The following is a 57,671-nucleotide window of genomic DNA, read 5'->3' as shown; positions in this document are numbered from 1 at the left end:
TATATTTATTAGTTACCAAGCGTTTCTACTGTGCTGCCACAAGTAATCATCTGAGAACCGAAATAGGGATTTTTGATTTCATTTTCCAAGCTCAGCCAATCGGCTCCTTTTCCGTTATTGTACATCGGGCAATGTTGATAGTAAACAGGGCTGCCCTGTTTGGATACTTTTGCGAGGTCGTACATATTTTTGGATAGTATAGCAAATGTTTCTCTTTGTTTCGCAACATCTTTAGCGGATGAAATCTTCTCCGCATTAGTGGTCAGATCGTTCATTACTTTCATCCAAACCATATGTTCCTCATTTGAAAGTTTGGTCATCTCTACAGCTTTAATTGCTTTTATCATTTCAGAAGCTTTTGAAGATGTGGTATTGGCATCTGTTTTTACCAAAGCATTTTTTAAGGAGAAGTAGTGATCAAAAACAGCTTTTAATTGAGATGTATTCTGAGTTGTCATCTTATCGGCTTCGGCTGTTTTGTTCTGGTCATGATTCATGTGATCTGTCTTCATATTTATGTCCATCGCTTTATTTTGAGAATCGGGTTTTAAATCCCTGTTGTAGCGACAACATTCTGGTAATGCTGCATAGGCATTGTCCGGAGCCAAAAATTTTTCGCTGTCATATCCTGCCAGAGCAATTCGCTTTAATATTTCGTCCTGATTGGTCTTCTGAGAGTCATAGGTTAAGGTAGCTATCTTGCTATCTTTATTCCAATTCACCGTAGCGACTTTCTTAAGGTTACCTGCTTTTTCTATATTCGTTTTACAGATGTCGCAATTCCCAAAGATCTTTACGGTTTCCGTTTTTATACTTTTGGATTGAGCATGAATTGCTAATGAAAACAGCAAAGTAAATGCAACCCATATTTTTGATATTGATTTCATTGTAAATTATTTTCACGAACAAAAGGAGTATTCCTATTGTTTCAGTTATACATTAATAAATATTGAATAAAAAATGAAGTGTCTTTTTGTGAAAAGAGCACACTTTAGGCTATAAAATACAGAAACTAGCCTATTTTAGGAATTAACCAAATAGATTGAAAGCCTTTGGAAATGGCGCTTTCATAGGATAAAAAAGAAACAGGACTGAAAGTCTCTAATTTTAAAAAATTAAAATCCTGTCTGTTCGGTAAAGTTGGGTTTAAATTTGAAACCGGGCATTTGCACAAAGGATTGTTACATTTTCCAGGGCATTTCTTCGAACCGCAAGAGTCACAATGCTCTTTCTTTACAGATTTTGAAATGTTGATTTCACAACGTGATTTCTCTACTGAGGAAATTTTTAAAGCACAGGCATAGATTTGCTTGGGCATGAATAAGAATCCCAGTAGAATAAAAATCAATATGTACTTACGTTGAAACATTATTTGCAAAATTAATGTTTTTTTTTAATTGAACATCAATTTATAGATTACATCTTTACATTTTATTCAAAAAAACATGAATTATCAAATATTAATAAAAAAGGCCTAAGAGTTTGATACTCATAAGCCTTTACGATTCACGATGTAAATACTAACCTATATATTGTTATGTTCTTTGGAAAATTATTTTCTTCTTCTTTTCTGATTCGTAATTCAAATATGGTGAGATTATAATAGATCTCAGAGCGAGTGTCTACGAACAAAAGAGTTCTGTCTATAAAAGATTTTAATGAGATCAAAGCGCTCTAATGATTCTAAAATAATAAATCAGATTGCAGAAATATTAAGTTCAGAATTCAATCGACGGTTTATAAGTTCTGCCTATCGGCAGCTTTTTACCATTTACCTGAACCATATTCGCTGATTTGACCTCTATTTTTGATTTGGAGATAATATAGGATTTATGAATACGAAAGAACATTTTTGAGGGTAAACTTTCTTCTATTTTACTGATGGGCATTTTAAAGATAAAAGTCTCTGTTTTTGTGTGGATATTGATGTACTCCCGCAAACTTTCAATATAAAAAATATCCTGAAGGGTGATCTTGATCTGTTTTTTTCCACTGTTGATGAAAATATAATCACGGTCAGCAATCTCGAGTAAAGCTTCTTCAGATACCATAATATGCTTGAATTTATTGATAGCAGTAAGAAATCTGTCGTATGGAATGGGCTTCATCAGATAATCTACGATATCAAGTTCGTACCCTTCCACTGCATATTGATGATAAGCTGTCGTTACAATGACAAGCGGTGGATTTTTCAGTTTTTTCAGAAAATCAAATCCTTTTATAACAGGAAGATTGAGATCCAGAAACATAAGATCTACATCATGAATATTCAGGAGGCTGCTTGCATATACGGCATCAGCACATTTTCCTACAAGGTTCAGTTCTTTGTCCCGGGATACAAAGTTTTCCAGAATTTCTGCTGCAATGGGTTCATCTTCTACGATAATGCAGTTATACTTTTTAGATGCTGACTGTATCATTGAAATCAATCATTAGTTTTACAATATAACGATTACTTTTATCCTCAACCTGAAGGTTGTGTTTTGGATAGAGTAATTCAAGCTGTCTATGGATATTTTTTAATCCTATTTTAGTTGAGTTTCCACCTGACCTTTCCTCTTTAGAATTTTCAATGGAATAATGCAGTACTTTGTTTTTCAACTGGATGTCAATATTAATAAATGAATTTCCAAGACTTTCCGATACGCCATGTTTAAAAGCATTTTCAACAAACTGTATCAGTATCAGCGGTGAAATTTCCTGAGAAGGATTATCGACGTCTTCATTAAAAACTACAGATAGCTGACGGTGACGGATTTTTTGAATTTGTATAAAATCTTTAATATTTTCAATATCTTTTTCAATAGAAATATGCCTTTCGGCAGCCTCATAAATGTTGTAACGCATGATTTTTGAAAGCTGCAGAATCACATCTGGTGTTTCGTCAGCTTTTTTCAATGCCATTCCATAAATATTGTTGAGCGTATTGAAAAGGAAATGCGGATTGATCTGAGCTTTCAGCATCGTCAATTCCTGATCCAGCTTTTCTGCCTTCAGCATAGATATCTGATCTTTGAGAAGGTTTTTTTGTCGGGTTATTTCAACACCGAATACAAGACCTACCATAAAAATAAGATCCATAAATGAATTGAAAGCAACAAGCCCATTGATAAATCCCGAAGGCAACTTTCCATCGAAGGTTTCCGTTACGCCATAAATGTAAGGGTAAATAATATAATGGGTGAAAAAACGGTGTCCCAATACCGCAATGATCACTATAATTACAGAAAGAAAACTTTTGAAAAGTTTGTTTATGCCTCCCTTTTCGTAAATGTATAATAAGGAATAGGCAAGTGGAATTTTAACCAGAAAATACCCCAACTCAAGGGTTAATGTATTCTGAAGTCTTATTTGCCATTTAAAATCCGGAAATTGATATCTGGACCAATAAAAATCCAGATACGCTTCCAGCATATAATACAGGATCCAGAAGAACAAATGGATATATAATTTTGATTGTGTGGTAGACCTCAATTGTATACGATTTAAAAGTACAAAGTAATATCTTTCAATCAAATATAAAAATAGAAAGGCTACGAAATTAATCCATCTGTATACCAATTACGTATTTTTTTTGGTTTGGAAAGAAACTTCGGGAAATATCAGATTCAAAAAACAGAAAATAAGCAGAAAATTAAATTCAACCCCATTTCTGCCACCACCTACTACAAACCAACCATCCTGCCAGTGAACATAAATAATTCCGAAAATGAAAATTAAAATATTGGCGATAGCCACCGTTTTTAAATATTTATCCATCCACAATAATGGTACAGATAAAAGATGAGTAAGCTTAACCGACCATGCGAGATAAAGTCCTAAAGGGCTAAACCCAATACTATTCAAATACTGCAAACCAAAATTATTGACATCTCCGCTATAAATAGAGATTACACTATGCATCAGTAAAATAACTGATAAAGCAATACGAAGGAAAAAAGACTTTTTCATACAACCAAAAATAAGTCATAGGAAAAAGTCTTGTTTTATTTCAGATATCAACAACTCTGAAGTGCATACAAAAGAGGTTTTACATTTTATAATTATACTTTTTTAACCATAAACTGATCTTTACCAATAGGATCAGGATCGGAACTTCAATCAAAGGTCCAATGACACCGACAAATGCTTGTGGAGAATGGATGCCAAATACGGAAATAGATACAGCTATTGCAAGCTCAAAATTATTTCCTGTAGCGGTAAATGCTATAGCTGCATTCTTATCATATGGAATTTTAAATGCTCTATTAATAAAGAAGCTTATAAAAAACATCAGAATGAAATATATGATGAGAGGAATGGCTACTTTAAGAACATCCATCGGAAGTTCTAATATCTTATCTCCTTTAAGGCTAAACATCAATACGATGGTGAATAGCAATGCATATAAAGTGAATGGTGATATCTTAGTAATAAAGTTTTTATTATACCAACTCTCTCCTTTTAATTGTGTTAGGAAATAACGACTTAGAAAGCCTGCAACAAAAGGAAGACCCAAATAGATGAGAACACTTTGTGTGACTTCTTTTATGGATACCGTTACATTAAAATTAGCAAATCCTAATTGATGAGGCAGTACATTGATGAATAGCCAAATCATAAAGCTATAAGTAAATATCTGAAAGATGCTATTTAATGCCACCAGCAATGCAGCATATTCTCTATTGCCTTTTGCCAGGTCATTCCAGACAAGAACCATTGCAATACATCTTGCCAGGCCAATAAGAATCAGCCCAATCATATAATCCGGTTCATGTTTTAAAAAAATAATTGCTAAAATGAACATTAAAACAGGCCCAATAAACCAATTTAACACTAAAGAAATTGTTATAGCTTTCTTATCCCGGAATACCTTTGGCAACAAAGAATAGTCCACTTTTGCCAATGGCGGATACATCATAATGATTAAACCAATAGCTAAAGGAATATTGGTAGTACCTACAGACAGTGCATTGATCGTAGAAGAAATATTCGGGAATAAATAGCCTAACATGATTCCTGAGAACATGGCAAGGAATATCCAAAGAGTAAGAAATCGATCGAGGAATTTTAATTTCGGTTGCATACCATCTGTTTTAATTCGATTGTGATACTTGTGAAAAAACGTAAAACATTTCAGCTCCTATTTGTAAACTGGTTTCGTAATATACTTGGTCTTGTTCATGTGTATTATCAGAAAATTTAGGATCTTCAAAAGTGATAGGAATGCGCTTTTCTGCACCTGGAATAAAGGGGCAGCCACCATCGGCCTGAGAGCAGGTCATAATTGCTGCAAAACCGTTAACAGGATTAAAGGCACTCTCATATCTTTTAGAAAATGCAATAATGGGTTGAGATTCGTCATTATACCTGATTGAATAGACGGGATTCTGATTATCAGCTATTTTCAATGTCTGAAGTCCTTGTTCTCTTAATGTTTCTATTACTTTATGAAATATGGACGTTTCTTCTGTTCCACCGGAGTAGCAGGTTACTTTCGGAATGCGAAAATAATCACTGGCTATCTGTGCCCAGACTTGTGACAGATGGCTCCTTCTGGAGTTGTGTGTACAGATAAAGTTTAGATTTACCGACTTTCCGTCATTGAATTTTGTCTGAATAAATTCTGTGAGCGGTTGTAGCAGAGCTTTTCTTTCCTGACTAATTTCAATGGCCTTTAATTTTTCTATAGTTTGTAAAAGGGATGGATACATGATTTGTTTATTTTGAGATGAGACGGATGATTAGCAACATCCTGATTCTGGTGTACAGCTAGTATTTGATTTTATAGAAAGATCTGAAAAATTGAGTTTTTTCTTTTCAGTTGGTATTCCACATGCTTCCTGGGCAAGACAGGCTGTGGTTTTATTTTTAAGAACAAAGGTTTTCCCATTGAATTCCAGATCATATTTTCCGATTGTAACGTTCTGGTACTCCACTTCTATTTCATGGTCTTCAATTCCTAATTTTTCCTCAGATAATCTGATGATATTGAGAAGTTTTCCTGGTTTTAAACGATGTTCATAGTCATTGGCATTCCAAAGCTGAAAATTGACCACTTTTTCATTTCTTATCGTGCCTCCACAATCGATAAAGGATTTTGTTATCGTTCCTACCTCTGTAACATGAAAATGCTCAGGCACAAATGTTCCGTTTTCTAATTGGAATTCAACATTATCTAATGTTGGTAAAATGTTTTTGATTTCAGATAATTTCATTGTTCTTTTTATTATTTGTTTATTGCAATATTACGATATAGTAAATCAAAAAAAATGCACTAACAGCATTTTTGTGTTGTAACAGTGGAGATGATCCCTGAAAAATATTCTTTCAAAACTTCGAAAGTCTTTTCATCAATGCAATAGCAAATTGCAGTTCCTTCGATGTTTCCTTTAATTAAACCAGCATTTTTTAACTCTCTCAAATGCTGTGAAACTGTAGCCTGGGCAAGTGGAAGTTCATTAACGATATCCCCACAAATACAAGTGTTTACTTTTAAGAGATATTCTATAATAGCAACTCTTGCAGGATGCCCTAAGGCTTTAGCAATAATGGCTATTTTATTTTGCTCATCTGTAAAATGATCAGTTTTAGTTGCTCCCATAGATTGTATTTTATATCGCAATATTACGATTAATAATTTAAAGAGCATACTTTTTTTTTCAATTTTGTGCTTTTTAATGGGTATTATCATTGTGCTCTGATGAAATAGAGATTAAAATGTAGCTTTCTTAGCTGGTTTTCCTATAATTATAAATAGCCAAAGAGTTCAGAAGTACTGCAAATCCTATGAGATAGAAAAATTCTGTTTTGATCTCACTAAATCCACTTCCTTTTAATACAATGAGTCGTACAACTTTAATAAAGTGAGTAACCGGAGTGAAGTTTGATATCTGTCTTGCCCAATTAGGCATACTTTCGGTGTTGGTGAAAAATCCACTCATCAGCATAAAGATCATCATAAAGAAAAATGCAATGAACATCGCCTGAAGTTGCGTATCCGCAAATGTAGAAATCAATAATCCTAAACCTAACAATGCAATGAGATAAACAGCTGCAAACAGATAGAGTGTCAGTAAGCTACCCTCTGGAAAAATCCCATAAATAATATACATGACAATCAGTCCAATAGTAAAAACGGTCATTCCGACAATCCAGAACGGAATTAGTTTGCCTAAGATAAACTGCCATTTTTTTATAGGGGTAACGTTGATCTGTTCAATGGTTCCGATTTCTTTTTCCTTTACGATATTAAGCGCTGTAATAAATCCACCGATCAAAGTAAGCAGCAATACGAGAATACCGGGAACCATATAGTATTTGTACTCCGCTCTTGGATTGTACCAGTTGGTACTGGCAATTTTGATGTTGGCTGGAGAAACGGTTTGTGTTGTATCAGGTGATTTGATATTAATATCCAGATTGCTATTGAAATCAGCAATAACAGATACTAAATAACTTCCTCCCAATGATGATTTTGTACCATTAATAGCATCCACTGAAAGATTGAGTTTCTGGCTCTTTTCACGAACCAGATTCCGTTCAAAATGCATAGGAATTTCCAGAACAAGGTCAGCCTCGCCCTTTTCTATCATTTGTAATCCTTTCTGATAAGAGTCTGGAGTTCCTGCAATTTTAAAATAACCGGATGAAGCAATTTTATGGATGAGTTTTTGAGAGTAGCTGCTGTGGTCATGATCGATATAAGCTACATTAATGTTTTTCACTTCAAAATTGGCAGCTAATGGCATAATGATCAACTGGATGGTTGGCATTAAAAACATCATGGCCAGGATAATTTTATCCCTGAAGATCTGACGGAATTCTTTTCTTAATATAAAGCTCAATACTTTCATGACAATCGGATTTTAAATTTCTTTAAAGCAAGGGTTAGCAGCACTACTGCCATTCCGGATAAAATCAGTGTTTCTTTCCAAACATAGCTGAATCCGAGACCTTTCAGCATCACCGACTTTACAATATCGTAGTAATATCTGGATGGAAGTATATGGGAAACCACCCGGAATATCCAGGGCATATTTTCAATCGGAAACATAAAGCCTGTCAAGAGTAAGGTAGGCAACATCATTCCCATCATTGAGATCAACATTGCAGTTTGCTGTGAATTGGTAATGTTTGAGATCAGCAATCCGAGAGAAAGACAGGTTATGATAAATAAAATACTTTCTGCAAAAAGCAAAATAAGACTCCCTCTGATTTCTATATCCAGTAAATAGATGGAAAGCAGTAAAATAATAATAAAATTGATCAGTGATAATACAAGGTAAGGTATTGCTTTAGCAATCAAAACCATAACCGGTTTAAAAGGTGAAACCAACAAAATCTCCATAGTTCCCATTTCCTTTTCACGGACTACTGCTACGGATGTTAAAGCAGTACTTACGATCATAAAGATTAAAGCAATCACCCCAGGTATAAAATTCATAGATCCATTCTGTTCTTCATTGTAGAGCTGCCGTAATTCAGGGATGATCTTGTAATTGGGTTTTATATTGGGATTAAGCTGTTGCTGATAATCTGTAATAATGGCGTTAAGATAATTCGTTAGTATTGTTGCTGTATTGGGATCAGAAGTATCTGCTATAATTTGTATTTGTGCACCATCAGTATGGTACAGGTCTTCTCCGAAATTAGCTGGGAAAATAACCGCACATTTGATGCTTCCTTCTTTGAATCTTTTCTCTACATCTTTATAATTCAGAACGGGTTTCTGCATTTTAAAATAGGGACTGGACTGTATCTTTGAGATGATCTGTTCTGACTGTATATCATGAGCATTATCCTGTATGGCAATTCCTATATTTTTCACCTCACTGCTTAATGCAAATCCAAATAAGATGATTTGAACCATAGGCAAACCAAATAGGATCAGCAATGTTCTCCTATCCCTGAATACATGGTAAAATTCCTTTCTGATAAATACAAGTAATTGTTTCATTGTGACGGCTTTATTTTGCTAGTTGCTAGTTGCTAGTTGCTAGTTGCTAGTTGGTGGTTATTTGTTTATGGCTATTGACTTTTAGCTCATAACTCATTGTTTTAATTGTACTGTTTATTCATAATTCATAATTTTCAACCCTAAACCCTAAATTCTCCATTTTCAACTTTCCACTTTCCATTTTCAATTAAAAATTATCAATCATCAACTACCCTTCACCCCTCTTCGCTCCCCTAGCCAACTGATAAAAAACTTCATCCATAGAATGGGTATTGAATTTCTTTTTTAAATTCGTTGGAGTATCCATTGCTTCTACTCTTCCGTCCACCATTACAGTAATCCGGTTACAGTATTCTGCTTCATCCATATAATGGGTGGTTACAAATACCGTGATTCCATCTGCAGCAGCCTGATAGATCATATCCCAGAACTGTCGTCTTGTAATAGGATCTACTCCTCCTGTGGGTTCGTCCAGAAATACAATTTTCGGTTTATGGAATACCGCTACTGAGAAAGCTAGTTTTTGTTTCCAGCCTAATGGTAAAGATCCGACCAGTTTTTTTGCTTCATTTTCTAAGCCTAGTGTGGAAATCAGTTCATTACTCCGTGTTTTTATATCAGCACGTGAGACTCCGTATACTCCACCATAAAATTCAATATTTTCTAATATGGTAAGGTTATCATATAAGGAGAACTTCTGGCTCATATATCCTATATTTTTCTTGATCTCTTCCTGCTGCTTGTATACATTATAACCTGCTACGATCGCTTTTCCCGAAGTTGGAAAAGAAAGCCCGCAGAGGATACGCATTGCAGTGGTTTTTCCTGCTCCGTTGGCTCCCAGAAAACCGAATATTTCGCCCTGATCTACATCGAAGGAAATGCCGTCCACTGCTTTAAAATCACCAAACTGCTTGGTCAGGTCTTTACAAATAATTGCTTTATTTTCCATCAGCTGTTTCTTTTATTTCTTTTTGTTCCCGCATCAATCGGATAAAACTATCTTCAATGGTGGGGGTGATTTTTTTTACTTCAAGCTCTTCAGGATGATATTGACTGGCCAATTCTTCTATATCTTTTTCTGTTCCATCCTCTGAAACCAGAGTGATATGAAGATATTCCCCGAATGCATAGCAACTTTCAATGGCTTTATCGGATCTTACATTTTCCAGTAACTGATAAATATTTTTCGCTTTCGCCGCAAAAAGAGGCTTAGGGAAATTCTTGATAATCGTTTCAGGCTCATCTACGGACATTAATTTCCCTCCCTGGATCAATGCAATACGATCACAGAGCTTAGCTTCATCCATATAAGGAGTTGAAACCACTATACTGATATTTTGTTCTTTCAATCTTGCCAGCATATCCCAGAATTCTTTCCTTGAAACGACATCTACTCCGGTTGTGGGTTCATCTAAAAATAATACATCAGGCTTGTGGATCAGGGCACAACATAAAGCCAGTTTCTGTTTCATTCCACCAGAAAGTTTTCCTGCTCTTCTGTTATTGAACGGCTCGATCTGTTCATAAATATCTTTGATAAGATCATAGTTTTCCCGGATCGTAGTTCCAAATAATGTTGCAAAAAAATTCAGGTTTTCCGCTACAGTAAGATCCTGATACAATGAAAATTTTCCAGGCATATAACCTACTTTATTTCGGATTGTCTGATATTCTTTAACTACATCATGGCCTTCTACAATGGCTGTTCCACCGTCCGCTAGTAGTAAGGTGGTCAGGATTCTGAAAATAGAGGTTTTTCCGGCACCATCAGGACCAATAAGTCCAAATAGTTCACCCTTTTTCACCTCAAATGAAACATCGTCAACAGCTTTTGTGCTTCCGTAGGTTTTACTCAGGTTTTTTACAATTACTGAATGCATTTTTTTTGAATTAGAAGTTTTATGAGCTATGAATTATGAGTTATGAATTATGAGTTGAAAATGGAAAATGGAAAGTGGAAAGTTGAAATTAAAAGTTATGAATTATGAATTATGAATTATGAATTATGAATTATGAATTATTTTTGCTAAACCCTAAACCCTAAACCCTAAACCCTAAACCCTAAACCCTAAACCCTAAATTTTCCATTTTCAACTTTCAACTTTCAATTAAAAAACGACCTCACCGTACATCCCAATTTTCAAATAACCATCATTCTTTACACGTACTTTTATAGCATAAACAAGGTTGGCTCTTTCGTCTTTGGTTTGGATGGTTTTTGGGGAGAATTCAGATTTATCTGAAATCCATTTTATGACTCCCTGATATTCTTTATATCCTTTTTTGCCCTGGTCAATTCTTACTTTCACAGTTTGTCCGATTTTGATCTGTGGAAGTTGGGTTCCGGTAATATAAGCACGTAAATCAAGGGTATTGGTATTGGCAATTTTATATAATGGTTTACCAATTATCTGCATTTCTCCCTGAAGTGCATAATTAACAAGCACAATTCCATCAATAGGATTAATGATTTGTCCTTTGTTGATCTGTTCCTGAAATTGAGCGGCAGTTTTTTCCAGGGGTGCTTTTTCACTTAAAATACCCCGGTTTTGGGTATTGGTGTTTGAATCATTGACTGAAAGTTGCTGGCGGGTGACTGCGATCTGTTTTCTGAGCTGGTCAATTGCAGCGTCTATATCATCAAGTTGTTTGCGGGTTGCTGCATCGGCTTTCAATAGATTAACGGTACGGGTACGCTCATGAAGTTGCTGATCGAGTTGAGCTTCCTGCACTGCGAGCTGCTTTCTGATCAGTAGGTTTTGTTCATCTACGTTGCTGGTTTTCTGGTTTAAAGCACCAATGCTAGCTTCAGCCTGTTCTTTCTGAAGAGTGGCTATTTTTACATCGATTTGTCCCACTTTATTTCCTGTTTTAAGCTTTGATCCTTCCTGTACGGAATAAGAAATCAATTCACCATCTTGCTGTGCGGACACAATCACTTCATCAGCTTCAAAATTTCCCGAAGCATCAAAATTGTCTTTTTGCTGGCAGGCGCTCAATACTAAAGCTGTGGCTAAGAATATGATATTTTTTTTCATTTTTAATTAATTTCCGGTTATAAATTTCTGATTGTATTTCGCTTGTAATAACTGAACCTGATGCAGGATCTGGGTTTGTCTGGCAAGATGTTCTGCATTAAGCTTCTGAATATACTCATGAATGGTAATAACACCATTGGCAAGTTGGGCTTCTGCAGATTGTTTTACGGATTGGCGTAAAACGATTACTTTTTCATCCTGTTCCAGCAATTGAGAATATTTTTTTACCTGTTCATCCTGTTGGGTAAGATCAAGTCTGGTGTTGAGTAAAAATGTGTCCCTATCTGCATCTGCGGTCTTTTTATTGAGCTCCAGGATTTCTTTTTTATTGGATGTGGTATATAGGCTATCCAAAGACCAACTGAATCTGACTCCTGTAATAAACCAGGGACCGAATTTATTCTCAATAATATTAAGGGTAGGTCTGCCATAAGCTCCCTGGAAAAATGCACTTACTTTAGGAAGGAGTTCTGATTTTAATTGTTTTTTCTGAAGATCATACACTGATTTTTGAAGATCAAAAGCTTTTAGTTCAGGTCTTATTATGTCTGTTTGGAAAAGTTGATTATCAGGAAGCTCCAGTTGTGTAGAAGCAGAGAGTTCTTTGCCAATGAAAAGAGAAAGCATTTTAAGATACGCTTCACGGTTCGTGGTGTATTCAGTGCTCATCATTTCAATATTGATGATTTCTGCTTTGAGCTCATCTACATTACTGCGATACGCTGTTCCATACTTCAATGCAGCTTCTGTTTTTTGTACCTGAGTCTGTAGATTGGATTTGTTGAGATCGTTTTGTTTCAGTTGCTCATCCATTAATATGATAGAGAAAAACAAATTATTGATCCTTTGTTTCAAAGCATACAAGCTGGTTTCAATATTTTGTAACTGCAATTCGGTGTTCGCTTTTGTAAGCTCTTTTTGATTGTATGTTACTCCACCATCATATATTACCTGATCTATTTCACCCTGGATTTTATATTGATCTTTACTGAGTGAAGGCAGTGCGGCATTGATTGGAAGAGATCCAAGCACATCAGAAAAACTGATCGTTTGAGACTGATAGGTTGCCTGTCCGGAAAAAGTAATCTGTGGAAGATAATTTTTGTTGGCATTTTTGACATTGTAATCTGAGGTTTTGGAGGTGATCTCTCTTTTTCTGATCGTAGGAGAGTTTTCTTTTGCCAACCGGTAACATTCCTCCAGACTTATTTTTTCCGACTGTGCTTTAAAGAGTGTTGGTGAGGCACAGCCCAGTAAGAGAATCAGCAAGTATTTTTGAGCATTTTTATACATAATAACTCATCGTTTATAGGTTAAAAAATCATTTATCGTTTTCTTAATTCTTGTTTAAAATTTCGTTTTAATCATTTGATTAAATTAGGGTCAAAAAAATTTAACCTGCCGCCATCATCGCTTTAACCCAGATAGGAATAAGCTTTTTACGTTGTAGCATTAAGGTGTTGAATTCTTTATCATTCAATTCGTTACTGCCCATCAACATAGGTTTTGCAATAAAGGGAAATACAGTAAGCCCTAACAGGTTGATTAAAAAATGCAAAGGATTGGGTTCAATGATCAGCCCTTTTTTTACTGCTTCCTGGTGTTGTTGTAGGAATACTGAAGACTGTACAACTTCTTTTAGAGGAATTTTTTGTAGCAGCAGATTAGGATTATTTCTGAGCTCGCTAATGATAAAAGTTGGAATTTCAGGTTCCTTGATAATAAGATCAATATATTTTCCGACTACCTGCTCTACTTTTTCTTCAAGAGTTGTTTGCTCAGTATTTAAAACAACCAATAAACTTTGAAAGAATCCCGCCATTGTTTCCAGCATGATGATCTCAAATAATTTGGCCTTACTTCGGAAATAATAATTAAGCAAAGCCAGGTTGATGTCTGCTTCTTCAGCAATATCCCTGGTTCTGGTAGCTGCAAATCCTTTTCTATAAAATACGATTCGTGCTGCTTCTTTTATTTTTTCTTCTGTGCTAGTGTCCTTTTTTTTAGATTCTTCTTTCATATGAGTTCGTTCTTCTGTTGCAAATGTAAAAAATATTTCTATAATTAAACAAAATTTTTAATCAAATGATTAAAATATACTTTTCTTACAAAATTTAACCCAACCTTTTATAAGGATGGGTTAAGATTTTTACAAGAGAGTTACTTCACTTATTTTTTATTCAAAAAACTGAAGAAATGAAAACTCTGGATCATGCATTTCTGCTTCGTTTGTTGCAGATTCAAGCTGAGCTTCTGTAGCATAAGCCATCATTTTTTCTTCATAATCTTTAATAGCAGCATCTATGGTTTCAAAGTTACCTTCAGTAAGGTTTTCTGATAAGGTCAATGCATCAACCAATCCAATATTCACTCCCTGGCCAGCAAAAGGAGGCATAAGATGAGCAGCGTCACCAATAAGTGTTATAGGGAGTGGTCTGTTTTGTTTCCACGTGTGCAGTGGTAGCTTTCTTGTAGGTAATCCAACAAAGAAAGAGGTTGATTGAAATACCTGTTGGAATGGCTCTCCCCAATTAGGCAATCTATTGGAAAGAAATTCAATAACACGATCTTTATTTTGAAAGTCTAATCCATGATTATGATCCCATTCTTCAGGTTTTTGAATGATCAAGCCATACGTTAACGAACCATTGTTATATGGATTGGCAACGAATAAACTCCCTTGATTAGAAGTCATTAATCTGCTGCCATCACATAAGTGATACATTTCAGGGCAATTGATTTCAGGTTGAGGAATATCACCCTGAATAATAAAGCTACCAGTCTCCTCGATTTCAGTATCGGTGACATAGCTTCTTACTTTTGACATTCCACCATTGGCAACGATAACAAAATCAGCTGTAGCATCTGGTTGGTTCTCAAATTGTAACAGCCATTTACCATTATGCTCTTCAAGATTTGTTAATTTTCTGTCCCAAACAACCGTATCAGGTGTTAAACTATCTAATAATATCTTTCTTAATTGATTTCTGTTGATTTCAGGATTATCATGTCGGTTTTCGGGGGTGGGTTTTCGGGTGTGTAATGTATTGCCCTGTTCATCGGCAAAGATAATTCCCATAGGGATTGCGGTAGCATAATAACTTTCCAGTAACCCTGCTTTTTCCAAAGCCTTTTGTCCTGAAATTTTATGAAGATCAAGTGTACCACCCCAGATTCTGGTTTGTGCATCATAGTCTCTTTCATAAACGGTTACATCTACTCCTTTTTGTTGAAGTAATTTAGCCATTGTTAAACCTACTGGTCCACCACCAATGATTGCTACTCTCTTGTTTTGTAATAAATATTGCATGTCTTTTAATTTGTATGTTAATTTCAATACAAATGTCAGAAATGCACTGAGCTTAGGATTGTACAAATGCGACAAAATCACTGCTTATCATCTGTCGTCCTTTTTTAGCTTTTCTGGCGAATGCTGCAGGGGTAATACCTGTATAGCGCTTAAATTCTTTGCTTAAATGAGATTGATCCGTGTACCCAAGATCAATTGCCAATCCAGCGAGATTAACATCCGGATGTAGCCATAAATGATTTCTTGCCTGCTCAAAACGCATGAGACCGGATACATCCTTAACGGTATGACCAGATGATTCTTTGAATTTTCGTTCTAATGTTCGGACCGTTGCATTAGCCGCTTCAGCGACCTGGCTAACAGGTAACGTCCCTTTTGCTTCTCTCAAGGCAACTCCTGCTTTGAATAGCATACTATCAGTAGAAACATGTGAACGCATTGTGAGAAAATATTGTTTTACCTGATCTATGGCGTCCTCTATTTTCCCTTGTCGAACCAATGCTTCCAATGTGGAATGAAGTTGTGCAATGGGGTGTTCAAAAGTATGTACTCCTACTTTACCAGAGGGAAGCTCCAATAAATCGAAAACAGTCCATGGGAAACATCTTATAGCAATAATTTCCAATCGGTTGGCCATGTGAAAATGAACGGGTTGATTAAGCAATCCCATCATAAACGGTGAGGGCAATGGCTGAAGAATTCCATTTTGAATAACACTGCATTCACCACTGAAATAAAAAATAATTTCAGCATAGCCATCAGGAGTTACTTCAAAGATGGATTGCGGTTCTGCAGAATCCCTCCTATTATACCAGAAACATTTTATAGTATCCTGTAATTGTTCCGGGACATCAAATTCCTGATGATACATTTCGGGAGGCATAATAAATAAGTATTGGTATTAAAGCTATTTAAAAAGTAGTACTAAATTAAAAATAAAACGGTCACGATCAACCATAACAAAAGAAGATTTTTTTTAACTTAACGAATTAAAATTATAAAGACATGAATGAAAATAAGCAATATGCAACGTATGCGGTATCGAAAGATGGAACCCGCACAAAGATCGATGCTGAATCGATTATCATACAGCTTGAAGAAGAAGAAATTGAAATCGCTCTTGTTCCTCCACATCCTGTTTGGCAAGGAAAACTGACATTATCCACGGGATCAGCTATTGAAGGAAGGCATGAAGAAAGAGGATCAGGAGTGCAGCTTGTCATAGAACCCGGAGCTGCTAATGTAATCCACATCACCCCAAAGGAAAATAAATAAAAGCTTTTAAAATTGATAAAAAAATAATCTCAATACAATCTTATTCTGTAGATATTCAGAATGAAACTGTATTGAGATGAGAAGAAAAAAATTATTTATTATTCAGTATAAGAGCGAATAGCGTCACATCGAGTGTTTTTCGTAATACAGGATGTAATCCTGCGAACGTAGTTCAGGAGAAAAATGTATCGAGATGTGCTAAAAAGATTTCTCGATACGATTTTCTATAAAAATCTACTCGAAATGACAACGTTAGTGTTCAATATTCCTTGGCTCAGACACAGATTATTTACTTTGCCCAAACCTATTCGCATATTACGGAGGAAGTCGCTATTTCCTCTTTTTCTTCGCCTTCTAATTCTATCTCTGCATTTTTCGGAAAAGTGATAAAACTGATGGCAAAAGTAACACCGAGTAATCCGATACTGATCCATACGATTTGATGAATTCCATATTTCGCAATGATCAATCCTCCTACGAGAGCCCCTAATGATATCCCGATATTGTAGCAAGAAGTTAGCAAACTATTGACAAATTCGAGGGCATTGTGTGGAACAGCCTGAGTAGTTCGAATGTTAGGAACCAAGAAACCGCCGGTATGTATCATTCCCCATAGAGAAAGAATAAGAACCATCGCTATAAAAATTCCTCCAAAGTAATAAGCTAATATCTGAACAGCGATCAGAGACACGAAAAACAAACGTACAGTTAACAGCAAATTTCTATTCAATGCAATTCCCATAAGCCAGTTACCCAGAATTCCCATACCTCCAAATAAAAGCAGCATTACACTGATTTCAGCTCCGTTCATCTGCGTAATTTTCTCAAGATAGGCAGCCAGATACGTATAACTTGAAAACATGGCAGCCAATGTAAGAATGGTCGAAATCAGATTAACCCAAAGCTGTGGGCTTTTCAATACATATAACTGATTTTGTGATGTTTTATCCTTACTGGCCGGCATTGACGGAACAAAGAATAATAATCCTAAAAATGCAATCAAGCTTACAAAGCTTCCCATATAAAAAGAGGCTTGCCAGTTATTGAAGAAGTCCGCAGCATAGGTGGTAAGTGGAACCCCTAAAACAGTAGCTAAACTAAGCCCGGCCATGACTATAGAGACTGCTTTGGCTCCACCCTGCTTAAACGCGATCGCCATTGAAATATTCCAGAACAAAGGATGAAGGAAAGCCGGTAAAACCCGCGCTACCATCAACATGGTAAAATTAGTTGAAATAGAAGAAAGAAGATTTGATAATACAAATACACCAAGCACCATACACAATAAAAGTTTACGGTTTATTTTAGTGGTAAATGCTGTAATAAAGGGAGAAGAAACAGCTACCGTAAGCGCAAAAGCACTCAACAGCCAGCCTGCTGTATCTATAGATACATTAAATTCCCTACTGATGTTGGGTAAAATACCAATCACCCCAAATTCTGTAGTGATGATCCCAAAAGCTCCCAGAGCCAAAATATAAATCGATCGTTTCATGATGAGTCTTAAAATTATTCCACAAAATTGGACAGATTTTTTTTAATAAATCAGTATATTTTAATGATAAAAGAGTAATTTTGCAACATGAACAAAGAAAATATAGATCAACTGGTAGATGTGCAATACTGTAAAACAGAAAAATGCCCCGTAAGGAATCTGCAGTTTTCTTTCTTTCAGATGGTATATGTTATTTCCGGATCAGGGTTTTTAGAAATCAATGATAATAAGGTTACTTATAACAAAGGGAGCCTGATCATGCTCACTCCTAATGACCAGCACTACTTTGATATTTCTGAAATGTCAGAGTTCTTATTTGTTAAGTTCAGTGAACATTATGTGAGGGAATATAACTGGAAGAGTATCAATTGTATTGAATGTTTATTATATCATGCCTCCCATTTATCTGGCTGTGTTTTGAAAAATAAGCCGGATGAATTTTTAGTAAAATCAATCGTTGATTCACTCCTGCACAACATGAAGCATAATGATCTTTATCAGGAAGATCTTACACTGCATTATGTAAACGCATTAATTGTGATTGCAGCAAGGAATATATCGAAAATGAGACCTGTAAATGCTACAGTTAACTCAGATAAAAGAATGTTGGCAATCATTGGTCATATCCAGACCCATATTTACGATCCACAGCAATTGAAGGCTTCCGTTATCAGTCAGAAATTTGGATTGTCTGAAACTTATTTAGGAAGTTATTTTAAAAATCAATGTGGGGAAACCATTCAGAACTATGTCTATAACTTCAAAATGAGATTGATTGAGCATAGGTTGATGTTCAGCGATATGCGAATCAATGAGATTGTAAGCGAGTTTGGTTTTGCGGATGAAAGCCATTTAAATAAATTCTTCAAAAAGCGGCATAAGATCAGTTTGACGGAATTTAGAAAAAGTAAACAAAGGGTGATGGAAGGGGTTTAGTTTTGATAGTTGAAAATGGAAAGTTGAAAGTTGAAAGATGAAAGCTCAAAGTTGGTTGTAAGGTGTTATTATTCATTAAATTATAAATCACTATCTTTAGACCAGCGAAATTGATTACATCAAATGTCGTTATCAAATAACACCAAAACACCGAACACATGCCAAGTATTAGTATTAAAAATTTTCAATCCAAAAATGACCTTGTAGTATATGAAACTGATGTTGAAAGCTCAGCTGATTTACTGGTCTATAAAACAAGCTCGAAACTGAAAGCTCTGGAAAATGAAGCTTTCTGGTATATTGAGAACTTTGAGAACAGCTCAGATCGTTCGATTTGTTTCTCCAACTCTAAGGCCGCTGCTGATCTATCAATTCATTATGTAAAAGATGATGCAAGTGCCCGCTGGCAAGGTGAGCACCCATTGAAAGGTAAATTAAAAAGCTGATCGAGTTACAAATTAAAAAAATAGATTTTTGTAAAACTAAACCACTGATACAGTGGTTTAGTTTTTGTTTGTTATTAGTACTAAGTTTTATACATTACCACACGAAAGGATCAATGAAGTATCAGAAGAGGAGGGCGAAAAAATTACCTTCCAAGAAATAAATCTTCAATATTTTTTGCTTTAATCATATTCTCTTGAATTTCTTTATTATCGATAAATTTATTGAGTATCAATTTCAATTCTTCAAGAGTATACTTTTTTTCCAGCTTTTCAAATATATATTCTGCCTTTTTTGAAAAAGGTAAAAATCGAATTATTCCTGAAAGATCTTTTTTTCCTACTATTTTAAATGTATTTCCATTACTATCAATTATTGTATGATTTAAAATTTCATTATTAAAATAATCATTGGATTTAGAATAATAAAATTCATCAATAAACAAAGGGTCTTCTTTTATATAATCCATACTTCCTTTATAATCAATATCAAAAGCTGGAAATTTTGGTTTAATATATTCCATCATAAATTTCATAAGTTCCAATTGATTCATCTAGCATGTCGCCTAAGCCCTTTGCTTCACCATTAATTAAGTAATTTGCTCCCATTGTTCCAAAATCTGCAATAAACCAGGCGCCTGCTACTATTGAACCAACACCTGAGGTTGATAGTCCCAACATAAATCCATTTACAAAATGAGATGGTTTAATTTCTCCAGATAAAATAATATCTGCTCCAAGTAAAATACCTCCAGCTTTTGTTAATTTTGAACTAATATTTCTTATATTTTTCACTTTTTCTAACTGGCTGAGTCTTGCTGTTTTCGCAAAATTATTATTCCAATAATTTTTTCCATTTTTCATTTTATTCCATGGGGTTATAATTTTTTGCTTTCCATTAGGTTGATATCTCCATAATTCATTACTCAAATGATACTGACCCCTATAAACTGTATACGCGGAAGTTGCCCCAACCGCAGTATTGGTTAACCAAATACTTGAAGAAATATCATTTTCAATTCCAGCATAACTAGAAGATGAAGAAGATTTTGATGTACCAACTGAAACTTCCTCAATTTGCCCTTCTTTATAGGAAATACCAGCTCCATTATTATCTATCCACATATTACCATTCCATGTGAAAGTTCCATCATTATCAACCCATTTTTCTCTTTTTTCTGTTCCTGGCCGTTCTGGATATGCTAACACATTATTTCCTTTTTCAAACAAACCAGTTGGATCAGAAAAATAAACAGGATTATTAAAAGCGAAACGGTATGGGGTCAGATTAGGCATTATTTCAGAAATTCTATCCTGAGATACAAAACGACCAATATCAGGAGCATAATGTCTGAAGTCCATAGACACAAAACCGGTTTCCTGAAGTTCTTTACCATTGTACTTATAATTTTTAAAACTACTTGGCCCAAAGAAGGCATTTCCTGTTTTCAGATGATTCATTCCAAAAGGATAATAATCGTTGCTGTCTAAAATTTCAACTGCTCCTGTGGTATTTTTGAGATAACTTAATCTCACATTCCCTAGATGATCGGTGGTTTATTATCTGCTACGAAGTTACAAACTTCGCAGAGCGGTGTTATTTAATCAATAATCCTATTATAATAGCTATAGGTATCAAAAGAAGTCCCACTAAATTATTCTTTATTCCCTCTTGCATTGTGTTAGAATTATAAGATTCAGCCATTTTTTTTGAATTACATTTATATACAAAAATCCATCTAATAAATGCTCCAAATCCTCCAAATACAAAATCAATCATTTTTATCTTTTTTAGGGCCTAACTGATATGTTCCTTTTTTTACAGCAGTTTTGGCAGCTGTATTTACTCCCCAATTGCCAACAGCATTTCCTACAGCACCAAACTTAGTAAATGGCTTAAATCCAAAACTAACTCCCGCAGTCATTGCTTCAACACCAGGTACTGCTAATTTTTCAAATTTATCAGCTTCAGACATTATAGTGCTTCCATCTTTATATTCTAGCGTTTTCTGCCATTTACCGTCCTTGAACCCCCTTAGAGTTATATCCATTTTTATATGTTTATCCCCAACATCTCCCGTTTCAATCATGTCAGATATTGCAAGTCCAGTTCCATAAAAAAGGTATCCTACAACTTGAATCCCTTCAACCGGTTTTGAAATAACATTATCTGCTAAAAGATTCCATCCTTTTCTAATTGAAGAAGGACTTGACTTAAATGTAGCTGTAACTTCTGCAATATCTTTAACTTTACCATTTTCTACAGGTAATCCACCACCAGAAGCAGAATCGTCATATACATTTCCATCTGCTGCGTAAGTTAAATTTCCTACTTGAGACGTTTCACCTACATATTCCCCTTCAACTCCTTTATCAGTCATATCTTGTTGACTCTGAATATCACTTCTGAACTCCATGTCGCCAAAAGAGTTTTTGAACCAATCTGTACCCTGTCTTCCATCAGGATCAATAAATCTAATTGGATTATTATAAGCATAGTTATAGGTGCTCCATCTTCTCGAAGTTTCTGTAAGAGGATCAATCACCCCCCATCTACCTATATCCGACATATATAATCTCGCCCCATAATCATACATTCCAGTCTCTTGTAATTCCTTCCCATTGTATTTGTAATTTTTAAAACTACTTGGTCCAAAGAAGGCATTTCCTGTTTTCAGATGATTCATTCCAAAAGGATAATAATCGTTGCTGTCTAAAATTTCAACTGCTCCTGTGGTGTTTTTAGCATAACTTAGCCTTATATTCCCTAGATGATCTTTATATTGATAAATATAACGTTTATTTATGTAATCATAAAATCCTTCTGTAGTTGGGAAAAATTGTAATGTGGGAACTGCTAAATCAGCAGTAATCAAAGTTTCATAAGGACCAGTCTCAGGTTCACGATCTCCTGTAGGAGTAAATGCTTCTGGTTCATATGCTCTGCTTGTCATCATTTCTGAACCGCCTCCGCCTCCTGAGCTCGTAGAGGTAGTTTTTAAATATTGAAATCCATCCAGATAATCAGTTTCCTGCGTATTCGTATCAGTTCCCGAAAAACCTGTAGAAGTTTTGATGTTTTCTTTTTTTAGTTTTACGCCATCGGCTCGGTATTTTGTTTTGATATATGTTGTTATTTGACCCCAATCGATATTGATAGAATTGGGAAGGTTCAGGTAATTATAACTAATTCCTGTAATTTGCTTGTCCGTCATATTTTTCATATTCCCATTCAAATCATATTCAATAGGCGAACCTTGGGTGCCTTCGTAACCAGTCTTATTTCCACTTTCATCTTTGATTTTTGTTGCCTGATTCCCTCTGTAGGTATAATTGAGGTTGTCAATGACGGTAGGAGTCGTGTTATTATTTTCAATAACAGAAGTCCTGTAAAGATTAATAATATTTCCGTTCAAGTCATAGGACAGGGATTCGATATTTTCCCTACTGTTAGGATTATTGGGGTTCTGGTAATAACCTGCAGTCAATCTGTTTAATGCATCATAAGCATAACCATATCTTTTTGGAGTAAGGGAGGGATTAACTCCTAAACTTTCAACGATTCGCCAATCTACTTCAACGATATTTCCATTGAATTTCGGTTTTACATCTTTTCCAGCAAATAATGAAGGTGATGGATTAGTGATTCCTTGTTTCTGTTCATATTTGATTTTATAAGAAAATAATTTTCCACCAAGATTAGGAACTAACATCTGATTTTTATTAATATCAGTAAGCCACCCTCTGATATTGTAGTCATAATCAATTTCCTGAAGGGGTGATGTTGTAGTTCCTCCAACCTTCTTGCTTTCTAATTGTGAAAGCTCATTATAAATATTCAGAGCTAGGATTTCAATAGGATTCGTATTTACCTGATGGGTATGTCTTAGAAGTCTATTTTGGTGGTCATAAGTAAATCTTTCCTGTATACTTATCTGAGGATCAGAAGCAAGCCTTTTATGATAAGTATTGGTTTGGATGATGGTCCCCGCGAAGTCAAGCCTATTGTTTACAATGGTAAAACCTCCTAAATGATTAATACTCCTGTTCCCTATGGATCTTCCTTTTGTATCATACCACATAAAATTCTTAGTCCACCCATCATCTTCTATATTTTTAACATAAGAAGCAGTTGGCAGTCCTTTAGTAGTATATTTACTGGATGGATTATCTGTTAAAAGCTTTTGTGAAAATACATTAGTTACTACAGGAGAATTTGGAGGATAAGTATCATAGTAATTAACTGAAAGAACTGTTTCAATATTATTAAAATAAAAATTACTGTAATAGATTTTCATTCCGTTTAATGTAAAACCTGTAGTATCATCCCTTGATTCTATGATTACTCTGCTATTGGCAATATCCTGCAGGCTTGCTCTACTTCCTCTTGCAATAAGACCTGTATAGACAGATCTTCCCAATTGATCGTACTTTGTTATCAGCCATCTTCCTTTATTTCGCAATTCAGCATCCTGAGTCATTATGAGTCTGTCAGTTTTATCATATACCATGTATTCCCAACCTTTGCCTGGTAGTTTTTTCTCTACCAATCTGCCTTTTCCATCATAACGGTATTGATAATATAGGTTTTCTACAGTCTCAGCTACGACAGTGGGTGCTGAAGCAAGTGGTGGAATAACAAAAGCTAACTGATTATACTCATTGTATACATAATAGGTGTCTGCATTTTCTGTAGCGCTAATAACTTTTCTGGATAGAATAAGTTGCCCTTGTCCATTCTTAAATTCTATTGTTTTATTACCATCCTCATCACTAACAGCATTTTTATAAAGCGTATTGGGTAAAAAATACTGAGGTAGCTTAACTGTAGTTACTGTCATTTTTTCCGTAGAATCCCATGTTGTGGCAGTTTCATATTTTCTTACATAATCTTTAGAAACATTCGCATCATATTCAAACTTTATGGGTTTATTATTCCATGCTGTTCCAACTTGTTTTTGTTCTAATATCCTATCCAAAGGTGAGTTTTCCAAACTCTTTTCAGCATAAATTTTTTCCTGTCCGTATATCCCTACCTGAGTAGCATTAGATAAAGGTGTTGGAACTATAGCGCCATTTAGGGTTTGAGCTTGTGGAACAGGTAGATAATCTTTGACTTGTCTTCCAAATCCATCATATTCGATATGAGTAACAACATCCCTTCCTTTTGGAGAAGCTTTAACATTAACGATCTGTTTAGGTCTTCCCAAGCCATCAAAGTATTGAACTGTATGAAACTGTTTGGCAGTAGCACTGCTTGTCTTTACAGAATCAATATAGGTTCTGGTTTGGATATAGTTTTCTGTATTGGGTAGGCTTTGGGAATAAGCAAAATTGATCATAAGAACCAAGGTGCTTACAGGAATTATTATTTTTTTCATTGTGTTAGTTTTTGTAATTGTATTTGAATTCTTTAACGATATTACCCGTCTTGGAATCCTGTCTTATCTCTTTCAATCGATTGGCAGTATCATAAATATAGACCTCTCGTATTCCTGATGGAGGTGTTACACTGGTAACTCCGATCAAAGGGTCATAAGTGTAAGTAGAAATCTGATAAGAAGATAAGCTAGTGTTTTTTCTGAAATTATCCAGCGCCGTTATCAACAAATTTTCTTTTGTTGGATCGGAAGCATCTTCATTCGAAGCATTTACAATAGCAGTAATTTGAGATTGTGGAATATCAGATAGTTTAGCCCCTTCTATTTTTGCGATGGGTTGTGTTTGGTTATATCCCCAAATGATTGTTGTGGAAATACCATCTTTTGTGGTGTATTGCTGGGTATTTCCTTTTGAATCATATTGATCAATTGTCTTTTCTGTAAATAAGCTATTATCTTGTAATATTCTTTTATATTCAGAAAGAAGTAATTGATTCCCATTAAAATTTTTGTAAAATTTTAAGTCACCTGTAATGAAATTTGAATTTTTATTAATTATGTTTCCAGTCTTTATAAATTTGTATCTCTCATCATTGGCCATTATTGTATTGTACTGTAAGCCCGATTCAAAAGGATATAAGTATTCTTCAGAGATAATTTCGGTAGGTAGTACTTTCGTTATACTTTTAATAGAATTATGCGAATCTAAATAATTGTAATTTTCTGTAGTAATAATACTTCCTTCATTAAAATAATCAGTTATTTTTTTACTTTTAATATTGTTTCTTAGCTTTCTATAATTTTCAGGAAGATAACTAAACTTTGGAGATGTACTATATCCGCCAGGATACCCTATTGGGTAATAGCTAAATTCTGTATCACGATCATATGTAGGGTAAGATGAAAGATTTTTTATTATTGGGTAATTATTTGGAAAAGAAGTTTCTTGATTTGAATATGTAATATTAGTTTCTTTTAATAAAACGTTATTTTTGTCATATATAAATTCATTTTTTAGATTTCCTATATGATCTTTTTTAAGTAAATAATTGAATTTCAGATTTCCTATACCATAATAATAAGGATAAAGGTTAATCAAAGTATTTGTAGGATTGTGCTTTCCTTCTAATTTCATTGGAAACTCATTTATAGAAGTATATTCATTAATCGTCTTACCTTTATTATCAATCAATTTACTTACTTTATCATATGTTACTACACTTCCTTTTATATAGTAAAGTTTGGAGTAGAAATTTTGTGGTCTAGCTTCCACCATATTATTAGAGGCGAAAGAAAATTGTTGATGTCCATTATAGGTTGGTAAACTGATTACCCTTCCATTTTCGTACACATATTTAATCGAATAATTAGAATAACCATCTGTGACATCTATCTTCGAGATTCTAATTCCTCCACCTTGGATATTATTTCCTTTCCAAGAAAATGAGTTTAACTCATAATTAAAGTATTGTTTTGCTTTAGTAGGATACTCTATAGCTTTTAAACTCCATGCTCTGCTATTTTGTAGATTAGATAAAGTTTGTTCATATCCGATATCGGAAATAGGATTTAATGATGGTATTTTTATTGTGGAGACATACGTAAGCTTATCACTACTGTTGGCGATATCATCCGTATATGTAAACATTTTTGGTTTTTTGGGTAGAATAACACCATAATTAGTTGATTCAGAAGTTTGAGAATCAGAAAGAGAAGATTTGTATCCAAAGGGATCTTGTCTATAGGATCCTATTTGAGGTAAAAAAGAATCTTCATAGTATTCAAATTTATATTCTTCTTTTTCATTGGGTTTAGTAGATGGGGATTTTACCATACTAACCAGTTTCAATCGCTTGCATTGCTCCATATTTCTCTGTAAATTTGGATTTGTACATTGAGAGTTAAAATATTCATAGTTGAAACTGTACATATTTATTACTCTATTGTTTTTATCTTTAATATATATTTCTGATAAAAGTGGATCTGGATAATAAGTACTAAAGTTTGTAGGACTATTAATTAGAATATCTAAAGACTTGCTATCTTCTCGTGTTTTTAAATAAATAAATTCGATTTGTTCTTTATCTGTAACTATTTTAGATATAAGTTTTTTCATGTAAATATCATAATCTCTACTGTATCCATCTACAATCTTAGAAGGAATTGGGTAATCACCAGATATTCCAGGTAGTATCATGTTAAAAGTTTGAGAATGTCTTATATAACTGTTAGAACCTGCTAACTCTTCGTAAAGAAAAATTACTTTTTTTTGTGTTAAGTTGTCATTTATACTGGTAATATTATATTTAGGGATCAACCTTTCAATGTTACTTGAAGTGTTCCCCCAGCATGGCGTACCATCTAATGGACACGTATCAGGCAAGGTCATTAAACTGACAGGAATACTATAATCAGCATCCCGAAAACTATATGTATACCTATTAAAAATAATGTCAATCGATTTAGTTTCTTTATAAGTTTTAAAAATATTTTCACATTTATAGTCACTATAGTAGCCTAGGAGATAAGTTGGTGTATTTGGCCTTGAAGAGCACACTCCAGAAACTCCGGTAAAATTTCTGTAGTATCCATACTTTTTCACAAACTGTTCATCAAATCTTCCTTGAGTTAGAGAAATATTAATACCATTGTACGGTGAAATAAGAATGGGATTAAAAGATTTATCAATGTAAAATGAAGCTGTTCCTCCTTTAATATTGATATTATACAGATCAGGAGAATCAATTCCCCAAGACGGCCCTTCTGCTGCTAGATATCCGTGTAAATATTCCTTTAACCCATAAGTTTGTGTATACCCCCAGACAGATCTGTAATCTGGCATACCTACTATTTCCTTATTAATTACTGGGCCTGCATCTAAACTCCAGCCTAGACCAACTTCTGTTGCGAATTGATCTACTTTAACTCCTCCTGTATTATATAAGAGTTGTATTGGAATAACTAAACCATCTTGCTTTATTTCATATATTGGAATTGTAATATTTGCTTTTCCATTAAAGCCATCAACTTCAGTAGCATTTACCGTATTAAAATTAAAAATATCTCTTTTTTCAACGGGGGATGCTTGAAGAATATTTTCGGAAAATATTTTATTTGAGATATTTTTTTCTAGGTCTTCAGTTTCTATAAAATCTTTTTTTATAAGTTCATCAACATTTTGTGCAAAAGCAAAGGACTTTATAAAAAGTAAGATAATTGTTGTTTTAATTAATAGTTTCATTTTTTAATCAGTTTAGCATTAGCTGTTTTATTCGTATCTGTTTTGATCACCACCAGATAAGCTCCTTGTATTAATGACTGAGTATTAATCTTTGTTACTTTATTTTTAGTTTTCAAAGTCTGTAGCTGTCTTCCTCCCATATCGTACAAAGTGATATCTGCCTCCTTGAAATCAAAACCAATCTCCACATAAGCATAATCTGATACAGGATTCGGATAGATCTTGATATCCTGTTTTTCAATTAACTGATCAAGCTGTTTATCTCCAAGTTTGATAATCTTCCAGTTTTCTTTTCCAAGTTCTTCTGCGCTGGTTCCAGCTAAAATGATAGAACCATCTCTGTTTAGTTTGATATCAGATAATCTTTCTTCTCTTTTTCTGGACTCTCCCTTCACATATTTTCTCCACTGCTCATTACCATCCTGATTCAGATAGAGCATCCAGAATGTTTCATCGTTTGTTTCCATTCTTCCTTCAGCCTGAGTATATCCACCCAACAATATTCCTTTGGTTGATGACTTCCCACTTCCATCATCCTGCTTCCCGCTTATCACACTCATCCCCATTAAAATATCCCTGTTTTTAAAGTTGTGAGATTTTTGCCATTGTTCATCACCTCTTTCATTCAAAGAGATTAGCCATAAGTCAGTTCCCTCTTCAATTCCTACAGTCTTATTTCCTGATCTCTCACTTCTTGATTCTCCTCCGATGATATAGCCATTTGAAGTCAAAGCCAGTGTTCTTAAATGATCATCACTCTTTCCGCCAAAGTTCTTTTCCCATTCTACTTTTCCGTCTTTGTTGAGCTTTACGATCCAGTAATCTCCTTCACCCTCATTGGTCGTGGTCTTTGGGTAGCGAGATACGGGATTCGAGGTTCCTGTGGTTGGGCTTTCATTCATGGAACTCGAATCCCGAACCTCGGAACTCCTCGAATAGATCCCTAATAATGCCCCACCATCTTTCGTTGGGATCATTTTCTTTATTTCATCTAATCCTCTTCCACCTAAAATAAGTTGTGATAATTCTTTTCCGTTTTTATCAAGCCTGGTGATCCAAACATCCTTTGAACCATAACCAGATATCGTTTGTGTCGAAGTTTCCTGAGGCTCTTGAAGTGAACTTTGCACATTCCCAGCTACAAAAAATCCTAAATCTGTTGTTTGAATAACAGCCCTAGCTTCTTCGTCAGCAGAAGTTCCTAAAGTTTTCTGCCACAATTCATCACCAAATTCATTGATTCTGATGAGCCAAATATCCGATCCTCCCTTGGAATCATCTTTTTTATCAAGACCTTTTCCTGAGTATGAGGTTCCTAAAAGTAAGAATCCCCCATCCTGAGTAGTCACTGTAGCAGAAAGATAATCATGGTTTTGTCCTGCAAAATATTTCTCCCAAACCTGATCACCTTGCTGATTCAGTTTTACCAAATGAAAATCATATCCGTTATTTTGCCTGGCATTACTTCCAGCATCCAGCTTCGAACTTCCAGCTTGTATAACACTTCCCGTAATCAAATACTGCTGATCAATAGTTGTTGTCACCTGGCTAAGAAAATCCTGAGTAGAAGAATTAATATTTTTTTGCCAGATCACTTCCTGAGCATTGAGGCCCAAAATAGTGCATACCAAAAATGCACTGAAGTAGAGTTTCTTCATTGGTAAACATTTGTGTTTCTTGTTAATGGCAGCTAATCTAAATGATTCATTCAACTGCATCAAAGAAAATATGTGCTTATTTTATTTTTGAACAAACAATGTGGAGAATCGTTAAGTGAATTTAATTTTACAAATGAAATTTTAAGTATCTATCTAATAATGGAAATCTTTTTAATGTAAGAAAGAAATAAATGAAATTTTGATTTAGATATTAATTTCACCTTTTGGTAAATATTGTAGAAGCATATTAAAAAAATTAAATGAGTTAAAAGAATCAAAGGAATATTTTTAGTAAAAGAAGAGCCTTACACAAGGCAAGACTCTGTTTTGGCTCTCTTTTTTTTCGCAATTTTCTCCGAATTTAATGGAGAAGGGCCTTTATAGGTAACAAGATTAAAAATATACGTGATAGTATAAATAAATTTTCCCCAGTATTTTTGATGGATGCATTATTACATTAAAATACTAGCCTTACACAATCTGCACATTCAATCCTCTAAAAGATTCCAGTTCACTATCATCAGCCGATAAATCCGTAATTAGCACATCAAGATCTTCAATATTACAGATCTTAAGAGGTTCTGTGCGACGAAGTTTGCTTTGATTGGCGAGTGCAATTGTTTTCTTTGATGATCGGATCATGGTCCTTTTGGTTTCCGCGTCAGTGACGGAAGTTGCTGATGCTCCAAAATCGGCGTCTATTGCACAGGTTCCCATAATGAAGAGGTCTGCAATAAATTGGGATGCTTCCCGACAAGTTGTATTTCCTGTGGTAACAGCTAAATCTTCGTCATATACTCCACCCAGAAGGATCAGCTCTACTCTTTTGAATTTACTCAGGATAGGAATAAGTGAAGTGTTGTTTGTTATAACACGGATATTGATATCAGCAGGCATATAATTCGCAACTGCACAGGCAGTAGTTCCTCCATCTAAAAATATCGTCATACCGTCTTTGATGAATTGCTGTGCCTTTAAAGCAATAACGTTTTTTTCATCGGCTAAAAAAGACTGTCTGTCATGGAATGAAAGCGGATCTTTTTCTCTTAATATTGCACCACCACGAACCTTCGATAAAAGACCATTTCGATGAAGTTGTTCTATATCTCTTCGTATCGTATCTTCAGACACATTAAGACCTGATGCCAGGCCTTCAAACGTAACCTTCTTTTTTTTCTTTAGTTGAGTCAATATGACCTCAAAACGTTCTTCTTTTAACATGATGGCTGGTTATTTCTGAATTTATAGATGATAGCGACCAAAACAAACAGCAAAGCTATGATTTCGAATGCAACGGTCAAAGAAAAATGATGGGCAATAAAGCCTAATAAAGCTGGCCCTGCAAGCGATCCCGCATATCCTATTGTTGTAATCGCGGGGATAGCAACAGTTGACGAGATTCCGGAAATTCTTCCGCCTTCACTGAAGAAGACAGGAACAATGTTCGCTGCGCCTAATCCCAATAATATAAACCCTACCAATGATAAAGGAATCCATGGACTGAAAGTTAAAAGTATCACCCCTACCGAAGCTACAATACTTCCACCGACCACTACCCAACTGCTGCTTAACCTGCTCACAAGAGAATCTCCGGATAATCTCATCACAGCCATGGCTACAGAAAATGCAGCGTACCCTATTCCGGAAAGCTCAGGCTCAATTCCTTTATCATCTCTTAGAAATACAGCACTCCAATCCAGCATTGCTCCTTCGGATAAAAAAACAATAAAACACATGATGCCTAATATCAGAACCCTAGAATCCAGCCATTGAAAACCGGTTGTACTTTTGCTTTCCACATCAACATGAGAGAATTTAAAGATGATTTTTCTTTCTGTTTCATAATCAAAAAGATGCCGAAACTGAATCACCAGGAGAAAAATAAGTAAGATCGATATACTTATGGCAGCATAGATTGGATTCAGTCCCAGCTTCATCAGGAAACCTAAGCCAAGTGATCCGAAAAGCCCACCCACACTGAATAATCCATGCAAAGAAGACATGATCGGTTTTCCATATTCATTCTGAACCTGTACACCATGGGCATTCATGGCAACATCAATGGTTCCTATGCTGCATCCAAAAGCAAAAAGAATAGCTCCCATAACGTAAATATCCGATATGATTAATAACCATGGAAGAAGAAGAGCGCTTAACAAAACACTTATAGCAATAACCTTTCTGCTGCCTATTTTGTTAATCATCATTCCTGATAATGGCATCATCAACAATGCTCCACCTCCTAGTAAAAGAAGCAATAATCCTAAATCAGCTTCATTCAATCCAAGCCTGTCTTTGGCAAGTGGAACCATCGGAGCCCAACTTGCTATTCCCAGTCCACAAACTAAAAATATCAATTGGGTCGCTGTTTTCGCCTTTTTTATTTTTGGGTCAATCTTCATTGAATTATTTTATATTGCAATATTATGCAAATTTGCATAATATTGCAAATGTATTTTAAGAAGAATGTTTAAAAATTTAAAATTAAAAAAATGAAATTTGATCATTTTGCCCTTTGGTGCAATAATATAGAGCTGATGCGAAATTTCTATACAGCTTACTTTGAAATGGAAAGTAATAAGGGGTATGAAAATCCCGTGAAACAATTTGCTTCTTATTTTTTATCCTTTAAAAATAATTCTTCAGCAAGACTGGAACTGATGAAGCGTCCGGATATTGCAGAGAATAATAACAGAGGACTGACCATGGGATATGCTCATTTAGCAATATCTGTTGGAGATAAAAATAAAGTAGACGAATTAACAAACAGATTGCGCAATGATGGATATTGCATTGTCGGAGAGCCCAGAACTACAGGAGATGGATACTATGAAAGCATTGTAGAAGATCCGGAAGGTAATTGGATCGAGATTACAGAATAATATAAAATAGAAACAGAGTTCAAAAACAAAACAGCCCTGTAATAGGGCTGTTTTTATATTTTTTTACATTCCCACATCATATCTAAATGTGGGAATTGATTTCCTGAATGCCTTCTATTGTTTTAAATTCATCCAGTGCAGACAATATGCTGGAGGGTGCTGAATTAAAATCAAAAGTTACTTTCAGTTCATCGGACGTATGATCTTTGTTGGTGTGTATAAATATTTCACTTGCCACCAATTCATATTTAGTAAATATACTTTCAATCTGAGCTAAACTGATCAGCTTAGAGTTATAAGATAATATCATGGTCTTACCCCTCGTACTTTTAAAAAATTTTTTCTCAAATGGTTTTAGAAGGGCCAGGATGATGAGTATGATAAGAGTTGCTATAAAAGCAGGAAAATATAAACCTCCCCCAATGGCTAATCCAATTCCGGCAACAGCCCATAAACCTGCTGCAGTAGTAAGTCCGACTATAATCTGTGGTCTGAGAAAAAGAATGGTACCCGCACCTAAGAAACCTATTCCACTGATTACCTGTGCAGCAATTCTGGAAGGGTCAAGCACTATTGAAGGTTTTCCCATAATATCATTAAAACCAAATGCTGAAACAATCATAATTAAGGCCGAGCCTACACATACCAACATGTGGGTTCTTAAACCTGCAACTCCTTCTTTTCGTTGTCTGTCCCAGCCTACAAGTCCACCAAATACAGCAGCAACAAGTAAACGGATAGCTATCTCCTGATTAGTTAAGTTGTAATTAAGCATATTCTTTAGAATTAAAGTTGAACGAATATTTGTGAGTGTTTTTACTATTTGTGCATAGTTTTTAAAAGGATATAAAACAACTCATAGGGATTTATTCGCAAAAACGATACCATTCTGGGGAATTGTTAAATCGTTAAAAGGCAAAATTGCTGAATCGCAAAAAGGCGGTGCAGAGGAAATTGTAAATTTGTAGTTACTATTATGCAATTAGCCACTTTACAAATTCACAAATTCACAAATTCACAAATCCGCGATTTTGCCTTTTCGCCTTTTTGCCATTTCACTATACAGTCCTTATATTCTTCACATAAACCGATCCTATTGCGAATAGGCAGATTATTCCTACAATAAATCCTCCCAGAACATCTGTAAACCAATGAGCACCCAAATAGATTCGGGAAAAGGCTCCGAAAAAGATCATTAAAAGACACAGGGTTATAAGTAGTATTCTAATGGTGTATTTTATTTTGGTCATGTGGAGGAAAATAAGAATTAATGCTCCGAAAAAAGTAGTATAAAATAAAACGTGTCCACTCGGGAAACTCTGATATTGTGTTTTTTCTAAAAGAACCACCAGATCCTGAGAAGGACGAGGTCTGTTGATGAGTATCTTCAAAATTAATCCGACGATACCGGAGAGTAATGTAGATAAAATAAACAAGGCTTCTTTTTTATACTTAAATACCACAAAAACAAGGGAGGTTAAGAATACCATTACAATAGATACCGGCGTTCTTCCCAGCCAGCTGATTCCTATCATCAATGTATCCAGATTCTGAGTTTGACTTTCCTGAATCTCCCTGGAAATATGAAGATCTATATATTCCGGAGAAATGAATGTAACAAATAGGCTTAACAGAATAAAGATAACAACCAGACTAATGAAAGTTGCGTTAAATAAAAGCTTTTTATTGGCTTCCAAAAATGGGATGAATTTCATGTTTTTTAAATTAATCAGTGCAAGATAGCAGTCAGATTTTGAATTAATTTGGAATGCATGTGCAGGCAACCAACAGGCCCAATCAATCCAATTATTTTCATCATTACAATGCTAAAGACTCTTTCACAACAAAATGTATGCTATTGATTATATTAAAATAAAAAAACCGGAGCATTTTAAATACTCCGGCCACAAATTGCTAAATAATTTGCTAATATGAATGAACTGTGTGTTTTAATCGTTTTGCTTGATCTGTGGATTGTTATTGATCTCTTTATTAGGGATCTGGAACCTGAACTTATCTGGTGTCAGATTGAATTTTCCGAAAGTATGATTGCTTCCCGGGTAAATCCTTTCAAGAGGAACATTTAATCTTTTCATATCAAACCAATCGTAGCCTTCTCCCCAAAGCTCTATCCTTTTCTGTAGGATAATTTCATTAATTAATTCATTTCCTGTTTTTGTTGACAAGGTATAAGCGTTATTCCTTTTTGATGTGATTTCAAATAAAACCTGTCTTGCTTCAGTCTCTCTGCCCTGTCTTGCCAATGCTTCAGCTTGTATATAATAAAGTGAGGAGGCTCTTATATAGATGTAATCTCCTTCAAAAAGACTTGGATCTTTAAATTTCCAGCTCACATATGGAGGATAGTTTTTTGTTTTTGCATTAAAAGTATAGGTTGCGCTTTGAGCTCCATTGAATACTTTTTTACGGTAATCCGTTTCTGGTACAGCCTCATAAAGACGTTTGTCAATCAGCTTGTGAATTTTTGCTGCACCAGCATATCCTTCGTTTGTATTATCAAACATGGAGAAAAATGAGGCATAGTAATTCCCAATACTCATCGTAGAGATGGTGTTATGGAAACCCCATAATACTTCCGGATTGTTGATGTTTGAAAACCCTGTAGTGGTGTAATCATTTTCGGTCATCAGCGCTATTCCCTGTTTTCCTTCATCAGCATACTTTCCGGCTTTAATATAATCTCCAGTTTCCAAATAGATTTCAGAGGCAATAGCTTTTGCCGTTCTTTGGTCTATCTGAGCTCTGGATGGACGTGCATAGCTGTCCAGAAGCACAATAGATTCCTCAATATCGCTAATGATCTGTTTGTACACATCGGATACGATCGCCCTTGAAAGTCCTTGGTTTGGATTATTAGTTGTAAGAACCAAAGGAACTCCAGGCTCTGACTGATGGTTTTTATAATCGTTGGCATAAAAACGGATCAGATAAAAATAGGAATATGCTCTTAAGGCAAGTAACTGTCCTTTGATTGCTTTATTATTGGCATTACCATTCTTTTTCAGATCATCAAGAAGTTTGTTAATCACAAATATCCTTGCATAAAAAGTAGTCCATACAAATTCTGATGCAGAATTACTGGCATTGGTAGCATCATAATTGTAGAACATTCCTAAATGCTGATTGGTAGATTGTATGACATCATTAGACATCAGGTCGGATCCTGCTTTAATGGCCATAATACCAAAGTCCGAGTGTAAAGTAGTACCTCCGGCTCCATTACTTCGAAGATCCAGGTATATTCCACCCAGAATTTTTTCCGGGGATGATTGATCATTGTTCAATTGTTCACCGGATATATCTCCATCGGGAACTGTATTCAGATCATTGGCGCAGCTATTCATAATAACCCCTATGAATATTGCTGCTATAAAGTATTGTATTGTTTTCATATTTTTTAAAATGTTAGTTTAAAGCCTAAAGAAACACTTGACAGTAACGAATATCTGTATGGATCGGATACTCCTGTTAATGAAGCCCGGGGATCATACCCTTTTCTTTTGGACCATAAATAGAGGTTGTTTCCGGTAACATAAATTTTAAGACCTGATAAACCTGCCTGTTGTGGAAAACCATCAGGTAGCTGATAAGATAATGTAACATCCTGAAGGCTGATATAGTCTGATTTTATCAAATAAAGCGTAGAGTTTCCATTTTGATTGGTAGAAGTCAGATCTACTCGTGGCAATACAGCATTTGGATTTTCAGGTGTCCACGTTTTACTCAGGTCTGTGGAATAATTGGATGCATAGGTATCTGAATGGAATAATGATCTGTAAATGTCATCATAACCATATCCCCCAAACTGATAAGCAAAATTAACAGCCAGGCTGATCCCTTTATACGTGAAATCTGTCCCGAAACCACCATATACTTTAGGAATAGCAGACTTACCCGTATTGTAATCGGTAGCATCTTTATAATTTTTAGTTATGGTCGTTTCTTCTTTTTGAGTGGTTGGGTTGATTGCGGTACGATACCATTGTGCATCTCCATTGGTAGGATCTACTCCTGCAAACTTTTTCAGATAATACGTATATCGGTCACCTCCTTCAGTTAGGATAAAAAGACCCGAAACAAGACCTGTAGCTCTTTGCTCTGCCGGTAATTTGGTGATTTTATTTTTATAATGGGTAGCATTGGCATATACATTCCATTGGAATTGATCGGAACGAAGGATCTCTGCACTCAGATTAGCCTGAACTCCTTTGTTGATCATGTCTCCGATATTCCCATATTTTACATATGATCCTGCATTGGATGGAGGTAACGGAAGGGTATAGATCATATCTGATACCTTTCTTTCAAAATAATCAGCGTTCAGATTGATTCTGTTTTTAAGAAGAGAAATTTCAAAACCGGCATTCAGATTCTTAGACGTTTCCCATTTTAAATCTCTATTTCCTTGTTTTTTAAGCGAAAGAACGGGTTTGTCATCTCCGAAGTTATTGATTCCATAGATGTCCTGATAAGCGTAGTAATCTCTGGTACCATCATTTAATAATATATTGTCATTTCCTTGTTGTCCGTAAGAAGCTTTTAATCGTAAAGAATTGATCACGCTGTTGTCCTTAAGGAAATCTTCCTTAGTTACATTCCAGGCCGCTCCTAATCCATAGAAATTACCCCATCTGCTGTCTGGTGAAAAAACAGAAGAACCGTCTCGTCGAATGTTGGCGTTAAAGAAATATTTACCATCATAATTATAAAGTAATCTTGAAAAATAACCTTCCACAGCATATTCATAACCGGCTCCTGATAGATCCGTTATTTTTACTGCATTATCGAAGGACAGGGAATTTGGTAATAAAAGCTGCTGTTTTGATCCTGAGAAACCGTCATTTTTTATTTTGTTTAATTCATGCCCGATAAGGATATTGAAGTTGTGTTTCCCTAATTTTTTCTGATACGTAAGCAATTGCTGATGATTCAAAGTATATCTAAAAACAGATTCCTTTGAAATCGTACCTCCAACAGATGAAGAGGTCCCTCCTACTGTGTTTCCAAATTGCAATGCCCTGGTATTTTCCAGATAGCCTCCAAAATTATATGTAAAATCTAGTCCTTTAAAGATTTCATAGTTAAGACCAAGGTTGATGTTGGAAATGTTATTAACGGTTTGGGATTTATTGGACTGCAGGTTCCCTGCCGGATTTTCAAAAACCGCATAAGATCTTGTTGCTCCATTGGGACCTTGCCCGTCACCATAATCATACAGGGTATTCCCGTTATTGTCATACACTATCTGATAGTTATCATTTCTTAAGAAAACCGGATAGAAAGGAGCTATGTTTCTTGCGAATTGAAACGGGTTGGAAAAACCTCCTGATTCACCAAAATCCTGTTTGCTGTAGGTATATGATAAACTGCTGGTTAATTTTAATTTGGGAGTAATGGTATAATCCAGATTGGATCTGATCCCAAACCTTTCAAATCCGGAAGCGATAAGATAGCCCTGATCATCCAGGTAGTTTAAGAAAGTATAAGATTTTACCTGTTCACTATTGGCATTGATTCCTACAGTGGCTTCTCTTCTCAATCCGGGTTTGAAGATCAGTTTTTTCCAGTTATCCTGATATAATAATTGAGCATTCGGATTAAAAGAACCATCCGATCCTATCAGATTATTAAACGGTACATTATAGACATTATATCCCAACTTATTCAGGGCTGTAATGCCGACTTCATGCGGACTGGCACCTGAAGGAATTGCACCCGGTTGTGTCAATCTTGCAATTTCACCGATTCTTGCACGGTTGTAGTAAGCAGTGTAATAATCTTGTGGTGAAGTATAAACAGGATAGTCCTCTATGGATCTGAAGTTAGCCCCAGTTCTAATATCTGCTTCTACATGAAGACCTGTAGATTTGCCTCTTTTGGTATTGACAATAATTACTCCATTGGCTCCTCTTGATCCGTATAATGCATTAGAGGAAGCATCTTCAAGAAAGGAAATACTCTCGATATCTGATCCTGGAATACTGTTCAGGTTTCCGCTATACGGGATGCCGTCAAGTACAATCAGCGGATCACTGGAGGCATTGATCGATCCAATTCCCCTCATTCTGATGGTAGGCTGAGAACCTGGCTGACCTGAAGATATAACCTGCACTCCGGCTACCTTTCCTCCAATTCCCTGAAGGACGTTTCCGTTTTGAAGATTAGCAATGTCTTTTGTTTTTAAAGACTGTACAGATCCTGTTATTTCTTCTTTTTTCTGTTTACCAAAGGCAACCACCACCACTTCTTTGATAGACTGCTCTTTGGTGGAGAGGCTATCCCTGTTTTGTGCAAAGCCAAATTCTGCTATTAAGATCATGGCCAATGCACCAATTTTACATTGGTTTTTCTTCATTATATATTAATTTTAGTAGAGTTTAAAATGAAATATGAGCTTACTGTTATTTCCGGGTAAGAAATAATAATCCTCTTCCCTCCTTTTCAGGAAGGTTTATCAGAGAAAAATTGAAATATGCAGGAGGTATCCCTGTTTTAAAAACCTTTAATTATTAGGGGTTTAATTTCTACAGTAAGGGAGTGTTATGCCTTCATCATCATATGGCACATCATAAAATCAAAACACATATACTGTAAAGTAAGATCATGTTGTGAAAGACAAGTATCTGCACCATATTCATTTTGAATAGATCCAGTTGTCATAAGAGTGTGTAAGTAAGACTGTGATGAAGTTTTATTCATGAGAATAAAGTTTATTTTTTTTAACTGGGTCAAAAGTATTTAATTATTCACAAATCTTAATCAAGTAGGGACATGAGATAAATCATATTAGTCTATTAATTTGGTGGACTAGTAAAAATGTATAGCAAATGGATTCCAGAATTCTTCCAGATTTTGTCCCGATTTTCGACACTTTAAAAAATATTTAGATAATAATCAAAGCTGGAAAGCTTTTAAATTTGGAACAATGGAGAATGTTTTATGTGTACGATCGTTTAGATTAGGAAAAATTACCGGAGTCTTATTGTTATTGGGAGGTTTTTTACAAGCCCAGATCAGCCCTCCCGGATTGGGAGAAGCGAATACGGCTTTCTGGGGGGCATTTGGTGTCCGACGTCAGTTGGATTCATTGGGGAATAAACAAGCTTTAACTTATGTAGCAATCGGTCGTAAAAGTGAACAGGATCAGGATAATTTATTTTCGAAACAAGCGATTCTGGTACTGAACCACGAGGTATATCATTCTTTTGCTCCTCATCAACAGTATAGTTATGCATTGAGTTACCGTCGTCAGCCTCAATATGATGAGGTTTCACCGTATGAAAAAGAAGGCACAGAGCAGGAATTCAGAATTTACGGCAGATATGCATATACTTTTAACTTAGGAGAAAGATGGAAACTGAAAAATACAGTCCGACAGGAATTCAGAAAGTTTTTTGATCCTGACTTCCATAACGTGGAAGAGAATTTTCAATTAAGAACGCGGATTAAAAGCCAGGTCACCTATAACCTGCCATCAGAAAATAACCAGAAGCTGGCATTAAGTGTAGAAGGATTATTTTCTACAAGCTACCTGAATGAACCGGAGCCTGAATGGACACCTTTTGGATATAGGGAAATGCGTATTGCTGCCTATTATATGTTCAATATTCCGAATTCACCTTTCACGGTGGATATTGGGTATATGGATGATCTTATAAGAGGGAGTCACAGTATTCACAAAGGAGGAGTTCATTATCTGGCAGCCGATGTGATTTGGAATCTGCCATATAAAAAGAAATAGGTATTTATTTCAGCCTATTTCTGGGTAATCCGATTTCATGAGCCTGCGGGTAAGGAGGTCTGTTGGTCATGCTTACATCTTCTTTGATCTGGCGATGGATGTCGTATTGTTTATCCTTATCGTAAGCGTATCTCGGATCCGGAATGAAGGGCATTTTAGCCATTTTAGCAACTGTGATGGTTGGAAAATGAAAATCAACTTCTACAGTTCCCAGCAATAAATAGCATCCTCCTCCCTGAAAATTGTACTTTTCAAGGCTGTCCGGAAAATGAGCGGTATCGAAATAATCCCCGTTCACATCGATCCAGGTTCCGAAATACATCGTCCCTTTTTTGGTTGGAACATGTTTTCTGGAGATCAGATAAGCCAGCATTTTTACCTCTTTTTTATGATGCTGTAAAAGGTCTTTTACGAAAACAGAACCCCTGTATTTAATCTGTAGCAAATCAAAAGGGCTACATGAAACGGTGAATCCGAGGATTTCAATTTCGTCGAAGGCATCTTCAAAAGTTTCCCGTTTCAATTGAGGAAGCTTATATTCCTTAACAGGTTCTTCAATGAGCATGAGTCCCCTATTCTCTGGTTTGAAATTGACCAAAAGCATTCTGGCTTCTACCAGCAATTCATTTTTTTGTTTTCCTGTGAACCGGAAAGCTCCGATGAAAATGAGAATCTGTACGGTTTCTATTCCGATAGGTACTCTGCGGATAAAATCTTCCAAAGATTGGTAATCTCCATTTCTGATTCTTTCTTCAATGATAAAATGAGCAATTCTGGTTTCAAGCCCCTGCAAATGCATAAAACCAAGATAGATTTCCTTTCCATGTAATGTGGTTTGAAAATCACTGGCGTTAACACAAGGATTGCAGACAATTCCCCCGGACATTTTGGTTTCATGAATGTACACCTCAGTACGGTAAAATCCACCCATATTATTGATCACAGAAACCATAAACTCAAGGGGATAATATACTTTCAGATATAAACTCTGATAACTTTCTACTGCATAGGAAGCGGAATGGGCTTTACAGAAAGAATATCCGGCAAACGATTCGATCTGGCGGTATGCTTCAGCAGTCAGTTCTAATGAATGTCCTTTTCTTTTACAAGATTCAAAAAAATTTGCTTTTACTTCCTGAAGCTTTTCAATGGAACGGCCTTTTCCACTCATCGCTCTTCGGAGAATATCTCCATCCGCTAATGATAATCCTCCAAAATACTGGGAGATTTTGATCACATCCTCCTGATAGACCATGATCCCATAGGTTTCTTTCAGATGCTCTTCAAATACGGAATGAAAATATTCAAACTGATCAGGATGATTATGCCGGAAGATGTATTCTCGCATCATTCCACTTTGGGCAACCCCGGGTCTGATGATAGAGGACGCAGCTACTAAAATTTTATAATTATCACATTTCAGCCTTCGCAAAAGCCCTCGCATGGCAGGACTCTCAATATAAAAACAACCTATTGTTCTGCCTTGTGCCAGGTATTCATTGCATACTTCTTCATCTTTAGAAATGAAAGTGTCCCGGATATCGATTTCTATATTCCTTGTTTTTTTGATCAGCTTAACGGTATCATTAATGGTTCCTAAACCTCTTTGGGAAAGAATGTCAAACTTTTCAAAACCGATATCTTCAGCCACATTCATATCGAACTGGACAATAGGAAATCCTTTTGGGGGCATCTCAAGTGCTGTAAAATGGGTAATAGGTTCTTCCGAAATCAGAATTCCGCAAGCATGCATACTCCTTTGATTAGGGAATTTTTCTAATAATTTACCATATTTATGAACATGTTCTACAACCAGATTTTTATCATGCAGTTCCATCCGTTGGTTGGTCAGCTCATCCAGTTCTTCTTTTGGCAGACCAAAAACTTTTCCTACTTCACGCAATATCGATTTGTACTTAAATTCAACATTCGTTCCGCAGAATGCTACATGTTCTTTTCCATAGCGATCAAAGATATACTGTAGAATAGCATCCCTTTCCTGCCAGCTCCAGTCGATATCAAAGTCTGGTGGAGTCTTCCTATTTAGATTGAGGAAACGTTCAAAATACAGATCCAGTTCCAGCGGGCAGATATCTGTAATTTCTAAACAAAAACTTACAATACTGTTGGCTCCACTTCCTCGTCCTACATGCATAAATCCCATTCTGTTGCTGTATCTGATGATATCCCAGACGATCAAGAAATAAGAACTGAAATTTAAATGATCAATTACCTGGAGTTCTTTTTCAACCCTTGCTCTGGCAATTTCATGATCTAAGCCATAGCGTTTTTTTAATCCCAGATAAGCCAATTTAGTGAGCATTCGTAGATCTCCTTCTTTAGATCTGGTATAGTGTTGTTTATTTTTGATCTGATTTCTGTAGGAAAATTCAAAATGACAGGTATTGAGGATATGCTGTGTATTTTTAATAATTTCTGGATACTGATAAAAAGCATCACGGAGACTTCGTTCCCGTTTGAAATATTCCGTTTTATGACAGGTTTCATCTTCAGTGAGTTTACTGAGGAGTGTATTGTTATCTATGGCTCGCAGAATATAGTGCAGGTTATAATCCTTTTTGGTGGCGAATGTTATCGGATGCAGAACCACCATTTTATGGATGAGGTTCTGGTATTCGGTACGGATAAGAAGTGTCAATTCTTCCTCCCGGATCCCTATAAACTCATTTTCTCTAAGTGTTTCAGGAATATTTTCTTTGGGATATATCACAAATACATTGGCAAATTGCGGAGCGGCTTCCGTAAGGTCCTTTCCATTGCAGTTATAATCCGTAATCATTTGGTTGATCTCTCCAATCCCGCTGAATTCTTTTGCGATAGCAACATACAGAAGCCTGCCCTCTTTCCTTATTTCAACTCCGGCGATGGGTTTTATACCAGCATCTTCACATTCTTTTTTAAAGTCATAAATGGCGGTAATGGTATTGATATCCGTTAAAACCAATTCCTGGGCTCCTGATTCCTGAGCTTGTTTTACCAGTTCTTTGATGGATAGTGTGCCATAACGAAGGCTGTGAAAAGAATGACAATTGAGAAACATAGCTTTTAGAGTAATCTGTTTTTATTTTCTAAATCAAATCCGGAAGCCCTGCCGACAGCCTGAGCTCCAAAACGATTTTTGATGTAATCCATAGACTGATAAAGGTTCATCAGTTCTTCGGTGTCTTCAAAAAGATCCATCTGATGATTTCCGTGAACCAATCCTGTAAAGCGTAAACCCACCAGGCGAAGACGCATTCTTCTGGTGTAGGCTTTTTGAAATAGTTCGAGGGCAACCCTTGATAATGTATGATCTGCCGATGTATAAGACACTTTACATTGTTTGGTTTCCGTATCGAAATTGGAATACCGGATCTTGATGGTTACCGTTGATGTCAGCCATTTTTCTTTCCGAAGTTGATAGGCGAGCTGTTCTGCCATTCCTGATATCAATCCTTTTAAAGAAACCATATCCATCGTGTCATTTGAAAAAGTCCTTTCTGTTGAAATAGATTTTCTTTCTGAATAAGGGATGACCGGATTTTCATCAATTCCATTGGCTTTTTTCCATAGTTCAATTCCATTTTTTCCGATCATTTGTTGCAGTACGAGGACCGGCATATCAGATAGCGTATGAATGGTACGGATTCCTATTCTTGAAAGAAGCTGAAAGGTAGCGTTACCCACCATTGGAATCTTTCTTATAGATAGAGGGTTAAGAAACCCTTGCATATTCTGAGGTTCTATTTGCAGTTTCCCTTCAGGCTTAGACTCCCCGCTTCCTATTTTTGAAACGGTTTTGTTGTTCGATAATGCAAAGCTGATCGGAAGTCCTGTTTCTTTGGTTACCGCAGCTGCAATTTCTTTGGTCCACTGATAACATCCGAAAAACTGATCCATTCCGGACAGATCAAGGTAAAACTCATCTACACTCGCCTTCTCCATGACCGGAACTTTACTTTGTATCACTTCTGTTACCAGATGAGAGAGATTGGAATATAATTCATGATCTCCACGGATCACTTTAGCATCGGGACAAAGTTTAAGCGCCATTTTTATAGGCATCGCGGAACGAACCCCGAATTTTCTTGCTTCATAGGAACATGAGGCTACTACTCCACGGTCTCCACCTCCTATGATCAGAGGGATTCCGTTAAGTTCTGAATTATTAAGACGCTCACAGGATACAAAAAATGTATCCAGGTCCATATGTACAATCGATCGTTCCACGGAACAAAATTAGTTACAATTTGTATCAAAATGATTATATTTGTTGATATAATTTATAGCAATGTCAATTTTAGCAGAAAACATCAGGCATTTGAGAGATCAATTAAAAAAATCTCAGCAAATGGTAGCCGATGACCTATTTATTACCCGTGGCCGATATGCCAAATATGAAGATGGTGCTTCCCAGCCTCCGATAGAGTTATTGATCAAAATGTCGCGATATTACAGGATAAGTATTGATCTGATGGTAACGATAGATCTCAGAAAATATCCTTTAGATGATATCGTTAATCTTCCGGATAACCGGATTGTACTTCCTGTTGTGGTAGATCAAACAGGAAATAACAGCATTGAAATTATTCCTCAGAAAGCGTCGATGGGATATCTGTCCGGATATACGGATCCTGGTTATATTGAAAGTCTTCAGAATATTTCGTTACCCTTTCTTACGAATGGGAAATACCGGGCTTTTCCTGTAGAAGGAGATTCGATGCCGCCCTTTAAAGATGGCGCTTATATTGTCGGAAAGTATATTGAAAAAACAGAGGATCTGAAGCCTGATAAGACGTATGTTTTTGTCACGTTAAATGATGGGATTACCTATAAAAGATTTAAAAGCAGAAAAGAGAATACAATTCATGTAGCTGCTGATAATCCTTTTTATGAACCTTATGATATCCTTACAAATGACCTGTTGGAGATCTGGGAATATGCGTGCAGTATTTCTGTTCAGGAGTTTGAAAATGAGGGAGATACTAAAAATGTGAAGGAAATGTTCTTGGAGTTACGTAAGGAAATAAAAGCACTGGATCATAAGTTTTCAAAAAAATAAAGGTTCTTTTTTGATTTAAAAGGCATAAAATATGCTAGTATTTACATAAATCAATTAAAAATATACAATTATGAGAAGTTTATTATGGTTAGTAGCAGTCATTTGTATTATTGTTTGGCTTTTAGGGATGTTAAACATTATACCGGGAATAAGTACCGGTTATTTAGTCCATGTTTTATTGGTTATCGCCATTATTGTGGTTCTTTATAATATTATTTCAGGAAGAAAGCCTCTTGATTAAAATTTAAAATAATAATATCCTTCACCGAAAATATAAGAACTCAGTGAAGGATATTTTTTTGTGATATTTCTTATAATGGATCAGCTTAGTTTATTTGACGCCGACGAATCTTATCAGTTTCCCCATGAGTTATTGGAGTATACAGATGATTTTTTATCAGAACAGGAAGCTACAACACTTAAAGAGTTTTTGATGGAAACCGCTCCATGGATACAGACGACTCAAAAAATGTACGATAAAGAGGTTTTGACACCACGTCTGACCGCATGGTATGGAGATGAAGGTAAATCTTATCAATTGAGTGGTACCCGTGTTGTGGTTAATCCATGGACTCCTGAGTTACTTGCATTGAAGGAGCGTTTAGAACAAAATTCAGGATATGCATTTAATTCAGTATTATTAAACTTATACCGAAACGGTAATGATTCTGTTGCGTGGCATCGGGACAGAGATAGTAGATTTGGTAACAGGCCTGTAATTGCTTCTGTAAGTTTAGGACAGGTAAGGAATTTTGATTTCCGTAAAGTGGATGATCATCAATTGAAGTACAGTCTTCCTCTTTCCCATGGTTCTCTTTTAATTATGAAAGGTGATCTTCAGCTTCATTGGGAACATCGGATCGCTAAATCTATAAAACCAATGCAACCCCGGATTAATCTTACTTTTCGTTTGATCAAGGAATTGTAATATAGGTTATTTTTGCAACAGCTCTTCCAGTTCTAATAACAAAGCTATTTGTGCTGTATTAATACGAATCTTTGCTTCATCAGCATCAAACCATTCCCATTGATCCACTTCTGGTATTTCAATATGTTTTCCTGATCTTGGCGGCCATTCTATCTGTACAGAATTGCTGAAAAGCTGTGAGGTTTCCATATCCCCTTCTATAGCCCAGGCATATACTGTTTTGCCCCCTTTCTGCCGGATTGGAGATAATTCGATAAATTCCCCTTCCAGGACTTGTCCGGTTTCTTCTGTAAATTCTATGAGCGCACGTTTCAGCGGATCTTCATCCGGTTCTATTTCCCCTTTAGGAATGGACCAGGCACCACTATCTTTGTTTTTCCAGAAGGGACCTCCCGGGTGAACTAAAAAATAAAACAGATTGTTTTTTTCTTTTTTAAATAGTAAGATGCCTGCACTTATTTTCATAAACGTGTAGTCCTGATCCTAAAAAAAATTAATTGTTCTTCAGATAGTCCCTTAGAACATATTGTAAAATACCCTGATTTTTATAGTATTCGATTTCTATTGCAGAATCCAGTCTGGCTTTAACCGTAAATACAGTTTCTTTTCCGGAAGGATGAACAGCTGTTACATTCAGCATTTTATGAGGAACTAAATTCTCCTCCAAACCGGTAATGGTATACGTTTCAGTTCCATCTAAACCTAATGAACCTGCACTTTCTCCATCATTAAAAACCAAAGGAACAACACCCATTCCCACGAGGTTACTTCTGTGGATACGTTCGAAGCTTTCTGCAATTACGGCTCTTACACCTAATAAGAAAGTACCTTTCGCAGCCCAGTCACGGGAAGACCCGGAACCATACTCTTTACCTGCGAGAACAATCAATGGAGTTTGATCATTGCGGTATTGCATGGCCGTATCAAAAACCGTTTTCACTTCTCCGGTTGGTAGATAGCGGCTGTAGCCTCCTTCTTTATCTGCTATTTTATTTTTTATCCTTACATTGGCAAAGGTTCCGCGCATCATCACTTCATGATTTCCTCTTCTGGATCCGTAAGAGTTAAAATCTACTTTGTTCACATTGTTATTTTTTAAATAGCTTCCTGCAGCAGAATCTTCTTTAAATGATCCAGCAGGTGAAATGTGATCGGTTGTTACAGAATCTCCAAGATATAAAAGAACTTTTGCATTTTTTATATCGGTTACAGCATCCGGCTCAGCTTTGATATTTTCAAAAAACGGAGCTTCTTTGATGTAGGTTGAATTTTTATTCCATTCAAAATTCTGGTCCAGATTTACTTCCAGATCCTGCCAGTCTTCTGAGCCATCAAAAATAACGTTATAAACTTCTTCAAAATCATCCTGCTTCATGCATTCATTAATTGTGTTTTGGATCTCATCCCTTGAAGGCCAGATGTCTTTTAAATAAACAGGCTGCCCATTTGGATCATAGTCCAGAGGGTCTGTAATTAAATTAATATCCACATGCCCCACCAGAGCATAAGCAACGACCAGCATAGGAGACATCAGGAAGTTCATTTTCACCTGCGGATGTACACGGGCTTCAAAGTTTCTGTTTCCGGAAAGTACCGAAGCTACTACCAATTCTCCGTTATCAACTGCCGTTGCAATAGCAGGAGGAAGTGGTCCTGAATTCCCGATACAGGAAGTACAGCCATACCCTACCGTATGAAAACGAAGCGCTTCAAGATCAGTATTAAGCCCTGATCTTTCCAGGTATTTGGTAACAACTTTAGAGCCTGGTGCGAGAGAGGTTTTTACCCAGCTTTTTGTTCTCAATCCTTTTTCTATGGCATTTCGGGCTAAGAGTCCGGCACCTACCATAACAGCAGGATTGGAGGTATTGGTACAGCTGGTGATCGCAGCAATTACGATGCTTCCGTCACTTAAAACATATTCTGAATTATTTTGTTTAATTCTTACAGTTCGTAAAGAATCCTGAACCACTTCTGAATGCAGCTCGCCTTCTATGGGCACTTTACCAAAAGTAAATTCTGTTCCGGATCCTCCATCGGATAACCATGCATATTCTGTTCTTTTTGAGATGGGTTCATAAGTACGGTGATGCTCATCCTTTAACACTTCTGAAAATTTCTGGCTAAGGTCTTTAACTAAAATTTTATCCTGTGGACGCTTAGGACCTGACAAAGTCGGTTCCAGGGTTGATAGATCAAGCTCAGCTACGGAAGAATATATGATCTCTTCTTTTCCTGTTCTCCACAGAAGATTTTCTTTGCAATATTCTTCTACAATTTTTATTTGTTCCGGAGAACGGTTGGTGGAATGCATATATTCCAATGTTCGTGCATCAATAGGGAAATAGGTAACGGTACAGCCAAACTCCGGTGACATATTGGAAATCGTTGCACGATCAGTTACCGTTAAATGATCCAGCCCATCACCAAAAACTTCAACAAATTTTCCTACAACACCTTTATCCCTCAATATTTTAGTAATTGAAAGTACCATATCTGTAGCAGTACAGTGATCCGGAATTTTTCCTGTTAGCTTTAAACCCACCACTTCAGGACAGGTAAAGAATATAGGCTGTCCCAGCATAGCGGCTTCAGCTTCTATACCTCCGACACCCCAAGCAATTACACCAATTCCATTCACCATTGGAGTATGGGAATCGGTTCCCACCAATGTATCCGGGAAGAGCCATCCATCTCTGCTGATTACTCCTTTTGCTAAATATTCCAGATTGACCTGGTGGCATATTCCCATTCCGGGAGGAACGACTGTGAAATTATTCAGGCCGTGTTGAGCCCATTTTAAAACTTCATATCGTTCTTTATTCCTGTCAAATTCAAGTTCTACATTTCTGTCATAAGCGTAATCAGTCCCAAAATAGTCTACCTGTACAGAATGGTCGATAACCAGATCCACAGGAATTGCAGGATTGATCTTTTGACCGTCTTTCCCCTGTCTCACAAATTCAGCCCTTAAAGAGGCCATATCTACAACCGCCGGGACTCCAGTAAAATCCTGCATCAGAATCCTCGCAGGCTTGAATGGGATGTCCTTGTCATTAGGAGCGGGTGTCCATTGTAATAAAGTATCTATGTGTTCATCCGTAATACCAAAGCCATCGTAATTCCTGAGTACATTTTCTAAAAGAATCCGAATGCTGAATGGAAGATGATCTACAGTTTGGGGAAGATTTTTTAAAGAACTATAATGATAAGTTTTTCCATTAATAATAAGTTCTTGTACAGATTTTGCGTTTTGGGTACTCATTGCCAATATTTTTATTATATACACTAAGTTACCCCAAAAAAAGAAATACTAAAAGAACATTACGATATATTAACACTATCAGAAACATAGTTTTTTTTTAGACTATTTCTATTTTAGAAATGAGTATGTGATTAGTGAATGGATGATACCACATTACTTTTATCTTCATGGGTGAATATTTTTATTCTTTTGTCTAATACTAATAGTACAGCTGATAATACGCACATAATTAAAGAATTATAAAAATGATGGTATTCCTGATGCGCCATGTGCGCTGTAAATGCTCCAATAGCAAAAGGAAAAAGAAATAGAACACCCAGAGTACGCAGAGTTGGTTTCAGAAGTCCAGCCAATACAACGACCACTCCGATGGTTTCCATAATCCCTATTCCAATCGTCCAGTTTTTATCGAAGCCCAGGGACTGCATGCTATCCATCATCTGCTGCCATTGGATAATTTTTTTTACGGCAGCAGGCCCGATAATGTATATATACCACGCAAAAGATATCCAATAAAATGTCCGGTTTAAATTTAGTTTCATAGTTTATTTTTTAAAATTCAATACTTAAAGCAAGTTCTTTCCAATCGGTGATAACTTTTTGATATTCATTTATTTTTTGCTGGAGAGCATCGATTGTTGATGCGGTAAAAGGCAAACGGAATGGAGGATTTTCAAGTGCAGCTATTTGTATAATAGCCTCAGCTACTTTTGCAGGATCTCCCGGCTGATTACCGTTTACAGATTTGTATTTTTCTCGCAGATCGCCAAGAGATTCCTTGTAATCTTCTATTTCATTTTTGGAAAACATAACAGAACGTCCAAAAAAATCAGTACGCAAAGGACCTGGTTCAGTTAAAGTTACCTTGATACCAAACGGAGCCACTTCGGCAGCCAATGCTTCACTCATTCCTTCTATGGCAAATTTAGTGGCCGTATATGCGCCATTTCCTGTTCCAGCCAGAATACCCACCCTGGAAGAAATCTGAATGATGTGACCAGCCTTTTGTTTTCTCATATAGGGTAAAACAGTTTGTGTCATTTTCCATACAGCAACTAAATTGATATCTAGTTGTTTACGAAGCTCTATCTCATCTACTTCTTCTACCAGTCCAAAGAGACCGTATCCTGCATTATTGACTAAAACATCGATACGTCCATATTCATTAATGACCTGGTCTACCATTGATTCAACGCCTGTGCTATCGGATACATCGAGCATAAAGACTTTACTTCTATCAGGGAAAGCCTGCTCAAAGGCTATTTTATCCTCTTCTTTTCGTACGCTTCCGATGATGATGTCACCTGAATGATAAACGGCGCTAGCCAATGCTTTCCCCAACCCTCCTGATACGCCGGTAACCAGCCATACTTTTTGTTTGTTTTCCATAAATTTTATTTAAAATATTTTCTTGAATGATTGTTCAAAAATTGAACAAATTTTTTTTATTTGATACTTTCGATTAAAAATTCGCTTAACTGAATTATTCTTTCTTTGTCGTTATAAAGGTTCTGTAAATGCCAGAAACCTGCAAAACTGCTGATGATAAAAGTGGCTAAAATTTCAGGGTTTTTGTCGGAATTGATTTCTCCAGCTTCCTGTGCTGCTTTGATGATATTAGTCATCATACCAGCCAGACCGTCTGTCTGATGTCTGATAATAGCCAGGGCTTTTACATCATCAGGAGCCAGTTCAAATGATGTTTTCACGACCATACAGGCTTTATTCGAAGTAAAAGAATAGTCAATAGCCTTTTTAATAATGGCTTTTAGGGATTCCAAAGGGGAATCAGGTGCGCTGTCGGCTGCCATTTTATATTCTACAAGCAATTCATTACAATACACTTTTAGGCTATCAAGAAACAAGTCATGCTTATTTCCAAATGTTCCATAAATACTACCGGGATTTAATCCGATATTTTCTACGAGATCCTGCATTGAAGTAGAAGCATAGCCTTTTTTCCAGAATACATTTTTAGCTTTTTCAAGCTTTTCTTCTAATATAAATTCTTTATTTCTTGCCATAACGATACAAAGATACATTTCTTGAATGATTATTCAAGAAATGTATGTGATTTTTTTTTAATTATTTAATAATGCTTGTGTCAATGGGTTATGTAAGGCTATTGCAAAGCATCAATGTCATCCAAAACATAGCATTGCTCCCATTGGGTCATCCCAATTTTAGGATAATAATGCACTGCTTTTGGGGCAGACAATAAAATAAGTTTAGCTGTTAGGGTTTCTTTTTTTGTGAGCTGAATCAATCTTCTCCCTATTCCCATTTTCTGATAAGCTTCATCTACAGCAAGATCTGATAGATAAGTACAATACACGAAATCTGTCAAAGACCTGGCTACTCCAACCAGTTTTCCATTATCCCGTGCTGTAGCAATAAGGTTGGCATGCTCCAGCATTTTAGCTATTCTTGCAGGTTCATCTACTGGACGTCTTTCTCCCAAAGTCGAATTGATCAGGACATGGGTAAATTCTTCTACACTTATTTTTTCTTCTATCTGATAAGTAATCATTGTTATCTATTTATGGTTTAGAAATGTTTTATGCTGCTATTCTTTCTTTTCTACCTTGTATAGATGGAAAGACTTTTGGAACATTTAGGACACAGAATCTTTAAGAAATCTTTTTGGCAAAATGATTACATGCAAGAACATATCCTTTATTCAAATACAAGCGATGGGCTGTATGAAGCATATATCCACTATCCAGGTGAATCGATTGTATATTGGTGATTTCAGCTTCTTTTGATACATTATCCAGCAGTATCCCTGCATATCCTTTTCCACGGCACTCTTCAGAGGTAAAGAGGTCATCAATATAAATAATCTTACCAGTTCTTAACATCTGTAAGGGGCGATATCCGATAAATGCGACGGCTTTTGTATTCTGATCATTGGCAATATAGCTTAGTCTAAAACCTTCTTCAGCCATCATTTCCAATACCTGATCTACATAATTGTCTTCCCTCATATTCGTACGGAACTGGAGAATGACTTCTTTACAGAATTCAATTTCAGCTCTTGTTTTGGCTTCTTTTACTTCCATGGGATTAATCTTTATATTTTAATGGATGCATTTGAAGACCCACACCGATACGATTCCAGCTATTGATGCTGATGGCTGCCAATATTAAATGCGATGTTTTTTCTTCACCAAAAGTTTCTATAGCCCGATCATATACATCATCACTTATTCCATGCTCTCCTATCAATGTGATCTCTTCAGTAAGCTGTAAAATAATCTGTTCTTCATTCGTAAACCAGTTTTTGGCTTCATGCCAGGCACTTAGAACATGAATTCGTTGTGGATCTTCTCCAAGTTGTATCGCATCTGTAATATGTTTATTCAGGCAGTACGCACAGCCATTTAACTGGGAACCACGGATTTTAATCATTTCAAGATAAAGAGGTTCTATTCCTTCTTTAATAAGATCATCCATTTCTTTCATTAATTGATAAGCTTGTGGCAGATATTTCTGCAATGCGAGTCTCTTTTTCATAACTAGATTTTTTTTAATTAATGCAAGTAGTTTAATTTCAACTACTTTATATTGTTTTGATGATACAAAATTAGATCACATAAGATATGATAATTGGAACCAGATTTATTTAGTTTGATAGTCCAGTTTGTTTTATATTTGTATAAATAAATTGCAGATTATGCTTCCGTATAAGAACCTGATCCTCATTAATACAGATACAACAGAACCGCTGTACCGGCAAATTGCAGTCCAGCTTATTGCATTAATTCAGGAAGGAAAGCTTCTTCCTGGAACCCTGCTGCCAAGTACAAGAACTCTTGCATTTGATCTTCAGCTTCACCGGAAGACGATCACAGCGGCTTACGATGTTCTGGTATCTGAAGACTGGGTAGATAATCTTCCCCGAAAAGGATATGTGGTCTCTTCTGATTTACCCTTAATTAAACCCAGGTCTTATAAAAAAAATAAAATAAGCGCTTTTGCTCATAAAGGAGTGATCAGTTTTGAACCATTGGATACGATCTTAAATCCGGTTTTCCCTTTGGATAAAAGCAGGATCATGATTGATGATGGTTTTCCTGATGTTTCGCTTCTTCCGGTCACTACCATAGCCAAGCAGTTTAAAAAAGCGTTGGACAATGTCACTTATAAAGCTATTTTAAGACATGGAATGTGGGAGAATTCCAATCTTTCTGTTGCGTTATCCACTTTTCTAAAGCAAACCCGAGGATTGGATATAGGCGTTGAAAATATCTTTATAACCCGCGGGGCTCAAATGGCGATTTATATAGCAGCCTCTCTTATTATCAAACCCGGGGATAAAGTGATCGTCAGTGATCCCAGCTATTTCATTGCCGATCTTGTTTTTGAAAGATTAGGTGCCGAGCTTATCCGTGTACCCGTAGATAGTGAAGGAATGTGTACACAATCGATTGAAGAGATCCTGCAGAAGAATGAGGTTAAGATGATGTACATTATCCCTCACCACCACCATCCTACTACAGTAACGATGAGTGTAGAAAGAAGACAGCATATGCTGAAACTCATCAAAGCTTATGATATTGCAGTTATTGAAGATGATTACGATTATGATTTTCAGTTTAAATATGATCCTTATCTTCCCTTGGCAAGCGGAGATCATGGCGGAAAAATTATTTACATAGGTTCTCTCACCAAAGTATTGGGAACGCCGTTCCGTCTTGGATATATGGTGGCTACAACCGATTTCTTAGATGCCGCCCGTAAGCTTAGGAGACTCATCGATATCAGAGGAGATGCTATTATAGAAGAAGCGGCAGCGGGACTGATTAACAATGGTGACCTGACCCGGCATATCCAAAGGTCTAACCGTTTGTATGCGCAACGTTGTGATATGGCTTCGGAACTGATCAGTAAAGAATTGACTGATGTTGTGAATTTTACAAAGCCCACAGGAGGAATGGCGTTATGGCTTACGTTTAATCCTGAATTTAAATTATATGATATTTTAAAAAAAGCCCATAAAGATGGTATAGTTCTTTCAGGGACTGTTTATTGTACCGGAAAAAATGCTCACCTGAATTCCTGTCGGTTTGGGTTTGCTTCTTTGAATGAGAAACAACTGATAGAAGTGATTGAAGTATTGAAAAAGGCAAGTGAAAAATAATACTATAATTCTTTATGGTTATCCGATGAAAATTAAACATCTAGTTTATCCTAAAAGAAGCCCTGAACTCCATTGGAGCCATTTTCGTTTTCTTTTTAAAAAGTGTACTGAAAGATTGAGCATGCTCGAAGCCTAATGCATATGCAATTTCACTGACAGACAGATTGGTGGTTGATAGTTTTTCTTTAGCCTTTGCTATAAGTTTTTCATGGATATGTTGTTGTGTGTTCTGTCCCGTATGTATTCTTAAGAGATCACTGAGATAATTAGGAGACAGATTCATGGCTTCCGCAATAAGATGAACAGTTAACAAACCATGATTTGCAGATTGTTCACTATCGAAATAATCATCGAGGAAACGTTCGAATTTAGTAAGCAGCTGATGATTACTATTTTTGCGTGTAATAAACTGTCGTTCATAAAAACGGTTAGAATAGCTAAGTAATAGATCGATCTGAGATAAAATGATCTCCTGGGTATGCCGGTCAATATGCTGACATTCTTTATCAATTTTCTGGAGTATCTCAATCAGGTCATTTTCTTCATCTGCAGACAGATGTAAAGCTTCATTTACAGCATAGGAGAAAAATCCATAGTTTTTAATCGCAGAGGCTAAAGGGTGTTTTAATAGAAAATCGGGATGGAAGATCAGCAGATAGCCTGACCCACATTCCATATTCTGTAAGTCTAAGTACTGCACCTGATTAGGTGCAGTAAAACTTAATACTCCTTTATCGTAATCGTAGTGCTGTTGGCCATATCTGATCTTTCCTTTGGCTTCTCTTTTTAATGCCACACAATAAAATCTGTTGACAAAGCCTTTCCATATCTCGTCCTCCAGAAAGATAGAGTGAGATAGATTAATAACACTTACCAATGGATGTTTAGGTTCCGGTAAGGATAATAAGCGGTGAAACGCTGAAACCGATTGAATAGCATTCATATAACAAATGTAGGAATTAATCTAAAAGTCCCATACTGAATTCATCATATTGAGCTCCAGTATCTGTGCCTAAAGGAATGATGCTTTCCAGTTTTACAATCTCTTCTTCTGTAAGTTGAATACGAACAGCATCCATATTCTGTTCCAGATATTTTCGACGTTTTGTTCCTGGAATAGGTACAAATCCTTTACTAATGATCCAGGCTAATGCCAATTGGGAAGAGGTAATGTTTTTTTCTTTTGCCATAACATCAATAGCGTCAACCAATTCAATGTTTTTGTAAAAATGTGCTTCCTGAAAGCGTGGGATCGCGCGTCGGAAATCATTTTCAGGCAAATCATCGATGGAGCGGATTTGTCCAGATAAAAAGCCACGTCCTAAAGGAGAATAAGGTACAAACCCTATTTGCAGTTCTTGTAATGTTTTAATCCCTCCTCTTTCCTCTACTGTACGCTCAAATAATGAATATTCACTTTGTACAGCTGTAATGGGATGAACAGCATGAGCTCTTTTTACGGTTTCTGAAGATACTTCTGATAAACCAATGTATTTTATTTTTCCCTCCTGCACCAATTCGCTCATTGCACCCACAGTTTCCTCTATAGGCGTATTCTTATCCAGTCGATGCATATAATAGAGATCAATATGATCCGTCTTCAGGTTTTTTAACGACCGTTCTACTGATTTTTTTACATAATCTCTTTTCCCATTGATTGCCCAGGTTACTTTATTTTGGTCATCAATTTCCCATCCAAATTTGGTGGCAATAATGTATTGATCCCTTTTATTCTCTATAGCTTTGGCAATAAGCTGTTCATTTTTAAATGGTCCGTAGAGATCGGCTGTATCAAGGAAGTTGCCCCCTAACTCCAAAGATCTGTGAATCGTAGCAATAGCTTCTTTTTCGTCAGCTTCACCATACATATTACCTTCTTCAAAGCCTGTCATTCCCATACATCCTAAACCTATTGCAGGAACTACCAGTCCCTGATTTCCTAATTCTATTGTATTCATTTTTATACTGTTTATTTTAATGATTCAAAATTGGGAAGAAATAAGGAATAGCACGTATGCAAAACACTGAAGATTGTATGTAAATCAAGGGGGCTGATTGAGGAAATTGAAAATTGAAAATGGAAAGTTGAAAGTTGAAAGTTGAAAGTTGAAGTTATGAATTATGAATTATTTTTGCTAAACCCTAAACCCTAAACCCTAAACCCTAAACCCTAAACCCTAAACCCTAAACCCTAAACCCTAAACCCTAAACCCTAAACCCTAAATTTTTCACTTTCCACTTTCAATTTTCAATTATAAATTCCAAAAACTATTGTTAATTACTTGCTTCATTCAGAAGGCTTATATCATCACTGCCCAGTTGCAGTTCAGTAGCCTTAAATAAAGTTTGTAATTGAGAATCACTGGTAGCGCTTACAATAGGTGCAGTAATCAATGGATTAGACAATAGCCACGCTAATGCTACAGAAGCTGGATTGGCCTGATGCTTTTCGCTGACCTGATCCAAAGCTTTGAGCACACGCTCCCCTTTTTCATTCAGATATTTACGGGCACCTTCTCCCCTTGCACTTTTAGAAAGATCTGCTTCACTACGATATTTTCCTGTTAAAAACCCTGCTGCTAATGACCAGTAAGGAAAAACGCTCAGGTTATGTTCTTCAACAAATGGAGCATAGTTTTTTTCAAAATTATCTCTTTCCAGTAAGTTATAATGGGGCTGTAACGCGACATACTTCGGAAGATTATTTTTTTTCGATGCTTCAAACGAAGCGGCTAAGCGTTCCGGAGATAGATTGGAAGCGGCGATATAGCGGACCTTTCCGGCTTTAATGATCTCATCATAAGCTTCTAGCGTTTCTTCAACCGGAGTTTTATGATCATCAAAATGGGTGTAATAAAGATCGATATGATCAATCTGAAGCCTTTTTAAAGATTCGTCAACGGATTTCAGG

Annotated in this window: 53 protein-coding genes (1 of these 53 running past the window's edge); 9 read left to right on the top strand and 44 right to left on the bottom strand. The window is 36.0% G+C overall.

The genetic code is table 11. The features are described from left to right. Positions 1–8: 8 nt before the first annotated feature. The 17 genes from JHL15_RS13095 to JHL15_RS13015 form a co-directional block, all read right to left on the bottom strand. Entirely contained in the window at positions 9–887 is an 879-nt protein-coding gene (locus tag JHL15_RS13095) for a DUF3347 domain-containing protein (protein ID WP_200246380.1), read from the bottom strand. 831 nt (positions 888–1,718) lie between these two features. Continuing rightward, positions 1,719–2,420, bottom strand: coding sequence for a LytR/AlgR family response regulator transcription factor (locus tag JHL15_RS13090; RefSeq protein ID WP_200246378.1), 702 nt, complete (start codon positions 2,418–2,420; stop codon positions 1,719–1,721). Then, on the bottom strand, positions 2,401–3,474 hold the full coding sequence (locus JHL15_RS13085) for a sensor histidine kinase (RefSeq protein ID WP_200246376.1): 1,074 nt from the start codon (positions 3,472–3,474) through the stop codon (positions 2,401–2,403). Before JHL15_RS13085 ends, JHL15_RS13090 begins: the two co-directional genes overlap by 20 nt. 87 nt (positions 3,475–3,561) lie before the next feature. Further along, on the bottom strand, positions 3,562–3,951 hold the full coding sequence (locus tag JHL15_RS13080; RefSeq protein WP_200246375.1) for a DoxX family protein: 390 nt from the start codon (positions 3,949–3,951) through the stop codon (positions 3,562–3,564). Positions 3,952–4,030: 79 nt separating this feature from the next. Then, a complete protein-coding gene (arsB, locus tag JHL15_RS13075) occupies positions 4,031–5,065 on the bottom strand; it encodes an ACR3 family arsenite efflux transporter (protein WP_200246373.1) in 1,035 nt (344 codons plus the stop codon). Positions 5,066–5,075: 10 nt separating this feature from the next. Then, positions 5,076–5,693: a low molecular weight phosphatase family protein gene (locus JHL15_RS13070; protein ID WP_200246371.1), complete on the bottom strand. Its 618-nt coding sequence runs from the start codon at positions 5,691–5,693 to the stop codon at positions 5,076–5,078. A 30-nt stretch (positions 5,694–5,723) separates the two neighbouring features. Then, the gene (locus JHL15_RS13065) at positions 5,724–6,197 is read right to left on the bottom strand and encodes a DUF6428 family protein (RefSeq protein WP_200246369.1); all 474 of its coding nucleotides are present in this window, start codon (positions 6,195–6,197) and stop codon (positions 5,724–5,726) included. 59 nt (positions 6,198–6,256) lie between these two features. After that, positions 6,257–6,583, bottom strand: coding sequence for an ArsR/SmtB family transcription factor (locus JHL15_RS13060; protein ID WP_200246367.1), 327 nt, complete (start codon positions 6,581–6,583; stop codon positions 6,257–6,259). Between the two features lie 127 nt (positions 6,584–6,710). Next, positions 6,711–7,835, bottom strand: coding sequence for an ABC transporter permease (locus JHL15_RS13055; RefSeq protein WP_200246365.1), 1,125 nt, complete (start codon positions 7,833–7,835; stop codon positions 6,711–6,713). Further along, positions 7,832–8,938 (bottom strand): ABC transporter permease, encoded by a 1,107-nt coding sequence (locus JHL15_RS13050; protein WP_200246363.1) that lies wholly within the window; start codon positions 8,936–8,938, stop codon positions 7,832–7,834. The genes JHL15_RS13055 and JHL15_RS13050 overlap by 4 nt, the downstream gene beginning before the upstream one ends. A gap of 208 nt (positions 8,939–9,146) precedes the next feature. Then, positions 9,147–9,890 carry an ABC transporter ATP-binding protein gene (locus JHL15_RS13045; RefSeq protein ID WP_200246361.1) on the bottom strand — a complete coding sequence of 248 codons (744 nt, stop codon included), beginning with the start codon at positions 9,888–9,890 and terminating at the stop codon, positions 9,147–9,149. Continuing rightward, positions 9,880–10,821 (bottom strand): ABC transporter ATP-binding protein, encoded by a 942-nt coding sequence (locus JHL15_RS13040; RefSeq protein ID WP_200246359.1) that lies wholly within the window; start codon positions 10,819–10,821, stop codon positions 9,880–9,882. The genes JHL15_RS13045 and JHL15_RS13040 overlap by 11 nt, the downstream gene beginning before the upstream one ends. A 228-nt stretch (positions 10,822–11,049) precedes the next feature. Continuing rightward, the gene (locus JHL15_RS13035; RefSeq protein ID WP_200246357.1) at positions 11,050–11,979 is read right to left on the bottom strand and encodes an HlyD family secretion protein; all 930 of its coding nucleotides are present in this window, start codon (positions 11,977–11,979) and stop codon (positions 11,050–11,052) included. Between the two features lie 6 nt (positions 11,980–11,985). Continuing rightward, positions 11,986–13,272 carry a TolC family protein gene (locus JHL15_RS13030; protein ID WP_200246355.1) on the bottom strand — a complete coding sequence of 429 codons (1,287 nt, stop codon included), beginning with the start codon at positions 13,270–13,272 and terminating at the stop codon, positions 11,986–11,988. A 100-nt stretch (positions 13,273–13,372) separates the two neighbouring features. After that, a complete protein-coding gene (locus JHL15_RS13025; protein WP_200246353.1) occupies positions 13,373–13,999 on the bottom strand; it encodes a TetR/AcrR family transcriptional regulator in 627 nt (208 codons plus the stop codon). A 156-nt stretch (positions 14,000–14,155) separates the two neighbouring features. Then, positions 14,156–15,289, bottom strand: coding sequence for an FAD-dependent oxidoreductase (locus JHL15_RS13020; RefSeq protein WP_200246351.1), 1,134 nt, complete (start codon positions 15,287–15,289; stop codon positions 14,156–14,158). Between the two features lie 52 nt (positions 15,290–15,341). After that, a complete protein-coding gene (locus JHL15_RS13015; protein WP_200246349.1) occupies positions 15,342–16,172 on the bottom strand; it encodes a helix-turn-helix domain-containing protein in 831 nt (276 codons plus the stop codon). A gap of 122 nt (positions 16,173–16,294) precedes the next feature. Here JHL15_RS13015 and JHL15_RS13010 point away from each other — a divergent pair, with 122 nt between their 5' ends. Beyond that, positions 16,295–16,564, top strand: a complete 270-nt coding sequence (locus JHL15_RS13010) for a hypothetical protein (protein WP_200246347.1) — start codon at positions 16,295–16,297, stop codon at positions 16,562–16,564. A gap of 304 nt (positions 16,565–16,868) precedes the next feature. Here JHL15_RS13010 and JHL15_RS13005 read toward each other — a convergent pair whose 3' ends face one another. Further along, entirely contained in the window at positions 16,869–18,059 is a 1,191-nt protein-coding gene (locus JHL15_RS13005) for an MFS transporter (protein ID WP_200246345.1), read from the bottom strand. Positions 18,060–18,146: 87 nt separating this feature from the next. Here JHL15_RS13005 and JHL15_RS13000 point away from each other — a divergent pair, with 87 nt between their 5' ends. Both JHL15_RS13000 and JHL15_RS12995 read left to right on the top strand, forming a co-directional pair. Beyond that, positions 18,147–18,995, top strand: coding sequence for an AraC family transcriptional regulator (locus JHL15_RS13000; protein WP_200246343.1), 849 nt, complete (start codon positions 18,147–18,149; stop codon positions 18,993–18,995). 158 nt (positions 18,996–19,153) lie between these two features. Then, positions 19,154–19,441, top strand: a complete 288-nt coding sequence (locus tag JHL15_RS12995; protein ID WP_200246341.1) for a DUF6150 family protein — start codon at positions 19,154–19,156, stop codon at positions 19,439–19,441. A gap of 143 nt (positions 19,442–19,584) precedes the next feature. Here the strand turns inward: JHL15_RS12995 and JHL15_RS12990 are convergent, their stop codons facing one another. The 8 genes from JHL15_RS12990 to JHL15_RS12955 form a co-directional block, all read right to left on the bottom strand. Further along, the gene (locus JHL15_RS12990; protein ID WP_200246339.1) at positions 19,585–19,965 is read right to left on the bottom strand and encodes a hypothetical protein; all 381 of its coding nucleotides are present in this window, start codon (positions 19,963–19,965) and stop codon (positions 19,585–19,587) included. Then, on the bottom strand, positions 19,949–20,974 hold the full coding sequence (locus JHL15_RS12985; protein ID WP_200246337.1) for an RHS repeat domain-containing protein: 1,026 nt from the start codon (positions 20,972–20,974) through the stop codon (positions 19,949–19,951). Before JHL15_RS12985 ends, JHL15_RS12990 begins: the two co-directional genes overlap by 17 nt. A gap of 61 nt (positions 20,975–21,035) precedes the next feature. After that, positions 21,036–21,218 carry a hypothetical protein gene (locus tag JHL15_RS12980; protein ID WP_200246335.1) on the bottom strand — a complete coding sequence of 61 codons (183 nt, stop codon included), beginning with the start codon at positions 21,216–21,218 and terminating at the stop codon, positions 21,036–21,038. Then, positions 21,211–24,819 carry a DUF6443 domain-containing protein gene (locus JHL15_RS12975; protein ID WP_200246333.1) on the bottom strand — a complete coding sequence of 1,203 codons (3,609 nt, stop codon included), beginning with the start codon at positions 24,817–24,819 and terminating at the stop codon, positions 21,211–21,213. The genes JHL15_RS12980 and JHL15_RS12975 overlap by 8 nt, the downstream gene beginning before the upstream one ends. Positions 24,820–24,823: 4 nt before the next feature. Further along, positions 24,824–28,060 (bottom strand): hypothetical protein, encoded by a 3,237-nt coding sequence (locus JHL15_RS12970; protein ID WP_200246331.1) that lies wholly within the window; start codon positions 28,058–28,060, stop codon positions 24,824–24,826. Further along, positions 28,057–29,718, bottom strand: coding sequence for a T9SS type A sorting domain-containing protein (locus tag JHL15_RS12965; protein WP_200246329.1), 1,662 nt, complete (start codon positions 29,716–29,718; stop codon positions 28,057–28,059). The genes JHL15_RS12970 and JHL15_RS12965 overlap by 4 nt, the downstream gene beginning before the upstream one ends. A 471-nt stretch (positions 29,719–30,189) precedes the next feature. Beyond that, a complete protein-coding gene (locus tag JHL15_RS12960; RefSeq protein WP_200246325.1) occupies positions 30,190–30,939 on the bottom strand; it encodes a DeoR/GlpR family DNA-binding transcription regulator in 750 nt (249 codons plus the stop codon). Then, positions 30,933–32,120 (bottom strand): MFS transporter, encoded by a 1,188-nt coding sequence (locus JHL15_RS12955; protein WP_200246323.1) that lies wholly within the window; start codon positions 32,118–32,120, stop codon positions 30,933–30,935. Before JHL15_RS12955 ends, JHL15_RS12960 begins: the two co-directional genes overlap by 7 nt. A gap of 90 nt (positions 32,121–32,210) precedes the next feature. Between JHL15_RS12955 and JHL15_RS12950 the strand changes: the two genes are divergently transcribed. After that, entirely contained in the window at positions 32,211–32,600 is a 390-nt protein-coding gene (locus JHL15_RS12950) for a VOC family protein (RefSeq protein ID WP_200246321.1), read from the top strand. Between the two features lie 82 nt (positions 32,601–32,682). On the opposite strand, the gene JHL15_RS12945 is transcribed toward JHL15_RS12950, so the two are convergent. The 5 genes from JHL15_RS12945 to JHL15_RS12925 all read right to left on the bottom strand — a co-directional run bounded on the left by JHL15_RS12945 (position 32,683) and on the right by JHL15_RS12925 (position 39,320). After that, positions 32,683–33,375: an MgtC/SapB family protein gene (locus JHL15_RS12945; protein WP_200246319.1), complete on the bottom strand. Its 693-nt coding sequence runs from the start codon at positions 33,373–33,375 to the stop codon at positions 32,683–32,685. A gap of 283 nt (positions 33,376–33,658) precedes the next feature. Beyond that, the gene (locus JHL15_RS12940) at positions 33,659–34,315 is read right to left on the bottom strand and encodes a phosphatase PAP2 family protein (RefSeq protein WP_200246317.1); all 657 of its coding nucleotides are present in this window, start codon (positions 34,313–34,315) and stop codon (positions 33,659–33,661) included. A 234-nt stretch (positions 34,316–34,549) separates the two neighbouring features. Further along, the gene (locus JHL15_RS12935) at positions 34,550–36,013 is read right to left on the bottom strand and encodes a RagB/SusD family nutrient uptake outer membrane protein (RefSeq protein ID WP_200246315.1); all 1,464 of its coding nucleotides are present in this window, start codon (positions 36,011–36,013) and stop codon (positions 34,550–34,552) included. A gap of 5 nt (positions 36,014–36,018) precedes the next feature. Beyond that, positions 36,019–38,976, bottom strand: coding sequence for a SusC/RagA family TonB-linked outer membrane protein (locus JHL15_RS12930; protein WP_200246313.1), 2,958 nt, complete (start codon positions 38,974–38,976; stop codon positions 36,019–36,021). A 185-nt stretch (positions 38,977–39,161) separates the two neighbouring features. Then, a complete protein-coding gene (locus JHL15_RS12925) occupies positions 39,162–39,320 on the bottom strand; it encodes a hypothetical protein (RefSeq protein ID WP_200246311.1) in 159 nt (52 codons plus the stop codon). 226 nt (positions 39,321–39,546) lie between these two features. Here JHL15_RS12925 and JHL15_RS12920 point away from each other — a divergent pair, with 226 nt between their 5' ends. Next, positions 39,547–40,362 carry a DUF2490 domain-containing protein gene (locus tag JHL15_RS12920; protein WP_200246309.1) on the top strand — a complete coding sequence of 272 codons (816 nt, stop codon included), beginning with the start codon at positions 39,547–39,549 and terminating at the stop codon, positions 40,360–40,362. A gap of 4 nt (positions 40,363–40,366) precedes the next feature. Here JHL15_RS12920 and JHL15_RS12915 read toward each other — a convergent pair whose 3' ends face one another. Further along, a complete protein-coding gene (locus JHL15_RS12915) occupies positions 40,367–43,423 on the bottom strand; it encodes a DNA polymerase III subunit alpha (protein ID WP_200246307.1) in 3,057 nt (1,018 codons plus the stop codon). A 5-nt stretch (positions 43,424–43,428) separates the two neighbouring features. Further along, the gene (dinB, locus tag JHL15_RS12910) at positions 43,429–44,592 is read right to left on the bottom strand and encodes a DNA polymerase IV (RefSeq protein WP_200246305.1); all 1,164 of its coding nucleotides are present in this window, start codon (positions 44,590–44,592) and stop codon (positions 43,429–43,431) included. A 61-nt stretch (positions 44,593–44,653) separates the two neighbouring features. Between dinB and JHL15_RS12905 the strand changes: the two genes are divergently transcribed. The 3 genes from JHL15_RS12905 (at position 44,654) to JHL15_RS12895 (ending at position 46,352) form a co-directional block, all read left to right on the top strand. Beyond that, positions 44,654–45,424 carry an XRE family transcriptional regulator gene (locus JHL15_RS12905; protein WP_200246303.1) on the top strand — a complete coding sequence of 257 codons (771 nt, stop codon included), beginning with the start codon at positions 44,654–44,656 and terminating at the stop codon, positions 45,422–45,424. Between the two features lie 70 nt (positions 45,425–45,494). Beyond that, complete coding sequence (locus JHL15_RS12900; RefSeq protein WP_200246301.1) at positions 45,495–45,665, top strand: lmo0937 family membrane protein; 171 nt, start codon at positions 45,495–45,497, stop codon at positions 45,663–45,665. A gap of 75 nt (positions 45,666–45,740) precedes the next feature. Next, positions 45,741–46,352, top strand: coding sequence for an alpha-ketoglutarate-dependent dioxygenase AlkB family protein (locus tag JHL15_RS12895; protein ID WP_200246299.1), 612 nt, complete (start codon positions 45,741–45,743; stop codon positions 46,350–46,352). 6 nt (positions 46,353–46,358) lie between these two features. Here JHL15_RS12895 and JHL15_RS12890 read toward each other — a convergent pair whose 3' ends face one another. The 8 genes from JHL15_RS12890 to JHL15_RS12855 form a co-directional block, all read right to left on the bottom strand. After that, positions 46,359–46,817, bottom strand: a complete 459-nt coding sequence (locus tag JHL15_RS12890; RefSeq protein ID WP_200246297.1) for an NUDIX hydrolase — start codon at positions 46,815–46,817, stop codon at positions 46,359–46,361. A gap of 28 nt (positions 46,818–46,845) precedes the next feature. Further along, positions 46,846–49,617 (bottom strand): aconitate hydratase AcnA, encoded by a 2,772-nt coding sequence (gene acnA / locus JHL15_RS12885; RefSeq protein WP_200246296.1) that lies wholly within the window; start codon positions 49,615–49,617, stop codon positions 46,846–46,848. Positions 49,618–49,748: 131 nt separating this feature from the next. Then, positions 49,749–50,159 (bottom strand): DoxX family protein, encoded by a 411-nt coding sequence (locus tag JHL15_RS12880; RefSeq protein ID WP_200246294.1) that lies wholly within the window; start codon positions 50,157–50,159, stop codon positions 49,749–49,751. 10 nt (positions 50,160–50,169) lie between these two features. Continuing rightward, positions 50,170–51,006, bottom strand: a complete 837-nt coding sequence (locus JHL15_RS12875; RefSeq protein WP_200246292.1) for an oxidoreductase — start codon at positions 51,004–51,006, stop codon at positions 50,170–50,172. Between the two features lie 56 nt (positions 51,007–51,062). Beyond that, positions 51,063–51,641, bottom strand: a complete 579-nt coding sequence (locus JHL15_RS12870; protein WP_200246290.1) for a TetR/AcrR family transcriptional regulator — start codon at positions 51,639–51,641, stop codon at positions 51,063–51,065. A 98-nt stretch (positions 51,642–51,739) separates the two neighbouring features. Beyond that, a complete protein-coding gene (locus JHL15_RS12865) occupies positions 51,740–52,147 on the bottom strand; it encodes a GNAT family N-acetyltransferase (protein WP_200246289.1) in 408 nt (135 codons plus the stop codon). 100 nt (positions 52,148–52,247) lie between these two features. Further along, positions 52,248–52,679, bottom strand: a complete 432-nt coding sequence (locus tag JHL15_RS12860) for a GNAT family N-acetyltransferase (protein WP_200246288.1) — start codon at positions 52,677–52,679, stop codon at positions 52,248–52,250. A 4-nt stretch (positions 52,680–52,683) separates the two neighbouring features. Continuing rightward, positions 52,684–53,133: a carboxymuconolactone decarboxylase family protein gene (locus JHL15_RS12855; RefSeq protein ID WP_200246287.1), complete on the bottom strand. Its 450-nt coding sequence runs from the start codon at positions 53,131–53,133 to the stop codon at positions 52,684–52,686. A gap of 160 nt (positions 53,134–53,293) precedes the next feature. Here JHL15_RS12855 and JHL15_RS12850 point away from each other — a divergent pair, with 160 nt between their 5' ends. After that, positions 53,294–54,760, top strand: a complete 1,467-nt coding sequence (locus JHL15_RS12850) for an aminotransferase-like domain-containing protein (RefSeq protein WP_200246286.1) — start codon at positions 53,294–53,296, stop codon at positions 54,758–54,760. A 40-nt stretch (positions 54,761–54,800) separates the two neighbouring features. Here JHL15_RS12850 and JHL15_RS12845 read toward each other — a convergent pair whose 3' ends face one another. The 3 genes from JHL15_RS12845 to JHL15_RS12835 all read right to left on the bottom strand — a co-directional run. Next, complete coding sequence (locus JHL15_RS12845) at positions 54,801–55,703, bottom strand: helix-turn-helix domain-containing protein (protein WP_200246284.1); 903 nt, start codon at positions 55,701–55,703, stop codon at positions 54,801–54,803. A 16-nt stretch (positions 55,704–55,719) separates the two neighbouring features. Next, the gene (locus tag JHL15_RS12840; RefSeq protein WP_200246282.1) at positions 55,720–56,718 is read right to left on the bottom strand and encodes an aldo/keto reductase; all 999 of its coding nucleotides are present in this window, start codon (positions 56,716–56,718) and stop codon (positions 55,720–55,722) included. A gap of 316 nt (positions 56,719–57,034) precedes the next feature. Further along, positions 57,035–57,671 carry the 3' portion of an aldo/keto reductase gene (locus tag JHL15_RS12835; RefSeq protein WP_200246281.1) on the bottom strand. 308 nt of this gene lie beyond the right edge of the window, so only the last 637 of its 945 coding nucleotides appear in the window; the start codon falls outside the window, past its right edge — the gene reads right to left on this strand; it ends in the stop codon at positions 57,035–57,037.

Origin of the sequence: Chryseobacterium paridis (assembly GCF_016595215.1) — a bacterium.
In the GTDB taxonomy this organism is placed as follows: Bacteria; Bacteroidota; Bacteroidia; order Flavobacteriales; family Weeksellaceae; genus Chryseobacterium; species Chryseobacterium paridis.
This window is presented reverse-complemented; position numbering and strand designations above follow the sequence as displayed.

Coding starts and splice junctions, on each gene's coding strand:
- JHL15_RS12900 (WP_200246301.1), top strand. CDS start 45,495: ATGAGAAGTTTATTATGGTTAGTAGCAGTCATTTGTATTATTGTTTGG.
- JHL15_RS12870 (WP_200246290.1), bottom strand. CDS start 51,641: ATGGCAAGAAATAAAGAATTTATATTAGAAGAAAAGCTTGAAAAAGCT.
- JHL15_RS13060 (WP_200246367.1), bottom strand. CDS start 6,583: ATGGGAGCAACTAAAACTGATCATTTTACAGATGAGCAAAATAAAATA.
- JHL15_RS13020 (WP_200246351.1), bottom strand. CDS start 15,289: ATGCAATATTTATTACAAAACAAGAGAGTAGCAATCATTGGTGGTGGA.
- JHL15_RS13065 (WP_200246369.1), bottom strand. CDS start 6,197: ATGAAATTATCTGAAATCAAAAACATTTTACCAACATTAGATAATGTT.
- JHL15_RS13055 (WP_200246365.1), bottom strand. CDS start 7,835: ATGAAAGTATTGAGCTTTATATTAAGAAAAGAATTCCGTCAGATCTTC.
- JHL15_RS12945 (WP_200246319.1), bottom strand. CDS start 33,375: ATGCTTAATTACAACTTAACTAATCAGGAGATAGCTATCCGTTTACTT.
- JHL15_RS12950 (WP_200246321.1), top strand. CDS start 32,211: ATGAAATTTGATCATTTTGCCCTTTGGTGCAATAATATAGAGCTGATG.
- JHL15_RS12875 (WP_200246292.1), bottom strand. CDS start 51,006: ATGGAAAACAAACAAAAAGTATGGCTGGTTACCGGCGTATCAGGAGGG.
- JHL15_RS12920 (WP_200246309.1), top strand. CDS start 39,547: ATGGAGAATGTTTTATGTGTACGATCGTTTAGATTAGGAAAAATTACC.
- JHL15_RS12865 (WP_200246289.1), bottom strand. CDS start 52,147: ATGATTACTTATCAGATAGAAGAAAAAATAAGTGTAGAAGAATTTACC.
- JHL15_RS13030 (WP_200246355.1), bottom strand. CDS start 13,272: ATGTATAAAAATGCTCAAAAATACTTGCTGATTCTCTTACTGGGCTGT.
- JHL15_RS13095 (WP_200246380.1), bottom strand. CDS start 887: ATGAAATCAATATCAAAAATATGGGTTGCATTTACTTTGCTGTTTTCA.
- JHL15_RS12995 (WP_200246341.1), top strand. CDS start 19,154: ATGCCAAGTATTAGTATTAAAAATTTTCAATCCAAAAATGACCTTGTA.
- JHL15_RS12890 (WP_200246297.1), bottom strand. CDS start 46,817: ATGAAAATAAGTGCAGGCATCTTACTATTTAAAAAAGAAAAAAACAAT.
- JHL15_RS13070 (WP_200246371.1), bottom strand. CDS start 5,693: ATGTATCCATCCCTTTTACAAACTATAGAAAAATTAAAGGCCATTGAA.
- JHL15_RS12840 (WP_200246282.1), bottom strand. CDS start 56,718: ATGAATACAATAGAATTAGGAAATCAGGGACTGGTAGTTCCTGCAATA.
- arsB (WP_200246373.1), bottom strand. CDS start 5,065: ATGCAACCGAAATTAAAATTCCTCGATCGATTTCTTACTCTTTGGATA.
- JHL15_RS12855 (WP_200246287.1), bottom strand. CDS start 53,133: ATGAAAAAGAGACTCGCATTGCAGAAATATCTGCCACAAGCTTATCAA.
- JHL15_RS12965 (WP_200246329.1), bottom strand. CDS start 29,718: ATGAAGAAACTCTACTTCAGTGCATTTTTGGTATGCACTATTTTGGGC.
- JHL15_RS12930 (WP_200246313.1), bottom strand. CDS start 38,976: ATGAAGAAAAACCAATGTAAAATTGGTGCATTGGCCATGATCTTAATA.
- JHL15_RS12850 (WP_200246286.1), top strand. CDS start 53,294: ATGCTTCCGTATAAGAACCTGATCCTCATTAATACAGATACAACAGAA.
- JHL15_RS13045 (WP_200246361.1), bottom strand. CDS start 9,890: ATGGAAAATAAAGCAATTATTTGTAAAGACCTGACCAAGCAGTTTGGT.
- JHL15_RS12895 (WP_200246299.1), top strand. CDS start 45,741: ATGGATCAGCTTAGTTTATTTGACGCCGACGAATCTTATCAGTTTCCC.
- JHL15_RS13040 (WP_200246359.1), bottom strand. CDS start 10,821: ATGCATTCAGTAATTGTAAAAAACCTGAGTAAAACCTACGGAAGCACA.
- JHL15_RS13035 (WP_200246357.1), bottom strand. CDS start 11,979: ATGAAAAAAAATATCATATTCTTAGCCACAGCTTTAGTATTGAGCGCC.
- JHL15_RS13050 (WP_200246363.1), bottom strand. CDS start 8,938: ATGAAACAATTACTTGTATTTATCAGAAAGGAATTTTACCATGTATTC.
- JHL15_RS12860 (WP_200246288.1), bottom strand. CDS start 52,679: ATGGAAGTAAAAGAAGCCAAAACAAGAGCTGAAATTGAATTCTGTAAA.
- JHL15_RS12880 (WP_200246294.1), bottom strand. CDS start 50,159: ATGAAACTAAATTTAAACCGGACATTTTATTGGATATCTTTTGCGTGG.
- JHL15_RS12955 (WP_200246323.1), bottom strand. CDS start 32,120: ATGAAGATTGACCCAAAAATAAAAAAGGCGAAAACAGCGACCCAATTG.
- JHL15_RS12940 (WP_200246317.1), bottom strand. CDS start 34,315: ATGAAATTCATCCCATTTTTGGAAGCCAATAAAAAGCTTTTATTTAAC.
- JHL15_RS12970 (WP_200246331.1), bottom strand. CDS start 28,060: ATGAAACTATTAATTAAAACAACAATTATCTTACTTTTTATAAAGTCC.
- JHL15_RS13015 (WP_200246349.1), bottom strand. CDS start 16,172: ATGCCTCCCGAAATGTATCATCAGGAATTTGATGTCCCGGAACAATTA.
- JHL15_RS13010 (WP_200246347.1), top strand. CDS start 16,295: ATGAATGAAAATAAGCAATATGCAACGTATGCGGTATCGAAAGATGGA.
- JHL15_RS12990 (WP_200246339.1), bottom strand. CDS start 19,965: ATGATGGAATATATTAAACCAAAATTTCCAGCTTTTGATATTGATTAT.
- JHL15_RS13080 (WP_200246375.1), bottom strand. CDS start 3,951: ATGAAAAAGTCTTTTTTCCTTCGTATTGCTTTATCAGTTATTTTACTG.
- JHL15_RS13025 (WP_200246353.1), bottom strand. CDS start 13,999: ATGAAAGAAGAATCTAAAAAAAAGGACACTAGCACAGAAGAAAAAATA.
- JHL15_RS13005 (WP_200246345.1), bottom strand. CDS start 18,059: ATGAAACGATCGATTTATATTTTGGCTCTGGGAGCTTTTGGGATCATC.
- JHL15_RS12960 (WP_200246325.1), bottom strand. CDS start 30,939: ATGTTAAAAGAAGAACGTTTTGAGGTCATATTGACTCAACTAAAGAAA.
- JHL15_RS12845 (WP_200246284.1), bottom strand. CDS start 55,703: ATGAATGCTATTCAATCGGTTTCAGCGTTTCACCGCTTATTATCCTTA.
- JHL15_RS12975 (WP_200246333.1), bottom strand. CDS start 24,819: ATGAAAAAAATAATAATTCCTGTAAGCACCTTGGTTCTTATGATCAAT.
- acnA (WP_200246296.1), bottom strand. CDS start 49,617: ATGAGTACCCAAAACGCAAAATCTGTACAAGAACTTATTATTAATGGA.
- JHL15_RS12915 (WP_200246307.1), bottom strand. CDS start 43,423: ATGTTTCTCAATTGTCATTCTTTTCACAGCCTTCGTTATGGCACACTA.
- JHL15_RS12980 (WP_200246335.1), bottom strand. CDS start 21,218: ATGATTGATTTTGTATTTGGAGGATTTGGAGCATTTATTAGATGGATT.
- JHL15_RS12935 (WP_200246315.1), bottom strand. CDS start 36,013: ATGAAAACAATACAATACTTTATAGCAGCAATATTCATAGGGGTTATT.
- JHL15_RS12925 (WP_200246311.1), bottom strand. CDS start 39,320: ATGAATAAAACTTCATCACAGTCTTACTTACACACTCTTATGACAACT.
- JHL15_RS13090 (WP_200246378.1), bottom strand. CDS start 2,420: ATGATACAGTCAGCATCTAAAAAGTATAACTGCATTATCGTAGAAGAT.
- JHL15_RS13000 (WP_200246343.1), top strand. CDS start 18,147: ATGAACAAAGAAAATATAGATCAACTGGTAGATGTGCAATACTGTAAA.
- JHL15_RS12905 (WP_200246303.1), top strand. CDS start 44,654: ATGTCAATTTTAGCAGAAAACATCAGGCATTTGAGAGATCAATTAAAA.